Below are 57671 nucleotides of genomic sequence, written 5' to 3'. Positions count from 1 at the left end.
CTTCCTGACGTAACTCTTTTGCCTGTACTGCAAATTCTGGTTTTTTCTCTACATATACGCGTTTTACACTACTCATAATTTCCTCCATTTTAATAAGTACATTTACTGCTAGTTGCATTTTAACATATTTTATTTCATTAAAGAAATTAATATATCTTAATTTATTAATAAGTTTCACTTATTTGATGTTTTTTCTCTGCGATAAACACAAACACTAATGGCAAAGCAGCCTAAAACTGCCGCTGCCGCAAAAATCCCTATCCGCACAGAAAAATCTGCAAAAAATCCTTCCGGAAGCATACGAATCATCAAATCTGTATCCGGATCTAAAAGCCACAAATCATTATCGAAAAAAATCTCATGGAATTTCACAAAGTATTTATTAAAATCCTGTGCAAATAAATATCCCATCCCTATTCCCATCACTGTAAACACACAAGTAATTCCCATATACCATTTAGCAAGAAGATTTTTCCATTTTACTTTTGAAAGAATCAACATCGCTAAACTCACTAACATTATAATAGCCGCAATATTCCTTGCCTGTATACCGGTAAGAAATATATTTTTCACATCTACCATATGTTGTTTTTCCCTGTCATTAAAAAACTCTCTTTCTTCACCTGACACTGTTGTCATCACAATCAAATCATCTCTTTTTCCATGCAGATAGTCCATCATCTCACGGGTAACCGACATTACATCTTCCATTTGCATATCCAAATCGTCTAACACATGATATTTTTCATATTCCTTCTCATAAAATCGGAAATCCATATAAATCGCCAACTCTGTGGAAGTAACAAGAAGAACAACGATTGCCGAAACCACGGTCAGACACGCAAATATTCTTTGTACTATTTTCATTCTCTTCCTTTCATTATATTAATAGCATTCTGTGCCTGTGCAACATCCGGCAAATCTTCCAGCATACAACAAGTATAGTAAGTACTCTGCCTCCTACTATGCGTTTCCCTGCTAAAAATAATCGTTCCATTACCATTTTTGTACAGTTTTATTTTCATCGGCGGAAGTTCATCCGGCATATATATTTCAATATCATTATCCACTTTAATCATTAACTTCTTATTTGTAACAACATAAATCGTTTTCCCTTTTGCAAACACATTACTGAAAAAACTGCTATACAATAAGAAAATCCCAATCAAGACAAACGGTACTCCAAAAACACAATATATAAGCGGTGCTTCACTCATAATAACAGAGCCTTCAGTAAAAGTGCAAATGCCGTCCAAAAAAGTGCAAACGGAAACATTACCTTATCTATGCTGGAAAATCTATTCTTCTTTCCCGGCTTTCCCCTCCACAAAACATATTCATCTTCTTCCAAATAGGAATTGATAAAATCCATTCCTTCCATGTATTCCATATTCTTCCCCTCGCTTTTTTCCATAAATTCATTATACCATTGTTATATCATATCGTCATTCTTTTTTTATCTTGTAATTCTCTCTATTATATCTTATAATACTTTTAGTTTTATAAGGAGGACTAATAATGGATATCAATTATGAATTATATAAAGTTTTTTACTATGTAGCAACCACATTAAGTTTCTCAGAAGCGTCAAAACAACTCTTCATTTCCCAATCTGCCGTCAGTCAGTCGATTAAGGCTTTGGAAAAAAAATTAGAGCAGACACTTTTTATCCGAAGTACAAAAAAAGTACAATTAACTCCTGAAGGGGAAATTTTACTTCGTCATGTAGAGCCGGCAATGAATTTAATCAAACGCGGAGAGGCTCAGATAATGGATTCTGTGTCTACCGGCGGACAAATCCGCATCGGTGCAAGCGACACTATCTGCCGTTACTTTTTAGTTCCTTATCTGGAAAAATTCCATAAAGACTTTCCAAATATACATATTAAAGTAACAAATCAGACTTCTCTAAAATGTGTCGATTTACTCGAAGCCGGACAGGTTGATTTAATTGTCACCAACTATCCAAATACAAACTTAGGAAATTTAGCGACAGTTAAAAAAATCAAAGAATTTAAAGACGTATTTATTGCAAATAATGATTTCAAAGAATTAAAAGGGAGAAAACTTTCTTTTAAAGAATTATTAAACCACCCTATTCTCATGCTTGACCGCAAGAGTACTACAAGTGAATTTCTGCACAGTCTTTTCCAGCAACAGCAACTTGACCTCGTACCTGAAATCGAATTGAGCAGTAATGACCTTTTAATTGACCTTGCACGTATCGGACTTGGAATTGCATTTATTCCTGACTATTGTGTACCAAAATCAAAAAATCTTTTTGTGGTAGACACAGAATATGAATTGCCGAAACGCCAGTTAGTTGTGGCACATAATGAACATGTACCGACATCTAAGGCTACCTTGGAATTTTTGAAGTATTTTGAATAAACTGTGAAACGGGACGTAGTTTTTTTAAGTTCACTACGTCCCGTTTTATGTTTTCCCCTGTACCTTTTCCAGAAATAACCTGTCCCTTTTTCCCTAATAACTCTGTATTTTCATTTTTAAACCACTCTAAAGCCCCAAAATACACCAATTTTCCATGCTCTATTATAAAATATCCAAAAACTTTTCTATCTTACTATAAAACATACGGTTTTTAAGGCTTTTCCTCACTTAATTTCAAAAAGGGACAGGGCAATTGGCAATTTGGAACACAGTGAATTTTAATTCGGGACAGTGTCTTTTTCAAGTTTACTACGTCCCCAAAACTTCTTCATCTCCCCTCCTACACTCTCCAGCGTGCATCTTTTTACATCTGCCCATTCTCTAGGAAAAATTTCCTGACATTGTCGCTGCAAAAATCTTTCATCCAACAACAAAATAACTCCTCTGTCTGTTTCCGTTCGGATTACTCTTCCCGCTGACTGTAATACCTTGTTCATTCCCGGATATAAATATGCATAATCAAATCCTTTTCCATTTTTCTTTTCAAAATATTGCCTTAAAATTTCCCGCTCATAGCAGATTTGTGGCAATCCTGTTCCTACAATAAATGCTCCCACCAGTTTTTCTTCCGTCAAATCAATTCCTTCTGAAAAAATTCCACCCATAACACAAAGCCCGAGCAAATTTCCTTCCCTTTCTTTTGAGAATTCTTCTAGAAACGCTTCTCTTTTTTGTTCTGTCATCATTTTTTCCTGCAAAAGACAAGTTGTTTCTTCCGTCAGTTTCTGTTCCAGTATTTCATATACATTTTCCATAAATTGATAAGATGGAAAAAAGGCAATGTAATTTCCCCTTTTTACTTTTAAAGTTTCTATAATATAGAAAGCAATTTTTTCATACGTTTGTATATTTCGTTTTGTGTATTTACTGCTCACATCACTTCCTATTAAAATTTCTCTGTTTTTTGTGTCAAAGGGTGAATTGACATAAATAGCATAATTATCTTTTTCTGTGCTAAGTAACTGTTTGTAATAATGTATCGGAAGAAATGTAGCTGAAAAGAAAATCGTACTGTTTCCTTTATCTAAAAAGTTTTGTAAATTTAATGCCGGATTTACACAAAAAAGTTTTAGTTTAAAATTTCCTTCCTCATCTAATTCTGTATAAATCGTATAATTTTCATCTAAAATATCATACACATTTAAAAACGTACGAACGTGAAAATAAAATTCCAATAACTCTTCTTTTACGTCTGTCCTTTCGCATTCTTCCATAAACCGTTCCAGTTCCATTAAAAGATTAGTCATACTGATAGAAAAATGCCCTACCGACTGATGTACCTGATATGTTTCGCACTCCCTTTTTAATTCCAGCAGTTGACGATTGCAAATATCGAGTTTTCTTTCTAATCTTTTATCTAAAAATTTTACAATCCGCTTCGCTTCTAAAAATTCTTCTTTATATATAGTAGCACTATACATTTCTCTTGCTCGTTCAACAAGATTATGTGCTTCATCAATAAGAAATAAATATTCTCCTTTTACTTCATCTGCAAAAAATCGACGTAAATGTGCATTCGGGTCAAAAACATAATTATAATCACAAATAACTGCATCCACCCATAATGCCACATCCAGCGACATTTCAAACGGACAGACCTCATATTTTTTTGCATAGATTTCTATATTTTCTCTGCTCATATCATCTGTTGTCGTAATCATATCGTAAACAGCCTGATTTACCCTATCATAATGCCCTTTTGCATATGGACACCTCTCCGGATTACATTCCTTGTCCTCGCAAAAGCAAATCTTCTCTTTCGCCGTCAATGTAACGACTTTATAATGAAGTCCCTGCTTTTTCAATAATTGAAAAGCTTGTTCGGCAACAGTTCTGGTAATTGTTTTCGCCGTCAGATAAAAAATCTTCTCACCCAATCCTTCTCCCACTGCCTTCACGGAAGGAAATACTGTTGCCATTGTTTTTCCTACTCCTGTCGGAGCTTGAATAAATAATTTCTTTCTCCGCAGTATTGTTTTATATACAGATGTGGCAAGTTCTTTTTGCCCCTTACGATATTCATAAGGAAAGTCTATCTGCTTAATAGACCTGTTTCTTTCCTTTTTCCAATCAATCTGAAATTCAGCCCATTTTTTATATTCTTCAATCAAATTATTGAACCATATCTCTAATTCTTCCAACAGATAATTTTCTTTGAATCGTTTTATCTCTTCCGTTTCCAAATGACAATACGTCATCTGCACAGAAATTTTTTCCAATTTTTTCTGTCTTCCATAGATGTATGCATAACATTTTGCCTGCGCAAGATGAACCGTTATCGGTTTTTCCACCTGCTCTAAATCACGAAAAACACCTTTTATTTCGTCAATTGTAATTTCTTCCTCCTCCACGATTCCATCAGCACGTCCTTCTACCTGCAAATCATAATTCTCTTCATACAGCACCATTTTCAAAGGAACTTCCGCATGGTAAGACGAACCCATTTGTCTTTGGATTTTACGATGCATTTTACTGCCCAGTTGCATAGCTTCTTTATCAGCAGTTCTCGATATACGATTGTCTATATCCCCTTCCCGCAAAATAAACTCTACAAGATTTCTCACGGAAATTTTTATCAATTCCTTATCCATAATATCCTCTTTTTAACTCTTTATACATATTATATCATAAACCAAAAGAGGAGAGAACAAAAGTTCTCTCCTCTTTCTCCTTTATGCCACACAATATTTTCGTATCGTTTTCTCAAACTCCGCATTTCTTTCTGCACATTTCACTGTCAAAACTTTTGTCAAGTCTAAACTCAACACGCCTAAGATAGATTTTGCATCAATAATGAATCTGTTGTAAGATATATCAATATCAAAATCGCATTTTTCTGCCGAAGTCACAAAATCTTTCACATCTGAAGTTTCTGACAATCTGATTTTATATTCGCTTTTCATGTACGAACCTTCTTTCTAATTCATCTCAAACTTTGTTTATTCGAAGCAACTGCTATTATCTCACATCCACTTTTCACCGTCAATAGCACTGTTCACTAATTTCTAACAAAACTCAACTCATTTATTGTGCAAACTCCACCATATTTTTACGATATTTTAGCGGTAAATGTTGTCTTTGTAACCGATAATTCTCTCTTTCCCTAATGGAAATACTCTCGCATACCCCTTTCCATAAACTTTCCATTTGTTTTTCCTTCTCAGAATATTGCGTAATTCTCACACTATCCGGTTTCTCCCCGATAACAAAAAACCAGTTTTTCTTCTTCCTGTGTATAATAGTCATATAATGTGACGCATCATAAATCATCCAGTTTTCCAACGGAAGCCGATTGGCAAAATGCCCTGCAATGCAGGTAAGAATTTGATTTTCCGGCTCTATTTCCGCAAACAGTATTCCATTTGAAAGTTCTCTAAACCTTAAAATTTCCTTGAAAAAATGTGCCTCATTCGACACTCTTCTACTTAATTCAAACACTCTTCGTACATCCTCATTCCCCAAATGCTCCATTATCCTCCTACTATTCGGAATATTTCTCGCCTCAATCATCATTCCCAATATAGCATCTCCTCTACCTGCATCATGAGAAAGAATTGCGTGATAAATTTCCCTGTAAGCCTCAAGCCCCAAATGTTTCCGAATCATATTCTCCACCGCAACTGCCTTATTTTCAGATTCTTCACTTTCCTCATATTCACAAAATAATTCTTGTTCAATATCTCCCTTTAATGCGATTCCTACCTGTTCTCTCGTTGGTTTCATTTTCCATGCATCATAAATTCCCGAATAAATACCCGTTATCGTATTCTCACAAATAAATACTTTTTTCATCAAAAATCTGTTCCTTTCTGAAATTCACATCATCAAATAAAGATAATTGCCTATAGGTCATCTGCTGAATATGAGCAGGAGTCTTCCCCTGTGCATCTAGCAAATTTCTCATAATATAGTTCTCTTCTATCTTAGTCGGATACATCATTTTGCCGTTGCAGGTAAGAAAATATAATGCTCTCTTTAAAACTACTCCCATTTTCTTCAAATCCTCAAAACTCAGCACTGCCGTTCTTCTCGCCTTAATAATTCGGGACGCAGACTTATGGGCTATCCCCGGTACACGCAAAAGTGTATGATAATCAGCCTTATTTATCTCTACAGGAAAATATTCTAAATGTTTCAACGCCCAGTTACACTTTGGGTCAAGTAATACATTAAAATTAGGATTTTCCTCTGAAAGCAATTCTCCTGCCTCAAACCCATAATAACGCAACAGCCAATCTGCCTGATACAATCTATGTTCGCGAAGAAGAGGCGGACCTTCATCCGTCTTTGTCGGCAGATTACAATCTTCGTTTACTTTTACAAACGCAGAATAAAACACTCTTTTTAATCCAAATTTCTTATATAAAGATTCTGCAACCTGCATTATTTGAAAATCAGTTTCCGGCGTTGCTCCAATAATCATCTGTGTGCTCTGTCCTGCCGGAACAAATCGAGGTGCATTTCTGTATACTGCCACTTCATGTTTATTTTCATTCCTTATATTTTGAACAAAACGCATAGGTTTCAATATATTTTCTCTTGTCTTATGTGGGGCAAGAAGGCGTAACCCTTGTGCAGTAGGCAATTCCAAATTCACACTCATTCTATCTGCCAAAAATCCTATTCTTTGTATCAATTCCTGACTCGCTCCCGGAATTGCCTTTACATGAATATAGCCTTGAAAATTATATTTTGTCCGCAATTTATAAAGCGTTTCGTACAAAAGCCCCATTGTATAGTCGGGACTTTTCAACACACCTGAACTCAAAAATAATCCTTCGATGTAATTTCTACGATAAAACTCCATTGTCAATGTACAGACTTCCTCCGGTGTGAAAGAAGTTCGCGGAACATCATTAGAAGAACGGTTTATACAATATTTACAGTCAAAAATACATTCGTTTGTAAACAAAATTTTCAACAAAGAAATGCAACGTCCGTCCGCTGAAAAACTGTGGCATATTCCCGATTTCACACAATTTCCAATTCCCCTACCGTCATTCTGTCTGTCTACACCACTTGAAGTACAGGCAACATCATACTTTGCCGCATCTGTTAATATATTTAGTTTTTCTTCTATAGACATTTTCTCTGCAATTCTCATACCGCACCTCGAATATATGTTCGTTTTCTCTATCTTATCATATCGAACGCACGTTTGCAACAACTTTCAAAAAGAAATTATTTTAGATACTAAAAAGGGTTACGTTTTCACGCAACCCTTTTCTTATACTAACTTTTCAATGGCATCTTTCAAATAATCATGATGTACCTCATAGAATTTTTCCTCTTCTACCATTTCCGCTAATTTTGGATCAATAGGCATTTTTCCAAGGACATCAATATTCAATTCTTTTGCAATCTCGTCCGCACGGCTCTCACCAAATACGGAAATTTTCTTTTTACAGTCAGGACACTCTAAATAACTGAAATTTTCTACAAGTCCTAAAACAGAAATGTCCATCTGTCTTGCCATATAATAGGCTTTTTTTACAATCATCTGCACTAAATCCTGTGGGGAAGAAACAATTACTACACTGTCAACAGGGAGTGATTGGAATACCGTGAGAGGAACGTCCCCTGTTCCCGGAGGCATATCTACGAAGAGATAATCTAAATCTCCCCAAAGCACCTCATTCCAAAACTGTTTTACCACTCCTGCAATAATCGGTCCTCTCCAAATAACAGGCGTATCTTCCGAATCTAACAAAAGATTCACAGACATAATTCTTGTCCCGTCTTTTGCGATACACGGAAACATACCCAATTCATTTCCAACTGCGTGTTCATGAATACCGTACATTTTCGGGATAGACGGTCCTGTAATATCTGCATCAAGAATACCTACCGAATATCCCTGTTCTCTCATCATTCTGGCAAGGGAAGCGGTTACCATCGATTTTCCTACTCCACCTTTACCACTGACAACTCCGATTACCTTTTTAACGTGTGTATATTCATTTGCCGGAACTTTTAAGTCCATCTTACTTGGACATGAGCCGGCGTGTTCACAGGATGAACAACTTTCCGGTGAACATGAACTATTCTTTTCCTGTTCTGCCATTTTATTTCACTTCCTATTCTTCTACTACTGCAATCATTTCTACTTCACAAAGCACGTTTTTCGGTAAAGTTTTTACTGCAACACAACTTCTTGCCGGTTTTGATGTGAAGTATTTTGCATAAACTTCATTAAATGCGGCAAAATCTGCCATATCGTTTAAAAAGCAAGTTGTTTTCAATACTTTGTCAAATGAACTTCCAGCTGCTTTTAAAACTTCTCCCGCATTTTTGCAAACCTGTTCTGTCTGACCTGCAATGTCATCTGCTTCAACAGTATCTGTTTCAGGATTAATTGCAATCTGACCTGCCGAGTAAAAAATCCCATTATGTACATATCCCTGCGAATATGGTCCTAATGCTTTTGGTGCTTTTTCTGTTGATACTATTCTCATCATTAAAATCTCCTTTATTTATAAATTTAAAATGCTCCTGCATCTTAGTTACGAAACATCTGCCAAATTATCACGGGTAACATCTTTCAACCATTTGTAACTGAAGAACCTCTTAATTGTAAATGGCAGTTTGATAATCTCATCACTCATTAGTATAACATAAACTACCGGTACACTACAATGAAAGATAAATGCCGCTGCCGCTCCTAAAAGAATCGAACATCCCCACATTGTTCCAACATCCAGTACCAGCCCGAATTTTGTATCCCCTCCTGAACGGAATACTCCCACAACAAGAGTACAGTTTACTGCCTGTGCAACCGCAAAATAGGACATAACAAAAAACATAAACACAAGGTAGCCCTGTGCTTCGTTAGATAAAGCCATAGTTGCATTCGCTATCGGTGCGGAAATCAAAATCACCGCTGCCCCCATAAGTCCCAAAATCAGACTTAAAACAGTAAATCTTTTTCCGTATGCTTTTGCATGTTCCAATTTCTTTTCTCCGATTGTTTTTCCTAAATAAATTGCTGTCGCATTGGAAATTCCGAACACAACAACTTGTGCCAACTGTCTTACGACCTGTGCAACCGAGTTGGCTGCCACCGCCGCACTTCCCAAATGCCCTATAATTGCTGTATTTGCCGAACTTCCCATACCCCACATCAACTCATTTAAAACAACCGGCATAGAATATACCAAATAGTCTTTTAATAACACTTTATCCGTATGCCATAAATCATACAGACGGATTTTGACTGTCTTATTTTTAAAGTGTGCATAACACATAACAATAATAAATTCTATAATTCTCGACAGCAGTGTTCCAATGGCAGCACCGCGTACACCTAACGGTTGAAATCCAAGCAGTCCGTAAATTAAAACTGCATTAATCGTAATATTTGCACAGAGAGAAATCATATATACGATAGTTGCAATTACAACTCTTTCGATACTTCGCATAATATTCAAATATACTTGCGTAAATGCCATAAAAATATATGAACATCCGACTATCCGCAAATATTTCACACCCTCTGCGATAACAGCCGGCTCACTTGTATAAATTTTCATTAACGGTTCAGGGAAAAATAACGCTCCCGCACCAAAAACAAGTGCAACAATGCATCCGAAACGAAGTCCCATTCCCAATATTTTTTCAATCGTTCTCGTATCGCCTTTTCCCCAATACTGTGCTGTCAATACTGTTGCTCCTGATGTGATTCCCATAAAAATCAACGTCATAATAAACTGAATCTGTCCCGCTAAAGACGCACCTGAAAGCACATCTTCTCCGACAGCACCAAGCATCATAACGTCTGCCGCCGTCACACCGACATTAATCAAATTCTGTAGTGCCATTGGTACAACAAGTACAAGTACACTTTTATAAAAATGTTTCCAATCAATATTTAATTCATTTTTTGTCTGCCGTTTTCTCACTCCGGTAAACATACTTCCCTCCTCTTAGTTATTCTGCTCTTTCTTTTTCAACATCGCCAATGCAATCAATCCTGCCGTAAGCATAAAAATAGAAATAAACTGGGAAGTCGATAAAATACTTACACTTCCACGCGGGTCATTTCTCAAACATTCAATCAAAAATCTGCCTATACTATAGAAAATCATATATGCCACAACGACAATACCGTCCTTTTTCTTCTTCCCTGCAATATAAAGCAACAGAAAAAAGTGCAGAAAATCCGCCCCGCTTGACAATAATTGTGTCGGAATTAAAGATACTCCATTTGGAGCAAACGGTGAGTCATGAAAAGTTATTCCATACCACGCGCTCGTTTCTCTTCCATAACAGCATCCTGCCAAGAAGCATCCTATTCTTCCAAATCCCTGTGCAAGCGCCAGCGACGGAACTGCCAAATCAAAATATTTAAGAACCGAAAGTTTCTTCCATTTACAATAAATATACGCGCCTACAATTCCACCAAGTATTCCTCCATAAACAACAAATCCTTCTGAAAAACTAAGCATAATCTTTGGATTTTCTAGAATACTATCAATTTCCGTAAGGAAAAACAGTAATTTTGCACCTATTACTCCACCGATAAGTCCCAAAATTCCCAGGCCGTATATATCATCTCCATTCAGCCCCCTTTTTTTTGCTCTTGATTCAGCAACTAAAAATGCTAAAACAATTCCGATTGCAATCATCAGACCATAACTGTACACCGTAACAGGCCCTATTTCAAATAATTTATATTTCATCTCTTCACCTCACTCGTTTCTTATTCTACATGAAAACAATAAAAAAATCTATTCCATTTCATACAAAAATTTCCCAAATGCCCGCATACCTGCCCGACATTCAGGAAATTCCTAGTTTACTTTTTCATATGCTAACCGTAAAGTATCCCCTGCGGTGTCTTTATAATCAACTACACCACAATAAGAAAATTCTTGCTTTTTCAAAAATTTTTGCATAGCCAGATTTTTCTTATGAGTATCTATTCTAAGACTTCCGCGATTTTTCTCCATGCATAATTTTTCCGCAAAAGAAATCATCTTCTCTGCAATATTTGTACCACGATAGTTTTCCGACACTGCCATACGGTGAATTGTCATGTATGGCTGTCCATCTGTCAGCCACCCCTGTCCGACAATCTCTTCATAACATTTTTCCGGTATGTCAGACACCACCATAACGCCTGCAATCCCATCATCACAAACTGCTACATAACATTCCCCTAAAACAATATCATGTCGAAATACTTCTTCATTCGGATAACCGTTCTGCCACTGATCCATATCGAATCCCCGCATAAACACTCTCGCATCCTCAATAATTTCCATTATTCTCGGCAAATCACTCTCTTTCGCTTTACGACATTCTACCTGCTTTCTCATGCTTAGTCCTCGAAAGTTTCTTTTAATTTATCCATAAACCCTTTTTTCTTTGGTTTTTTCTTTTCTTCTTCCGCTGCTGTCGGCTCTTCTTGATGTAAAGAGTTTCCTGTCAATGCATCAAATTTACGAAGTGCCTCTTTTGCTTCTGCACTTAATTTTTCCGGTGTCTGAATCACTAATGTCACATAATGATCGCCACGAAGTTGAGGGTTACGAAGAGAAGGAACTCCTTTTCCTTTTAGCCTTACTTTTGTATCTGTCTTTGTTCCCGGTTTCACTGTATAAATTACTTCTCCATCAACTGTCTTAATACGAACATCTCCACCTAATGCTGCCTGAGCAAATGTAATAGGTGCTGTTGAGAAAATATGTACATCTTGTCTTTGGAAAATAGGGTGTCTTGATACAGTAACTTCCACAAGTAAATCTCCTCTTGGACCTCCGTTTACTCCCGGTTCTCCTTTATCACGGATTCTTACGCTCTGCCCATTGTCAATTCCCGCAGGAATAGATACTTTGATTGTCTTTTTAACAGAAACATAACCTGTTCCGCCACAATCTGAGCATTTATCCTTAATAATCTTTCCACTTCCATGACAATCCGGACAAGTTTGTACGTTCTGTACCGTTCCAAAGAAAGACTGCTGTGTATATACAACCTGACCTTTTCCTCCACATTTTGAACAGGTTTCCGGACTTGTCCCCGGTTTTGCTCCTGTTCCATTACATGTTTTACAAGGTTCTTTTAAAATAACTTCCAGTTCCTTTTCACAACCAAAAATTGCTTCTTCGAATGTAATACGAACTCCTTTTCGGACATTTGCCCCTTTCATTGGACCATTATTTGCACGCCCTGAACGGCGTCCGCCTCCGCCAAAGAAATCTCCGAAAATATCTCCGAAAATATCTCCAAAATCCGCACTGCTAAATCCGCCGAAACCGCCTGCACCGCCTGCACCGCCACCTTCAAATGCAGCGTGTCCAAACTGATCATACTGACGGCGTTTTTCTGCGTCACTTAACACAGCATATGCTTCTGAAGCCTCTTTAAATTTCTTTTCTGCCTCTGCATCTCCCGGATTCATATCAGGGTGATATTTCTTGGCTAACACTCTATATGCTTTTTTCAGTGCCGCGTCATCAGCATTTCTGTCAACACCCAACACCTCATAATAATCTCTTTTTGTTTCAGCCATTTTCTATCTACCTTTCATATTTATTTACAAGGAAGTTCTGCGAAACCTGAATTTATTCAAATTCCGCAGAACACCTCCTTACTTATTCTTCTTAGAATTAAACTTCTTTGTAATCTCCGTCAACTACATCATCACCGTTAAATCCTTCCGGTGCCGGACCTGCCTGTTGTTCAGATGTTGGACCTGCTGCTCCGGCTGCTGCTCCAGCCTGCTCATACATTTTTGTAAATAACTGCTGTGCACTTGTCATTAATTTTTCTTTTCCGGCTTTAATTTCTTCAACCTGTGCGTCTGTAACATTTTCAGGTGTTGATTTTGCTAAAATATCTTTTAATGCCTGAATATCTGCTTCCACTGCTGCTTTTTCATTTGCGTCAATTTTATCTCCAACTTCGCTCAATGCTTTTTCTGTCTGGAAAATCATTGCGTCAGCATCATTTCTTGCATCGATTGCTTCTTTACGTTTTTTATCCTGTGCTTCAAATTCTGCTGCTTCTTTTACAGCCTTTTCAATATCGCTGTCTGACATATTAGAACCTGCTGTAATTGTAATATGCTGTTCTTTTCCTGTTCCCAAATCTTTTGCTGATACGTTTACGATACCATTTGCATCAATATCGAATGTAACTTCAATCTGAGGGATTCCACGTGGAGCAGGAGCAATTCCATCAAGTCTGAACTGTCCGAGTGATTTATTATCTCTTGCGAACTGTCTTTCTCCCTGTACAACATTAATATCAACTGCTGACTGATTATCTGCCGCTGTAGAGAAAATCTGGCTTTTCTTTGTTGGGATTGTTGTATTTCTTTCAATTAATCTTGTTGCAATACCACCCATTGTTTCAATAGATAATGAAAGTGGTGTTACATCAAGTAAAAGGATGTCACCTGCACCGGCATCTCCTGCTAATTTACCACCCTGAACAGATGCTCCTAATGCAACACATTCATCTGGGTTTAATGATTTACTTGGTTCTTTTCCTGTTAATTGTTTTACTTTATCCTGAACAGCCGGAATACGTGTAGAACCACCTACTAATAATACCTGACCTAATTCAGATGCTGTAAGTCCTGCATCTGATAATGCTCTTGTTACAGGTTCAGCAGTTCTCTCAACTAAGTCGTGTGTTAATTCATCAAATTTTGCTCTTGTAAGGTTCATATCAAAATGTTTTGGACCTTCTGCTGTTGCTGTAATAAATGGTAAGTTAATGTTTGTTGTTGTTGCAGAAGAAAGTTCTTTTTTCGCTTTTTCTGCTGCTTCTTTTAATCTCTGAAGTGCCATTTTATCTGTAGATAAGTCAACGCCTTCCATACGTTTAAATTCTGCTAACATATAATCTGTGACTTTTTGGTCGAAGTCATCACCACCAAGTTTATTATCTCCTGCTGTCGATAATACTTCGATAACTCCGTCACCGATTTCAATGATAGAAACATCAAATGTACCACCACCAAGGTCATATACCATGATTTTCTGTTCTTTTTCGTTATCAAGACCATACGCAAGTGCTGCTGCTGTTGGTTCGTTAATAATACGTTTTACATCAAGACCTGCGATTTTACCTGCATCTTTTGTTGCCTGACGCTGAGCATCGTTGAAGTAAGCAGGAACTGTGATAACTGCTTCTGAAACTTTTTCTCCTAAATAACTTTCAGCGTCTGCTTTTAATTTCTGAAGTACCATTGCTGAAATTTCCTGTGGAGAATATTTTTTCTCATCAATGGCTACTTTGTAATCTGTACCCATTTCTCTTTTAATAGATGAAATTGTTTTATCTGCGTTTGTTACAGCCTGACGTTTTGCAGGTTCACCAACTAAACGTTCTCCTGTTTTTGTGAATGCAACAACAGACGGTGTTGTTCTTGCCCCTTCTGTATTTGCAATTACTGTAGGCTGTCCACCTTCCATAACTGCTACACAACTGTTTGTTGTTCCTAAATCAATACCAATAATTTTTCCCATGATTAAATTCCTCCTAAATTCTGAATCACTATATACTTCTAATAAGGAAGTCCGAATCACTAGGCTCATAAAATATCTCGCCAAATTTCCTCGGACAACCTTCGCACTAAGTTCGAAAACACCTCACTAAGTGCTTTGGTTTAGTTTGCTACTTTTACCATACTGTGACGAACTACGCTTTCTCTGTAAGTGTAACCTTTCTGAAATTCTTCCACCACAATATTTTCTCCGAGTTCTTCATCTTCAACGTGCATAACTGCGTTATGAAAATCAGGATTGAACCCTGTTCCCACTGCTTCAATCGGTTTTACTCCGATTTCTTCCAATGTAGTCATGATTTGTTTGTAAATCATCTCCATTCCAGCTACAAAAGAATCATCTTTCTTATCTTCCGGAACTGCTGCCAACCCTCTTTCAAAGTTATCCACAACCGGTAAGATTTTTTCAACTACCTCTTTTGCTCCAACTTCGTACATCGCTGTTTTTTCTTTCTCTGTACGTTTGCGATAATTATCAAACTCTGCCATTTGTCTTGTTAATTTATCTGTTAAGTCCTCAATCTGCTCGTCTTTCTTGTCTTTCTTAGGTTTGCGTTTGAATAACTTTTTGTCTTTCTTATCTTCTGTTTCTTCGTCTGTTTCAGTTTCTTCTACTTCCACATCCTCCACGGTTTCTTCAGTTTCCTCATTTTCTAACTGAGCGTTTTTCTTCGCTTCTTCCACCGCTTCTTTTACCATTTCTTCATTACTCATCTTTTTATCCACCGGTGTTCCACCTTTCTAATGTTCTTTATGAAATATCGCATCCAACTCTGCCATAAGTGTTTTCAGCGTCCTCATTACATTTTCATAATCCATTCGTTTTGGTCCGATAATTCCTATCGTTCCCTGCATTCCTTCTCCCAATTCATAGGTTGCCGTTACAACACTGCAATCTTTCATTGTCTGTACAGGAGTTTCATTTCCTATATATACCTGAATACCTCTATTGCCTTCACTGGAAAGTGTTTCCGTTACAAGACTTGCCAACTGCTGTTTTTCTTCAAATGCGCTGATAATTTCCTGTGCACTTTGGTTATCACTCAATTCAGGATATTTGAAAATGTTGGTTGCTCCACTTGTGTAGATTTCTAAATCATTGTCTATCTGTATTGCCTCTGCAACCGCATCTAACACTTCGCTGATAACTTCACTATGGATACCTGCCTGTTCTTTCAGTCTTGCTATCATTCCAAGATTGATTTCTTCAATAGACATTCCGTTCAGGTTTGTATTCAGCAACATATTTAATTTCAATAATGTTTCATTTCCTAAACACTCTGATACGGTCACAATCTTATTCTTAATGATATTTCCTTCCATTACAATAACGGCAATAATCTGGTTCTCATCTACTTGTGACAGCTGAATGAACTTTAGTTTATTCCTATTATAAGTTGGAGCAGAAATCATTGTCGCATAATTGGTACTGTTCGCCAGTACCTTCGCCACCTGCTTTAATAACTGATCCATCTTATCTGCCTTTTCGAGCATCTGCTCTTTCATGCCGGTGACTTCCTGCTCTTTTTCTTCCATCAGCATATCGACATAAAGTCTGTAACCTTTATCCGAAGGAATTCTTCCTGCCGATGTATGAGGTTGAATAATGTAGCCTAAATCTTCCAAATCAGCCATCTCATTTCGTATTGTCGCAGAACTTAAATTCAAGTCTGTATATTTTGAAATTGTTCTTGAGCCAACCGGTTCACCTGTTTCTAAATACGTTTTGATGATTGTCTGAAGAATTTTCATCTTTCTCGCATCTAGTTCCTGATTTGACTTCATCTCTTACCTCCTTTTCGTTTTATTAGCACTCATAACTTTCGAGTGCTAACACCTTACGAATATTAAGATAGCACTATGTTTTTCGTTTGTCAACAGTGTTTATATATTTTTTATAGTTTTTATTATCAAAAAAGACATGAGTTTTCCCCATGCCTTTTCTCTTCCTAAGGACGCCAAATCATTTCTTTCGTAATTTCTTTCAATGCATTTGCCCCACACATTTCCATTGCATCTGCAAGTTCCTGTCCTATTTTTTCAATATATAATTTTACGCCTTCTTCTCCTCCACCGTATAAAGCCGTTACAAATGGTCTGCAAATAATGACGCCGTCCGCTCCTAAAGCAAGTGCCTTAAATACATCCGCTCCCGAACGGATACCTCCGTCCACAAAAATTTTCATTTTCCCTTTGACTGCATTTGCAATTTCTTCAAGCACTTCCGCTGTTGCAGGACACTGATCAAGCACTCTTCCGCCATGATTAGAAACAACAATTGCATCTGCTCCCGCAGACTCTGCTTTCAATGCTCCACGAACGGTCATAATTCCTTTTACGATAAACGGAGCATATGTACTTTTTGCAATGCGATGTAATTCCTCCACTGATTTTTTCCCTGCTCCTGAATTTTCCGCCTGTAAAAACGGTAATCCTGACGCATCTATATCCATTGCTACCGCAAATGCACCTGACGCATCTGCCAATTTTATTTTTTCTTGAATTTTCTCCATATCCCACGGCTTTATTGTCGGAATTCCGATTCCATTTGCTTTTTTAATTGCTTCTGTAGCCACTTTCATAACATTCTCATTTACACCGTCCCCTGTCATCGCCGCAATTCCCGCTTCTGCACAAGCTGAAACTAAAATGTTATTGTAAGATTCATCATTATATTTTTTCCCATAATGTAAATTAACCGCACCTACCGGACCTGCAAATAACGGATAGCGAAAAGTTTTTCCAAAAATATTAAATGTTGTATCTGCTTTTTGATTTTTTCCAATCGTATCCATCTGCAGACGAATATCCTTCCACTTTTCATAATTGCGTATAGCGGTATCGCCTGCTCCTTTTGCTCCCGGTCCGGGCATCTGATTTTTGCACGCTTTTCCGTTACATACCGGGCAGGCTTTGCAGTACGGACCGACTTCTTGTCTTGCCTGTTCTAACAGTTCATTATATGTCATGTTTCTCTCTCCTTTGTAGTTTCCATTATCTTATGAAATATATTATATCTGATTTTAATAAGAACGTCAAAATCCGTGTATATCTACGATAGTATCTCAGCAAACACATAATTACTGATGTCAATTCCTTTATCTGTCAAACGAATTCTTCCTTCCTTTTCCTCTAAAAACCCCTGACAAATCATTTTTTCTATCTGCTCTCCACAAAAAGATTCCACTTCCCTTTTTAAAATTCCTTGCATTTTCCGCAAACCTAAAAAAATCGTTTCTTCCAATTCCTCTTCTTTTGTCAGAACTTCTCTGTTTTCTATTCTCTTTTCTTCATTATCAGCACATTGTAAATATATTTTCATCTCACTTGTATTTTGAAAACGTACATTTCCTATAAGAGAGGACGCTCCAAGCCCCAACCCTAAATATTCTTTTCTCTCCCAATAACCTAGATTATGTCTGCAAGCATACCCTTTCTTCGCATAATTGGAAATTTCATATCGTTCATATCCCGCTTCTTTAAGCCACTCCTTCGTTTTTTGATAAATCATACGCTCTTCTTCCTCACTTGGAAGTTCTTCTTTCTTGCTTCCGTCCTCACCATACATTTTTTCAAAAGGTGTTCCTTCTTCTACAATCAAACTATATGCTGAAATATGTTCCGGTTGCAATTTTAAAATCTTATCTACCGTACTTTTCCAACTTTCCACTGTCTGATTAGGAATAGCAGAAATCAAATCAATATTGATATTATCAAATCCTTCCTCCCGAGCCAGCATATAACTTTCCAAAAACTCTTCATATGTATGTATTCTTCCAAGTTTCTTTAACTCTTCATTGTTAGCAGATTGTAGACCGAAACTGATGCGGTTTATTCCCGCACGCTTGTACGCCTGCATTTTTTCTCTCGTCACTGTTCCCGGATTTGCTTCAATTGTAATCTCACTTTCATCATCCAGTCCAAATCTTTCTCTAATTGCCTCAAAAATTCGCTCTATCTGTTCTCCTTCTAAAACAGACGGCGTTCCGCCACCCACAAAAATAGTAACCACCTGATACATCTCTTTCATACTTTCAACCGATTTTATCTCACGGATAAGAGCCTGCACATACTCCTCTATTGTTTCTTTATTTGCCGGTCCTGATAAAAAATCACAATATGCACACTTTTTCACACAAAATGGAATGTGAATATATAATTCTAAATCTCTTCTCATCTTCATACCCTCCAAAAAGGGACGGGGTAAACTTCAATTGGGGACGTAGCATTTCTTCATTTTACTACGTCCCCAATTGAAGTTATTTATCGTCCAGTTTCAATACACTCATAAATGCTTTCTGTGGAATTTCTACATTTCCCACCTGACGCATTCTCTTCTTTCCTTCTTTTTGTTTCTCTAACAGTTTTCTCTTACGGGAAATATCTCCACCGTAACATTTCGCGAGTACGTCTTTACGCATTGCTTTTACCGTTTCTCTTGCAATAATTTTGCTTCCCACAGCAGCCTGAATCGGTATTTCAAACAACTGTCTTGGTATTTCTTCTTTTAATTTTTCACACATTTTTCTTCCACGTTCATAAGCACTTCCACTAAATACAATAAAAGATAAGGCATCCACTTCTTCTTTATTAATAAGAATGTCCAGTTTAACCAGTTCGGATTTTTCATAACCGAGCATTTCATAATCAAATGAAGCATATCCTCTTGAGCGTGATTTTAATGCATCAAAGAAATCATAAATAATTTCATTTAATGGTAAATGATAATGAAGAACCGCTCTTGTTTCTTCAATATATTCCATTCCCTGATATACGCCTCGTCTTTCTTGGCAAAGATCCATTATAGCCCCGATAAATTCTGAAGTAACCATAATTTCCGCTTTTACCATAGGTTCTTCCATGTAATCGATTTCCGCAGGATCCGGAAGATTTGATGGATTTGTTAAATCAATAACCTCCCCATTCGTTTTATGCACTTTATAAATAACGCCCGGTGCTGTTGTTACCAAATCTAAATTATATTCTCTCTCTAAACGTTCCTGAATGATTTCCAAATGAAGTAACCCTAAAAATCCGCATCGGAAACCGAATCCCAACGCAATAGAGGTTTCCGGTTCAAATTGAAGTGCGGCATCATTTAACTGTAACTTTTCTAAGGCATCTCTTAAATCCTGATATTTTGCTCCGTCTGCCGGATACATACCGCAATACACCATCGGCTGTACTTTCTTATATCCCGGAAGAGCCTCTTTACAAGGATTTGCCGCATTTGTGATTGTATCACCAACTCGTGTATCTTTTACATTTTTAAGGCTCGCTGTAATATAACCAACCATTCCCGCACTCAGTTCATCACAAGGAATAAACTGCCCTGCTCCAAAATATCCAACTTCCACAACTTCTGCTTTCGCTCCGGTTGCCATCATCTGAATAGTTGTTCCTTTTTTCACTGTTCCTTCTTTAATTCGGCAAAATACAATAACCCCTTTATAAGAATCATACACAGAATCAAAAATCAATGCTTGCAAAGGTGCGTTGGCATCCCCTGTCGGCGCCGGAATTTTCTCCACAATCTGTTCAAGAACATCATCTACATTTAACCCTGTTTTCGCAGAAATACGCGGTGCATCTTCCGCCTCAATTCCAATAACATCTTCAATTTCTTCTATTACTCTTTCCGGCTCTGCACTAGGCAAATCTATCTTATTGATAACCGGCATTACATCTAAGTCATGGTCTAACGCTAAATATACATTTGCCAATGTCTGTGCTTCCACACCTTGCGCGGCATCAACTACAAGAATCGCACCGTCACAAGCAGCAAGACTTCTTGATACTTCATAGTTGAAATCCACATGCCCCGGTGTATCAATTAAGTTAAAAATGTATTCCTCACCATTTTTCGCACGGTAAACTGTACGAACTGTCTGTGCTTTAATTGTAATCCCTCGTTCTCTTTCCAGTTCCATATTGTCAAGAACCTGTGACTGCATCTCCCTACTTGTCAAAAGTCCTGTCTTTTCAATAATACGGTCTGCCAAAGTTGACTTGCCGTGATCTATATGTGCAATAATGCAAAAATTTCGTATTTTACTCTGTTCTATTCCTGCCACGTTTGTTCCTCCATTACTCTAATCTAATTGACTATTATACACTATTTGAAGAGTATTTGACAATGAAAAGTTCCACCGCCAGCACATCTTGTAATCGCCCTGTTTTTACTCTTTCTTCTATATCCACACTATCCTCAAGAATGTTTCTCAGTTCTTTCTTGGAAAATCGTCTTGACTGTTCTATATATTTTCCAACGGCAAATGGATGAAGACCCGATTTAGATGCAATCGACTTTTTATCATATCCCTGCCCCGTCATTTCTTTTACTTCCATCAAAAGACGAAACTGTCTGGAAAGAAGATATAAAATTCTCATTGCCGGTTCTTTTAATGCAAGTAAATCATAATATCTGTCCAACGCTCTTTTCTGTTTTTTCTCCGCAACCGCATTTACCATATCAAAAATCTCGTTTGTAATCTGTGTTGTACAAATTGCGTCTATATCTTCTATTTGTATGACTTCTTTATCCAATGTATAGCAAAACAATTTTTCCATTTCTTTCTGCAAATTTTCCATATCTGTTCCGCATTTGGACAGTAAATAATAAATGGAGGATTCCGTAATCTGTTTTCCTTCTTTTTTTACATTTCCGTAAATCCATCGCGCAAGCGTCTTTTCATCCTGTCTGGCAAGTTCCACAATTCTTCCCTTGTCTTTTACCGCTTTAAACAATTTGCTTCTTTTGTCCAGTTCCGTTTCCACAAAAACAAAATAGGTCGTTTCAGGAATATCTTTCATATATTCTGCAAGTTCAGGCGTAGCATTTTTAAAAAATCCTGAATTTTCAATAACAATCAATCTCCGTTCGCTAAAAAAAGGCATCGTTTCCGCCAAGTCAATAATTTCCCTGACATCTATTCCTTTTCCTTCATAATACGCATAATTCATTGTATCTTCTTCAGAAATCAACGCCTTTGTCAGTCTGTCTTTATATTGCTTTTTTAAATAATTTTCTTCCCCGAACAGAAGATAAACCTGCTTAAATTTTCCCGTCTTTAAATCTTCATTCAGACTTTTCATCATTCTTACCTCGCATATATTCTCTTTTCAGTATAATCAAATCTTATTTTTTCTGCAAGGAAAATAAATAACACTCCAACTCCATTTCCTTTCCATCTGTCTTTATCGTCACACTCCCATTTTCTTTTGTACCGTATACTTTTATATTGTCTTTTTCGAGCCTTTGTAATAATTCTTTATGAGGGTGGCCGTAGGAATTTTTTCTTCCACTGGAAATAAGTCCGATTTTTACCCAAACTTTATTCAAAAATTCTTCCTTCGTAGAATATTTTGAACCATGATGTGCAACCTTCAGTACATCATACGTTGTTCTTATCGCATCCTGCAACTTATCCTCGCCTTCCCCCTCCACATCTCCTGTAAATAATATATCAAATTCTCTATACTGTAAGGATAGTACCATGGAACTTGCATTCCCCACTTTTCCCTCGTAATTATTCCCTGGAAAAACACACTCTAACTTCATTTCTCCCTCTGTCATTTTTTCTCCTTGCTCCAAAATAAACACTCTTGTTCCATAATGTAACGCCTTATTTGCCAGTTTTGTCAATGTTTTATCCCATACCACTTTTGTCGGAAGAACAAGATTTTCAATAATAACTCCTCTCTTCTGTCTTTCTAGCATTTCATCGATTCCACTTAAATGGTCCAAATCTCCGTGGGAAATAAAAATATAATCTAATTTTTCCACCCCTTTCGCCTTCAGAAAAGGTTCTATCCGATATTTACCAACATTTTTCACATCACTGCTACCCCCGTCAATCAAATAAGTCGTTCCCAAAGGTCCACGCAGGAAAATACCATCTCCCTGCCCCACATCTAGCATCGTTATTTCCAACTGTCCTTTAGAAAAATGCTGCGGAATAACAACTAGAAAAATACTGAAGAAAAACAGTATTTTTCTGTATCGTTTCTCCACTTTTTCTTTCCTTTTCATATGTAGTACAAAAAGAAATAAAAGCAAATAGCAGCATACCACTTGCCACCCCTCTGGTCTTCCTAAAACAATTCTTGGGTTTGGAAGTTCAATTATCCTTTCGCACAAATGATTATATATCATCAGAAAAAAACTGCTCCCCTTCAACATCCACATACCAAAAGATTGCCAAAAGAAACTGATAGCCACCCCAAAAAACGCCAATCCAAGTAAAAACGGCATAAGCGGGATAACAATCATATTTAAAAAAAGGGCATAAGTCGGCACTTCAAAAAAGAAGTAAAGTGTAATCGGAAGCAAAAACAATTGAATTGCCAAACTGAAATAAATCGGTTCCATCCATTTCTTCCCACAGGAAAATAACATTTCTAAAATCGGTTTCAGCAAAATAATACCAAAAACCGCACCGAAAGAGAGTAGAAATCCCGCATCGAAAAAATACTGCGGACGCCAACTGATAATTATAGCGGCCGTCACGCTAAGACTTGTCGACAAGTCATATACTCTCCCCGTTATATCTGCTCCAATTTTTACAACAAACATTAAGAATGCTCTAAGCGTAGATACCCCCGCTCCCGTCATTATCGTATACAATGCAAGAAAAATACCAACCAATCCCCCTGCTACTTTGCAGGATATTCCTATTTTCCGTAAACCGCTATAAAATAAAGTTCCGATAAAAGACAGATGAAGACCGGATATTGCCAAAATATGCCCAATACCATTTACCTGATATAACTCTTTCCACTTCGGATTCACCTCACTTTTTTCACCCAGCAATATAGCGCTTATCATACCTCCCTTTTCTTCTCCCAGTGCGTTGTGTACAATTTGATAACATTTCTCACGAAAAATTGACAACTGATTTCTTATCTTCCAAACTTTCCCCGATAATACTCTTAATTTTGCAGAAAAAACGGACATAGAAATTTCCTGCTTTTCATAATAAAATTTCTGATTAAAATTCCCGAAATTTCTAGGTACGTCAAAAAAACGAAGCGTTCCCCCTACAAAAACTTGATTACCGAGTGCGAGATTCTTCTTCTCTTTGTCATAAACTGTTATTTTTATCTTTTCTAATTTGTGATTTCGATACTGAATATACGCATCTTTCAGATATAAGATTTGCCCGTTAGAACTTTTTTCTTTTCGATAAATCTGTCCCGATACATTAACCTGCTTTCCCTCAAAAGCCTTAAATAACTCTGTGACGGGAACCATTTTCCTTATTCCCGCCACGAGTAAAAAAATCTGAGTAGTGATAAGAACAGTACAAACCATACAAAGTGGTCTTTTTCTCATTACTTTTGCTCTACTAATTCCACATTCCTGTCAAGAGGCTCATTTAAATAAACAATCTCTTGAAATTTTACCGATGTTTTCCCTTCCACCGCAATCTGTACACGGCTCGCTTTCCCGTTACTGATTAACGAATTAACAATACCGTAAATAGTTACCCTTGGCTCAACGTCATACTTCTGCTCTAAAAACTGCTTGTCAAAGTTCACATAACATATTCCGTCTTTTATCGATACATTCAATACCTTTACCTGTGGAGATAAAAGTTGTTTTGCCCCGCTCATCTCAGGTCCTTCCATTAACTGCTCAATAACCAATTTCTCTATAGATGTATCCCCTGAATATCTTACATTCACTTTTTCAGAAACAAGCCTGTCCCCTTTTTCATTTGGAAAAAATAGCGTTAAAGTCGTCTGCTGACTTGATTTCAATGCGTTTTTTGTATCTCGCACGAAAGAGTCCGCTTTCATAAATCCTACAATATCACCACTTTTTGTTTTGAGTGGTTCTTTGCCGATATAAAATGCTACTTTTTCAATTCCCTCAATCTGCGTCAAAGATTGTACAATGGATGCACGGCAAAGAATTTCCGGCACCTCTTCTAACTCTGCATATTTTTCATTCATATAAATATGAACTTCATTTGCTTTTACTTCTGCTTTTTTTATCTTTACTTTAGATGGAATAGAAGCCTTCACTTCAATATCCTCCGGTGTTTCTGCCAATTTTTCAAGCATTTTATCCACCGCTTTTTTAGGTGTCTTTTCTTTTATCTCATAAGATTCCTTTTCCAGTGCCGTCCCCTCCATATTCACATAATATAGAAAAGGACCTTTCCCTTCTTTTTCCTCTTTCGATTGGCAGCCCGACAAAAGCACAAGCATTAATAAACCTATTATTACTATTATTTTCTGCCTCTTCATATACTTTCCCTCTTTTAGACAATGTAAGTCAATGGAACACGAACAGTAAATGTCGTTCCCTCGCCCTCTTCACTATACACTTTTACTGCACCTCTATGCATAACTATAGCGTTTCGGGCTATGGCAAGTCCAAGTCCCGTACCACCGATTTCCCTTGAATGCGATTTATCAACCCGATAAAATCTTTCAAAAATATGTTCTGTATCCGCTTTCGGAATTCCTATTCCCGAATCCGCTACTTTTACATAGAAATATTTATGGTCTGCATTTAGAGAAACGTGCACCCATCCATCATCTTTATTGTACTTAATTGCGTTCTCCACAAGATTTGATAATGCCAGCGTCAATTTCACCTCATCCACTTCCGCCGTCACCGGACGAAAAGATTCAAACACAAGTTCAATATTTCGCTGTGCCGCTATCGGACGAAGACGTTTTAAAATACGCTCCACAAGTTCATTTATATTCTCCTGCTGTACGGTAAGATTCATTGTCGTTTTATCCATTTTAACAAGAGAAAGTAAATCATTAATAATTTTATTTTCCCTCTCGATTTCTTCCGCAATATCTCCCATAAATTCCTGATACAGTTCCACCGGAACATTTTCCTGTGCCAGCAAAGAGTCTGCAAGCACTTTCATAGATGTAAGCGGAGTCTTCAACTCATGTGAAACGTTAGATACAAACTCCTGTCTTGAATCGTCAACTACCTTTAATCGACCGAGCATCTTATTAAACGCTTCTGAAATCAATGTTGTTTCCGTATAAGCATTCTCATGAAGATTGTCCGAATCATAACCTTCATTTACATCTTCAATCGACTTTGTAATTCTTGCAAAAGGTTTTACCATAAGTGCAGATAACACAAATGCCAAAAGTAAAATAATCAACGCCATTGTAATGACAATAATTGTTGCTTTCGTTTCCAACTCTATCTGATTATTTAAAATGGCGTCCGTTGAAAAACTCATTAGAATAACTCCAACAACTTTTTTTCCATCTTTAACCGGTATAGTTACTTCAGCATAATGGTTTTTCCTATCGTGATAAATTGTTCCTTTTCCCCGATAACATTTCAAAACATCTTCCGAAACAACCGTCTTTCCTTCTTCCAGTTCATATGTGTCCTTTACAATCCGAAATTCATCATTGATTACTAAAATACGTCCGTTATAAATGTTGGAAAGTTGTGTCAGTTCTGCGTTGATTACTTCAGATTTGGCATCAATCAAATAATTGTAACTTTTTAACTGATTCGATAGAATTGTGCATTGATTTTGAATCTCCGCCGTTCTTGCAGATACGGTTCTTTCAATATAATTATCCAAAATTGCTGATTTTAAAATCATACATGGAATAATCCCGAAAACAACAAGCAACAAAAGAATGCGAAAACGCAGACTTTTGAAGAACTTGTTTTTCATTTTCTCCTTAACCCCTAAAATAGTAACCAACTCCCCACTTTGTATATACATACTTCGGCTCACTCGGATTTGGCTCTACTTTCTCCCGAAGTCGTCTGACATGAACGTCAACCGTTCTCGCATCACCCGGATATTCATATCCCCAAACAATATTAAGCAGTTCTTCCCTGCTATACACTTTATCCGGATTTGTTGCCAACAGTTCAAGTAAATCAAATTCTTTCGCTGTCAAATTAATCTCTTTTCCGCCCACATGAACTCTTCTGCTTTGACGGTCAATCTTCATATCATTTTTCAGAATAACATTTTTATCTTCTTTTTCTTTTACGTTTTTACCCGTACGGCGCATAATCGCCTTAATACGTGCCTTGACTTCCAATATATTAAACGGTTTTGTTATGTAATCATCAGCACCGTATTCCAGCCCTAAAATCTTATCCATATCATCACCCTTTGCCGTCAGCATAACGACAGGAACATCTGAAAATTCTCTTATCATCTGACAAACTTCAAACCCTGTATATTTCGGAAGCATAACATCCAATAAAATTAAGTCATACTCTTCTGCCTTTGCTTTCTCCAGTGCCTCTTCTCCGTCATATGCGCAATCCACTTCCATGCCGTCCTGTTCCAGACTAAAGCGGATTCCTTTTACAATGAGTTTTTCGTCATCTACAACCAAAACCTTTTTTCCCATAACATTCTCCCTTATCTCACTACAATCTGTTCTTTTATTTTATTAAACACTCCGCTTTTGATTCCTTCAATTTTCATTATTTCTTCTATTGATTTGAATCTCCCTTTTTTCTCTCTATACTGTATAATACTCTTCGCCTTAGACTGTCCGATTCCCGCTAAAGTCATCAGTTCTTCCTCCGTTGCCGTATTCAGATTAACTTTGCCGTCATCTTTCTCTGTGCTTTCCTGTGAATCTTCTCCCTCTTTTGCATCAATCACTTTTTCCGGAACGAAAATCTGCTCTTCGTCCTTTACTTTCTCTGCCTGATTCAGAGCCGTTTCGTCTGCCTGTTCCGTCATGCCTCCTGCCATTTCAATAGCTTCATATATACGACTTCCGGCAGGCAGTCTGTAAACTCCCGGTTTTTTCACTGCACCGCACACATAAACAACTTGTATTTTCTCTGAAACAATTTCCTTCTCTTTTGTGTCTTCCTTACTCGTCACCTCTTCAAGTTGAACTGTTTCTTTCCTCTGACAGCCGGCCAGTATACAAATCATTATACAAATTCCCAAACAATAATATATCTTTCTACGCATAAATCCTCCTTGTAATTCTCCTAAATTACAATACCCCTCTATGCTTAGACATTCATATTGTAACGAATTTCTATTTTAAATGCAACTACTTCCACTGGAAAATTCCCACTCCGATAAGTGCAATTATCATGCCTATTACACGCCTCCACTCAAGTGGTTGTTTTTCCACTCCAAACAACCCCAAAACCTCAATAACATAGGCAATAATCAACTGGGAAATAACAATAAGCAGTGCTGCTTTTGCCGGTCCTAACTGCTCCATACTTTTGATAACAGTCCATGTAATTCCCGCTCCGATAACCCCTCCGAGAAGAACATATTTAGGCTCAACTTTTGCGATAGTCATCACACTGTCCCGCCCTGCAAAAAACCATGCTACTATACATAGTAAAAATGCCGTCAACTGCACCCACGCATTAGACACCCACATTCCCGTTGTCTTTGTCACCTGCGTATTAAATACTCCCTGTACGCTCATCAACGCTCCCGACAGTAAAGCGATAAGAAATCCAACCATAAATCATATGCCTCCCATAACATCTCTTTTTAACATATTATGTCCTTGCATCGTCTTTCTATTCGGAAGCATCAAAAAAGATTGCGCAACTGCACAATCTTTTTTACTATCGGTAAAACTGTGAATATTTCACTCCATTTTCTAAATGAATCCCTCTCGCCTGTGCTAATTCGCTTACTGTCACTAACTGGTAACCTCTCTCAATTAATTTCGGAATTAGTTGAACAGCAGCATCCACTGACGGCTTATGAATATCATGCATTAAAACAATACTTCCGTCTTTTGCATTATTTAATACGCTGTCAATAGTCGCCTGTGTACTTCTCGTTTTCCAATCCAGCGTATCCACTGACCACATAATAATGGGAAGTCCCACGGTCTGTTTCACCGTTTCATTCACGGCTCCAAACGGCGGACGCATAACTGTAGGTTTTCTTCCTCCCGTCGCCTTCGAGATAGCATCTGTTGTTGTCTGTATTTCCCTTTGAATACCTGCCACATCCAATTTCGTCAATTTCGGATGATTTGTGGAATGGTTTCCCAATTCACAGTTTAACGCCGCAATTCTTTTTACCGTTTCAGGATATGTATTTACCCTCGGTCCTACCATAAAAAATGTTGCCCTCGCATTGTATTTTTCCAGTACATCTAGAATTCTTCCTGCTTCCGCTCCCGGTCCGTCATCAAACGTAATTGCTATCATTGGTTTTGTCGGATCTATTCCGATAAATTTTTCCGACTGCAATTTTCCGTCCTCCGAAAATACGCACTGCTTAACGCCTATCTTTTTTTGACCTGTCACTTTCTCCCCATTTTCATCAAAATAATATCTTCCGTCTTTTAGTTGTACAAATTCATTCACAGCATATTGTCCGTTCGCCTTCTTAAATTTCTTTCCTTCCCAGTCACCTACAGCATTTTTCACATGAAGCGTTGCTGTTTCTGTTTTAATAGACACTATCCCTTTCCATTCATTCTTTAATTTCTTTTCTAGCTCTTTTTTCAAAACAATTTTTACCGGAAAACTTCCCTCTGTTTTACCATCCGTCTGACAAATGACCGTATAATTTTCTCCCTTTTTTAATTCAGTCACTAAATCTTTTATAGTTTTATCCGATTTTTTATCCAGTATAATATCTTGCTCCCCTTCTACCATAATGTTGGCTTTTATTTCGGGAATTTTCTCCCCTTCCCGAATTTCCATTCCAACCGGTTTCAAAATAATTTTACTTTCTCCCTGTAAAACCATCTCTGCCGCCGCCTTTAATCCAAATATTACTCCCACACAGATTGCAAAACAAACCGCTATTTTACAAATAAATATTATCCGTCTTCTATTTCTACGTTTTCTTCCCCTTGTATTTTTCATTTGTATTCCCCTTTTCCTATTCATCTAAAAATTTCGGTATTTTATCTTTTTCCATAAATGCACCTGTTGTACAGTTTTCCGTTGTAACCGTAACACTTATATTTGGTTCGATTTTATCATTTAGCGCTCCCATTTCCGTATAACTCAAACTTTCCAATATGCTTTTAATTTTCTCCTTATCTTCCGCCTGAATAGTTATGTCTTTCATATTATTCCGTTCTCTGTAATCTTCCACTGTTATAGAAACTACATCCGACTGCTCAATCTTATCCGGAACCTCACAATATTTTTTCAAAGCATTAATAAACCCTTTATACTCTTTAAAAACATACAAAATCCTTTCTTCTCCGTATCCTGAACAGTATAACCTTCCAAGAACTTCTCCATCCAAAACTTCAGACAACGGATATGTTTCCATATCTTTATAGTATATTTTAAATAAATTTTCTCTTTCCTCTTTATTAAGTTTTATCGGAACATATTCTGATTTTACATTTTCAAAATTAAAAACTTTTACTTTGGAAGCATCTAACTCTCCCCCTTTTAATATTTCACCTTTATACTGTTCATCTAACATCAGTTTATCTATACAGCGAAGCAGTTTATCCCTGTCAATATGGTAACTTCTGTAAATTACTCTTCCAGTTTTCAAATAATATCCTACATTAACAATAGATTTTCCTGTATTATCTCCGTCATTTTCTTTAATCGTTTCCTCTATCAAAGAATATACATCATTAAACTGTGTTGTTTTTAACTTTGCCAAATTCTCCTTATATCCTTCTTCTCCCCACTGCTCTCTGTAATTCATCAAATAATCCACATCATAAGAATCCACCGCCATCGCCTTTAGTTTTTCCTGTTCCGGCATATATTCATCATATCCCAAAACATCAAATCGAACTGCCGTCAAAGCAATAAGCGTTACCACCATACAAATACAGAGAGGTATTTTCTTTTGAAACAACAGTCTGATATCTCCATGATAAACAAAAGAAATCACAGCATAAATAATCACTATAGAAATCACCGCTATCCCATACATCCAACTGATTTTCATTCCTTTTACCTGATTTTGACTGCTTACAATAACAGCAAAAAACATTCCCGCCGTCACTGTAATAATAATCTGTACGATAGACTCCACCTTGGAAAAAACGATAGCTTTCCCTACATTTTCCATTTTTCGCTCTTTAAAAGCCAGAAGTCCTACCCCAAAAATAAATAATATTGCCAAAATCATTGCCATAACAATAGGAAACACCGGTTTTCCCAAATTACTATAATTCTTTATTCTTTCAGAAATTAATACAGGAGAATACCATGCTCCACTGCCTATCATATTTTCAATGAAACCTGTTACCGTTTCTTCCGTCATGTAATTATCAAATATTTGCAGCATCACATAATTTTTCAATGCTACAATAACAGAACCCCATGTTAAAAATATTGCCGTTCCAAGTACCCCTACAAGCAATTTTCCCGTAAGTATCATTGCGAGAGATGTTGTTCCATATATCAGTAAAAACACAAGTATCGTCATCCCCATAACGACACCGCTCTGATGAAGAAGTTTTGGGCTTGCGACACCTTTCATCACACCGATAATCACCATAAAAATGTAACCGATAATGTACGGCACAACTATCTGAATAATTCCGCTTAAACAATTTACGAAATACCATGTTTCCCTCTTCACCGGAAGGCTGTGATAAAAATCAATCTGTTTCTTTGAGTGTAGGTAAGAAAAAGAAGTTATCCCACTCAATATGCCCCCTGCACTAATAGCAAACCACATATATTTATTGGAAAATCCTATTTCCGTTACAAACCAGTTTTTGACCTCTTTCCAATTCGCATAAGTGCTGTTCACTCCTCCCGGCAATGCCCCCTCTATCTTAATAGCACTTAATATCGGAATGATTATAACAAAAATGGTAATCGACACAAGCAATAGCCATGCCCTTTTCTTTATATCTTCTTTTATCAATTTAGAGTAGGAAATTTTTGACGTCATATCCTTCTACCTCCATTTCACTGATAAATATCTCTTCAAGAGAAAGTGGCACTGTTTCCATAAATATCGGTTCTTTTTTTTCCACTCTTTCCATAATTTCTTCTCTTGTTCCTCTTGAAATAAAACTTAAAATCGACCCTTGCTTTTCGTGATAAAGCACATCCAACTCCGCAAGCAGTCTTTCCTCCTGTACCGGATTTGCAATTACACACTGCACTTTATGAATATGAAATTTCATATTTTCCAAATCCTTTGTAAATAAAATTCCACCTTTATGTAAAAGTCCTATGCAGTCACAAATATCTTCCAATTCTCTTAGATTATGCGAAGCAATAATAGGCGTAAATCCTCTGTTTATCACTTCTGAAGCAAAAAGACTTTTTACTGCCTGTCGCATAACCGGATCAAGTCCGTCAAACGTTTCATCACAAAACAAATATTTTGTATTCGTACACACTCCCAATATCATAGACAACTGTTTCTGCATTCCTTTTGAAAATGTACTGATCTTACGGTGTATATCCAACTGAAACTTTTCCGCCAGGTTATCGAATTGAGAAGAATCAAAGTTCTTATAAAACATAGCATAGTAATCTCTCATAATCTTCCCTGTTGCATTTGCCGGAAAATATGCCACATCAGATAAAAAACAAATATTTGCTTTCACTTCTATATTTTCATACACATCTTTCCCGTCAATCAGTATCTCCCCTTCATCTGCCTTTAATACTCCACTCAACATTCTAAGAAAAGTACTCTTTCCCGCTCCATTACTTCCTACCAGCCCAAAAATCTGTCCTTCCATAATCTTCGTTGTCGCACGGTCAATCGCTTTAATTTCATCAAATGTTTTGCAGACATTTCGCACTTCAATCATGAACTACTCTCCTCCTTCCAACAGTTCTCAAACATATTCATACATTCCTGCTTTGAAATCCCCAACTCTATCCCTTCTATGACAAGTTCTCTTATCTTGTCCAAAAAAGAGGCTTTTTTCTGTTCTTTCAATTCGGTACTTTCCGCGACAAAGTTACCTCGCCCTTTGATAGAATATATGTATCCCTGTTGTTCCAGAGTTGTATATGCCTTTTGAATTGTATTGGGATTGATAGAAAGTTCTACTGCCAAAGAACGCACAGACGGCATCTGACTTCCCGAAGGCAAAATTTCTTTGAGTATCAACATTTGAAATTTCTCCACTATCTGTTCATAAATCGGCTTCCTATTCTGATAATCGATTGCAATCATATTTTCTCCTTTCTACCGTTTAGCGTGTACTATCACTGTTAGTACACTTACATTTTAATAAAAGTGTGTCGCACTGTCAACACACTTTTTATTACATTTATATTACAATTATATCACTTCATGTATAACACGCATTGCATTTTTCCACCAAATCTTTTCTATCTGTTTCTCCGTAAATCCTGCGCTTTTCAGCGTATTATAAAGCAGATACATCTGCCCGGCTCTTTCTATTTCAATACTTTCCCCCGAAAATCCGTCAAAATCCGTTCCAATGCACACGCTCTCTATTCCACCGATATTTACTATATGACGAATGTGTGTCACAATGTCTTCCACATTCGCTTTTTTATTTTTCCTAATAAATCTTGGATAAAAATTTATTCCAATAACACCGCCTTTCTCCGCCAAAGCCCTTATCATCTCATCTGTCAGATTTCTCGGATGCGGACAGATTTCCCTTGCATTTGAGTGCGATGCCACAACCGGACATTTACTCGTCTTTACCACATCCCAAAAACCACCGTCCGACAAATGCGATACATCAACAAGCATTTTTCTCTCATTCATCTTCTCTACAACTTCAAAACCAAACTGCTTTAATCCTTTTCTCATAATTTCGGACCTTTCGCTGTTCGGATACCCTATGCAATTTTCATAGTTCCACAAAATTGTTATCAGGCGTATCCCCATACTCCAAAGTTCCTCTACCCGTTCTATTTTTCCGTTTAATACACCGCCTTCTTCCACGGTAAGAAGAGCAGAAATCTTTCCCGCTTTTCTGTTCTTTTCTATTTCTTCTCCATTTCTTGCAAATACAATCTCCTGCGAAAAATTTTCCACTTCTTTTCGCATACGTTCCATCATCTTCTTAACGTACGCATACCCATTCTCATATCTTTCCTTTTCAGGAAAACTCCCCACATCTACAAAACAGGCAAAAAACTGGGCCATTGTATCCGCTTGCTTCATTTCATCTATATTTACACAAAAAGAATTTTTTCCCAATGTCATTTCTTCCCCTGCATCCATCAACTTCCAAATCGTATCGCAGTGTAAATCAACTAATTTTTCCATTATTCTTTCCTCCGGTATGTTTTTTAACTTATGGTATATACTATACAAAAAAGGAAAAAGAAACAATATGAAACCTAAAATTGCCATTATTGTCTGCGGTTTTTCAGAAAACAGACAATTTGTAACAAATGCCTATATTCAGGCTGTCCGTTATTCCGGCGGACTTCCCCTTATCGTCCCGCTTGTGAAATCAAATACTGCAATTCAAGAATACATTTATCTCTGTGACGGTTTTTTATTCTGTGGAGGCGGAGATATTACACCTCTTCTTTTCGGTCAGGAGCCGTTGGACAAACTGGGAGAAACAGACATCACCCTCGATATTTTTCAACTCCGCTTTATGCGACACATACTTTTAAGTGGAAAACCTATTCTTGCTATTTGTAGAGGAATGCAATTACTAAATGTCGCCTGCAACGGAACTATCTGTCAAGACATATCCTTAAAGCAAAAAGATTTTATCAATCATATGCAACACTCCTCCCGAAAAGACATCAGCCACAAAGTTATTATAAAGTCCGGCACTATACTGCATAGACTCATCGGAAAAATCATCTATACGAACAGTTTTCATCATCAGGCTATTGAGCAGTTAGGAAAAGGTCTTCTTGCTTCCGCTCACACTTCTGACGGAATTGTTGAAGGAATAGAACTTGCGGATTATTCTTTCGCAGTCGGTGTCCAATGGCATCCTGAAGCAATGTATCGCTCTACGCCCGCCATGCGTAAATTGTTTTCCGCCTTTATTCACACTTCCCGTCTAATGTGTGAATAGTTTTCCCAAAACGATGCATACTACCTTTGTCGGATGATGACTATATTTTAAGGAGGAAAATATAATGGAAGACATCTCAATTTTGGATTTACAAAACCTTCGCCATCTTATCGGCGGATATTCCACGACACACTGTAAAATGACTGACTATGCATCTTTTGCACAAGACCCTGAAATCAAAAAACTTTTTCAGGACAGTGCTGACAGTGCAATGAAAAACAAACAGGAATTGCTAAAATTCTTATAGGAGGACAATTATGGACGAGAAAACAATGGTATCCGACGCCCTTGTAGGCGTAAACGGTGAATTAAAGATGTTTGGAGAAATGATTCCGCAGACAGAAAACAAAGAATTAAAACAATGTTTAAAGCAACTGCGTAATGAATGTGAAATGTCACAGGAAAAACTTTATCACATTGCCCGCGAAAAAAGTTATTATGTGCCTGCTGCAAAGGCAACTGCAGAGGAAAAACAGCACGTCAAATCCGTTTTGACACAAGGAACAATGAAATAATATCAGAGGACACCTTCCGGTGTCCTCATTTACATAATTCTTAATGACAAAAAGACATTTATCATGTAAAATAGGATAAAAAACGAATGTACATTAAGGAGTTATCTATGAGCATATTAAACGTTGAACATTTATCACACGGTTTCGGCGACCGTGCTATTTTTGAGGATGTTTCTTTCCGTTTATTAAAAGGCGAGCATATCGGTCTTGTCGGTGCAAACGGCGAAGGAAAATCCACTTTTTTAAATATTGTAACAGGCAAATTACAACCGGATGAAGCAAAAATCGAGTGGGCAAAAAATGTCCGTGTAGGTTATTTGGACCAACATACTGTTTTGGAAAAGGGCATGACCATCCGCGATGTATTAAAATCTGCTTTTGCATATCTTTTTGAATTAGAGAAGAAAATGAATGACATCTGCGACTCTCTAGGCAACGCTGACGAAGAAGAAATGATGACATTGATGGATGAACTCGGCAGTATTCAGGATACTCTGACTTTGCATGACTTTTACGTCATTGACGCCAAAATCGAAGAAGTTGCACGAGCGCTTGGCATATTGGATATAGGATTGGAAAGAGATGTAACAGATTTAAGCGGCGGACAACGAACGAAAGTCCTTCTCGCCAAACTTTTATTGGAGAAACCGGATATTCTTTTATTGGACGAACCTACAAACTATTTAGACGAAGAACATATTGTATGGCTGAAACGTTATCTTATAGATTATGAAAACGCATTTATTCTCATTTCCCACGACATACCATTTTTAAATGATGTTATCAACATTGTTTATCATATGGAAAATCAGGAATTAAACAGATATGTTGGAGATTATGAACATTTCCAAGAAGTTTATGAAGTCAAAAAGGCACAGTTAGAAGCAGCATACAAACGTCAGCAGCAGGAAATCAGCGAATTGAAAGATTTTGTTGCACGAAACAAAGCTCGTGTTTCCACAAGAAATATGGCAATGTCCCGTCAGAAAAAACTGGACAAAATGGATATTATCGAACTCGCCGCTGAACGCCCAAAACCAGAATTTCATTTCAAAACAGGACGTACACCCGGAAAATATATTTTTGAAACAAAAGACCTTGTTATCGGTTATGACGAGCCACTCTCCAAACCACTCACACTGGCTATGGAACGTGGACACAAAATCGCTCTTGTCGGCGCAAACGGTATCGGAAAGACAACACTTTTAAAAAGTATTCTTGGACTTATCCCTTCACTAAGCGGCTCTGTTGAATTGGGAGAAAACCTGCAAATCGGATACTTTGAACAGGAAACTTCACAAAATAATACAACAACTTGTATCGAAGAAATTTGGAAGGAATTTCCTTCTTTCACACAATACGAAGTACGCTCCGCCCTTGCAAAATGTGGTCTGACAACAAAACATATCGAAAGTCAGGTGCGTGTCTTAAGTGGTGGTGAACAGGCGAAAGTACGACTTTGCAAACTAATCAATCAGGAAACAAATATATTACTTTTAGACGAGCCTACAAACCATTTAGATGTAGATGCAAAAGATGAATTAAAACGCGCACTTCAGGAATATCGCGGAAGCGTCCTGCTTATTTGCCACGAACCTGAATTTTATTGCGATGTGGTAAACGAAGTCTGGGACTGCACAAAATGGACAACGAAGATATTTTAACTGTGAAAGGGGACGTAGTAAAACTTAAAAATACTACGTCCCCTTTCACAGTTTTTTCACAATTTATTCCTTTTGCGTCACTATCGGTCTGCCATTCACCTCGCAGTCAATCAGTGTATCCCCCTGATAAGTTAGTTTCATAGAAAAGAATGGCTCATCTTTATCCAGTAATTCAAAGAAGAGTTTATCTCCTTCCCATAAATTCAACTCCTGAATTTTGTTTTTTGAAACCCACTCCAGCGTTCCCTCATCACAGGGTTTCATTTCTCCTTCAAAACCATCTGCTGTGTAAAGGCAGATATATTCTGCTTCATTTTCATTAAACAAAAATGTTAAAATCCCTCTGAACCTATAAGATGTAAGCGTCAAACCTGTTTCTTCTTTCACTTCTCTAAGTAGGCAGTCCTCAGGGCTTTCCCCCGCTTCAAAATGTCCGCCTACCCCAATCCATTTATCTTTATTCACATCATTTTTCTTACTGACACGATGTAACATCAGATAACTGTCATCTTTTTCAATATAACAAAGTGTTGTTAATTCCATATCATTTACCTATTCTTCTTTTTCTTCGGCTTCATCGCGTTTGCGAAGAAAATAAACTCCTAAAATAATCATTCCGATTCCAATAATTCCACCGCCGATCAAGTGGATTGCCGAACTAAATATATCGTACAGATACATTGGTATAATATTCCAAAGAACCGATATTAACGCCTTTCCAATCACCGTTACACCGATTAAAATCAATGCCCCTGCAATTACCGTGCGGTATTTCTGTAATAATTCTTCTTTATTGTCAATGAGGTATCCCAAATTAATTAAATATCGGTCTTTCTCCAGCATAAATTCTTCCTCGCTCAAATTTTTCAGATTATGCGTATGGAAAAAACTATAGAACCATATAATCGGCAATGCGCACAAAATAAATGCCATCCCTGTAAAAGTTGCTAGAGCGACAGTTCCCCAAAATGTAATTAAAATGCTCATCCCCTGTTTTTCAAATCCCATATACAGTTCTCCTGCTCCGGGTATTAAAGAGCAAATAAATGTTAAAAATCCCTGCTTTTGTTTTTTCATATTAATTCCTCCCATTTCGTTTTCTTGATTTAGAGTATACTATAGAAAAGTTATGATTCTTTGCTGTATTTTTTAAGAATTTTTTAACTTTCCGAAAGGGTTGTTTAAAGCAAAATACATTATAAATCTTTCATAATCAATATTGTACCAAGCACATACCCGCAATCCCACTGCTTAAACACTTCCTTATCAAAATGAAAATAAGGATGCTTAAACACACACCCCATTCCATCTACATCAAAAACAGGTAATTTTTCTCCTTCCGGCATCTCAACTACAGTTATCGTATCAGAAAATGTTTCTCCAAAAACTTCCTCATCTCCATATATTTCCTTTTGATAGTCAGGAAGTGACAACATTTTCCCACATACTAAAAATTTTATTGAGCATATATGTATTTTCGCCCTTGGCATATCATTTTCTTCTGGAATGTCATACATCTTTTCTTCTATCTCAATTTTTTCTGCATTGACACCGAGAGAAATAAAAAAGTTTTTCTGTTTTTCTGACATATTTTCATAAAACTTTGCATTTACTTCCCGTTCTTTCGCAAAATCATTTTCTATATAAAATTGTTTTGTTGCTTCAACATCCACATCCATCTTCCATGGATAAAAATCAAATATCATCTTTTTGTATCTCCTTTCCCTGAAAATGTACATTCACTTTTCCTCCAAGCAGCATAATATACATTGAAAAATACAACCACAACATAATCAAAACAATCGTCGTCAGACTTCCGTACATATCTTCAAATCCTTTGAAAATCTCCATATATTTCGACACAAAAAATGAAGTCAAAAGCCATCCTACAGATGTAAATAACGCCCCCGGAAGTTGTGCCAAAAGTTTACCTTTTCTGTTTGGCAAAAATTTATAAATACAAAGTGAAAAAACCAACAAGGCAAAAAACGCTGCAACCGTTCTGATTTCAATCATAAATCTTGTAACGTGTGACGCCAAAGGGATATGTTCTTCCACAAATAAACTAATACTGTTACCAAATCCAAGTACAACAAGAGTCAGCACTATAACAACGATAAATAAAACGGTATAAAAAGTCGCCCGTATTCGCAAATAAAAATAATTTCTTGTTTCACGGCTATCATAAATCCAGTTCAATCCTGAAGTCACTGCCAAAACACCCCTTCCTGCAGACCATAACGCTACAAGAACGGTAATCGGAATAACTGCCACAGATTGATTGTATACCTGATTAACAATTGCTAAAATCGTAGGCGTAATTGAATCCGGTACAACCTGTGCAACCGCCGACATCACATCTACCTTTGTCACGGAAGTATATTGCACAAGAGTCAAAAGTAATAAAATTATCGGAATTAAGGAAAGCATAAAAAAGAATGCTGACATTGCAGCATATGCACCTGTATGGTCATTCGCATCAGCTGCCAACAACTGATTTATTTTTTTCAACCATTTTTTCACTTCTATTCCTCGCTCTCTTCTATGAAAATCAAAGCCAACACGGCTTATGTTGGCTTTGGCTATTATGAAATGATAGCACGATTTTATTTTTTCTTCAAGTTTCCTCAAAAATCTATTTTTTCACTTCTATCCCCTTATAAAATACGCTCAAAATTTCTTTATAGTTTTTCCCCTGTTTTGCCATTTCATTCGCTCCTGTCTGACTCATCCCAATTCCATGTCCGTATCCGCCGCCGGTCAAAATATATTCTCTTCCATTTTTCTTTATTTCAAAAAAAGCGCTTGGCAAAAGTTCCATACTTTTTACCTTTTTTCCATCCTGTCGCTCAAGAAAATATCCCTCGCCGCCCATTGCTCTTCTGATTTTATTTTCCGTATCCACTGTAACTTTCTTTTCATCCCCCGTAGCAACAAGTTGAAGTGCAATATTTCCTGCTCCTCTTTTTGTTACTTCAACATTGCACAATTTTCCTATATCTGTTTTTGTATTTTTCTCAATCAGATTTTCTAAAATTTTTTCCGGTATTTTCGCCGACCACCGATACCACGGCAAATTTTTCTCATAGATATTTCCATTTTCCGACACATCGACCGAACATAAATATTCATTCTGCTTTGTTCTCCGACTTCCCCACGCCTCCGAAGTTGTCGTCTTTCCGCACGATGTAGAAAAATAATACGTTGTGGCAATTTCTCCGTTATACCATACTTTTTCTCCCTTCGTTTCATCTACTGCCTGTATCGTACTTTCCTGCTCTCTCGAATTTCCATATACCTGATATTCCGTACTGTCATCTACATTTGCTTTATATTGCGGATAGCCAAATCCTCTTGTCTGTTTTTCTGCATAACTTCTCGCACAAACCGCCTGTACTTTTAATGCCTCCATAGAATAAGACGCAGGCATTTCACTTGGTACAACCGCATACAAATATTCCTCCAAAGGCAATTCATTTATAATGGCAATCCCTTTTTCTGATGGATATAACTCTAGTTTTCCCCTATAAGAAGGCATCCCATATCCTCTTTTTAACGAAACAACCATTATCTTATCTCCCTTTTCTTTTGGCAATATCTGTATTATTCCTTTTTGAAGCATTTTATCATTCGGCAAAATTTTTATTTCTTCGTTTTGTTTACATTCTCTTACCTGACCGTCAAATTGTAAAATCATTCCTGATTTCGCTTTCAAAATTACTTCTTTATGCTCTATTTCCTTAAATCCATTCGTTTTAAGTGCTACGCGGATTATCTTTTCCCTGTTATTTTTTTCTTCTTGTACCTGCTTTATTGGAAATGTTTTCTTCCTTCCCTGTATTTCTTTATCTACAAGCAACGTTAATAACCCCACACTTAAACATACACATAAAAAAAGCCCACATCCATATGATAAAACAACGCCTTTCCACCACTTTTTCACCTTGTACCTCTTGTCCTTTTTTTCTATATGTATGTTTCTATTTACCGCTTCATTCTTATTTAAAAAATTTCCTATATACTTATGTAAAAATATAGTTTTATTACAAAAAAATAAGCAGTCACATTACTGCAACTGCCTTTATCTTTTGTTTCCCCCAAAATGCCGGTTTCTGTATTTTGACTCCTAGCTATCTGCTAGGTGGGCGACCGCATCTGCTTTTCTGTCTTCCACTGCAAGAATGGAGGCCTGACATATTACAGAGATATAGGAATCCCGTTTAAAGTATTGTAGGTTCAAAATAACAGAAGTTATCGAACATTTCAGGTCTGTAACTACATTATAAATCATCTATTTCTCTTTTTCAAGTGCTAAAAATATCCTTTTCAAAAGTAAATAATCTTCCTTTTTTAACTGCTCTTTTCCGTAATTTGCACGGTATACAATATCCAACATTTTCTCTCCCATCTCGTTTGAAATTTCCGGATATACACTACATATCTTCCCCAAAAATTCTTGATTTAATTCCTCTTTTCCGGATATCTTCTTACGCAAAAGTTTATTGTAAATCTGATGGAAGAGTTCCTGAATTTCTTCATTATATCCCACTGCTCTCTTTTTCCTCTTTTTTTTCTTTTTTAAGAAATATACTGTCACGCTTCCACCCACAACTGTAACTCCTGCCACAACTCCTGCTGTAATCATGAACAAATTTGTATGTTCTTTTTTCTTTTCTTCCTTTTTCTTCTCCGGTTTTTGTTTAGCAGGTTTTTCCTGCCGAGGTGAATCTTTAGGCGTTTCTGATATAAAATTATCCGATTCTTCATTGAATCGCTCTTCCTCTATCGGTTTTTCAACTTTTGCATACCCCGGAGTTGTTTCCACCGGAAGCCAACCTTCTCCCCAATGATATGCTTCCATCCATGCATGAGCATTTCTTCCTGTAACAACTGCCGTATATTTTCCGTTTTTTTGTTTTTTAAATTCTCCCGCTTCAATCATATACCCCGAAACGTATCTCGCAGGAATCCCTTTTATTCGGAAAAATAACGTGGCAACTGTTGCATAATGTGTACAATATCCTTTTCTATTTTCAAAAAAGAAATATTCCGCAAAATCTCTGTTCCCCGGTGTTTTTCCCGGATGTAGTGAATATTCTGTTTGCCTCCTAAGCAGTTCTGATACTTCTTCCGTAATCGTTTCTATATCTGTTCCGGATATAGATTTTTCCGCCTCTCCCGAAAAGTTCTCCATCACTTCCCTGCTGACTGTTGTATATCTATTGATAAAACTGTTTCCATAAATTTCCTCAATTTTTGCCCTCTCACTTGAATTTGGAAATGTTTCCAATATATTATACGGATAATACTGATATATCCGTTTATCACTTAATGTTCTGCTTCTTCCCCCGTATAGTGAACTTCCATATGGCTGATAATCATACTCTTTGTTTGCATCAATGTACTCAATTTCTATTGTATCTGAAAGCGAACTATACTCTTTGTCATTTGCCATGATACTATAAAACATCCCTGTATCTTCATATCCACTTATCTCTTCCCATTCATGTCCTGTATACGTTTCCCCGATAAATCCCATTAAATACATTCTATCTTTCGGTTTTTCCCCGACTGTCACTTTTAAATGTATTTTATTATCCTGCTCTAACCTGTCAACTCTGCCCAATTCCCCTCCGTTTACTCCTCCCACTCCCGTCTTTTCCGAGAAGAACTCTGCCTGTTTATTTTCCCAAAACTCTATAAGGCTTGGCTTATATCTTTTTGTATAGTTCACGCTTTTTTGGATTGTCGGTTGAAACAACATTCCACCTATCATAACTGAGAAAATCCCAATTATAATTCCTAAATATATGACTGTTTTTCTGTCCTTTTCCTCAATTCCTTTTCTCTTTGAAAATCCTGCCGTTACCAAAAGAACGCCTACACATACAAGTGTCTTTGCATCCGGCTCTTTTCCCGCCATAAACGGTATAAAAAAAGTAATAAAACTAATCGCTAACACGCCGAGTGACCTTTTTATTCTGACAATCGCAAGAACAATTACACCTGACACTAAAATCAGTAAACATAACAGCCCTGCTGTAAATTTCTGATTTTCATACACATTAACGATTTCTCCATTACTCATATAATTTTCCATATGTACTGCAATGATTTTTCCAATACGTTTTACTTCTTTGAAAACACCATCTTTCTGCCGGAAAAAGAGTATACTTTCTGCCAAAACTATTCCTCCACCAAGAAATATTCCTCCATAATGTTCCCTTTTTGACAGCATATACAGAATAATAGAAAGAATTACTACACATATATATATTTCTACTTTATCATATGATATGTAAAATGTTTCCGTCACGGAAAACAAAATCCCCAACTGTGCAATGACTATATAAATCATCTGTATTATTTCTTCCCAAATCCTTGTCTTTTTCATGTTTCTCCCATATTAAACGATGATTTCCATTGTTTCAAAAAATTGTTCTAACCCTTGATTAATTTGTAACCTTTCTTGTTGATTTATCTGTAGTTCCAATGTATTTGTAAAAATAATCTTAGTTGAATATACAGCATTCCTATACTGATAACGGTAACGTTCCTCCATATCTGACTCAAGCAAATCTACCTGTATTTCCAAAAACTCAGGAATAAACTGATAAAAACTTTCTTCATCTTTTATAAGTCTTCTTTGAATAAACGGCTCACCTTTCTTTTGCCACGCAATGTAATGAGAACATTTTTCATAAAGCATCGCTACAGATAAAGAAGCGACCCCCTGTAAAAACAGCGAAATGTTCTCCTTTTTACCATACTCCACTTTTCCACCTTCTAACAGAACAAGCACACCTGCTCCTAACGGATAACTGTACTCTTTAACATATAAATCATTCTGTTTTGCACTGACTTTCCAATGTACTTTTTGCATACGGTCACCATTTCTGTACTCTCTGATTTCATAAATTTCCGTATTATCATCCCCACTTCTGTCTTTTGCATACTCTTCACTCTCAATGGGGAACCATTTCGTCTTATGACTTATAGTTAAGTTCACCGGAAACGGTTTAGGCATAATTAAAATTTTTTCCTGTTCTTTTATTGTCTTTTGAAAAGAAAATCCTCCCCACCAATCTGAAACGGTTATTTTTTCCAACTCAATTTCCATCTTTCCACATTTTTGCACGGAAATATTTTTAGTAATTTTTTCTTTCTTTTTGCCACCCGCATATATTTTCCATATCTGTTTTATCTTCTTTTTCTCCCCCGCGTATCTGATAAATAGTTTTGCCCTAACTACTGTCGGAAAAACGCTTATATTCTCTACTTCCACAGAAAGAGGAATATCCTCCCCCTGCTCTACAAGTTCTCTTTTCACTGTCATCTGTGCCTTTATTTTAAATCTCACAAAGCAACTCTCCAAAAGACAAAAAAATAGAAATACCAATTCCGCCGAAAGAACTAACGCTCCTTCTTTCCAATCGTATAATATATTCAGATATACAGTTATCCCCATTATTACAAAATAGATTATTTTTTCATTCTCTATTTCCCCATTTTTCTTTTCGGTGTAGGTTCTTCCACCTTCTTCAAAATCTCCTCTATAATGTCATCTATCTTTACATGATTGATTCTTGCTTTAGAATTTAACTGGATACGATGTCTTGAAACACTATAAAACATTTCTTTTACATCACTCGGAATACAGTATTCTCTCCCCGACAAATACGCTGCCGACTTCGTCATTTTCGCAAGTGCAATCGTTCCCCTTGGACTTATTCCTACCTCAATCAGCGGATGATTTCTTGTCATTGTAATAAGTTCGGCAATATATTCATAAATCACATCATGTATATAAACATTTCCTACTTCCTCCTGAATAGAAATCAACATTTCCGTACTGATAACCGGCTGTACATATTCCAATAAACCTCCCGTCTGATTTCCTTTCATAATTTCAATTTCATGATGAATTTCAGGATAACCTATCGTCATGGAAATATAAAAACGATCCAACTGCGATTCCGGAAGCATCTGTGTACCCGCAGAACCAATCGGATTTTCCGTAGCGATAACAACAAAAGGTTTTGGCACTTCCCTTCTCACTTTATCAATAGTAACAGTTCCTTCCTCCATCACTTCAAGAAGTGCTGACTGTGTTTTTGGAGAAGTTCTGTTAATTTCATCTGCCAAAAGCAGATTACACATAACTGCTCCCTCCTGATAGCAAAATTCTCCCGTATACTTATCATACATAGAAAATCCCGTAATATCCGCAAGTAGCACATCGGGCGTAAACTGTATACGATGCCAATTCATTCCCATACTTCTCGCAAATGCCAGTGCCAGCGTTGTCTTCCCCACACCCGGAATATCTTCAATCAGAATATGTCCTCCCGCTAAAATCCCTGCCATAACTTTTCTGATGCACTCATCTTTTCCGATAACAGCCTTTTTTACTTCTTCCATAATATTTTGGACAATTTTCATATATTTTGCCATATCAACTTCCCTTTACTTGTCTATTTTTGTTTTATTATAGCATAAAAAATAGAATGTGCGATGCACATTCTATTTTTTATCAATCTTTATTAAACTTCTTCAACTAATTTCTGAAGTGCTTCTAATGCTTCATCAGGAAGTTTATCATATCCGTCTTTCTTTGTAGCAAATCCTTCTACTGCACTTACACGATTCTGCATAGCGTTCTTTAACTGTACTTTATAATCTTCATCATTTAAGTCAGGAACAAATCCTTCCCATTCCATGATTTCGATATCTTCAAAGTTACCCCACTGTTTAAATTCTGCTTTACCTTCTACAATTGTTTCCAAAATTCCTAAAGTATCTTTTGGCTGAACTTTTTTGCCCATGAAATCACCTGTGTTGATGATATAGCAATCTACATTCTTTTCTTCAACTAATTTTTTGAATTTTTCGTAGTCATTTACTAATGGGTATGTTCTAAATGGGTTTGCATAAGGAACGATACGAAGAGCATTTAAGTCTGTTCCTGCTGCAACACGTTCTGCTGTAGATGTTTTTGTTGCAAGTGTTGCACCCATAACGGATGCCAAAGCAGCACCTTTTAATTTTACTACAGGTGGAATTGTAGGGTCTTTCATAATCCAGAAAATAGCATTTACAGGAGCATCGATCTTATCTACACGGTTTGGTGACCATAATTTAGATTTCAATGCACGTCCGTTACCATTTCTAATATCTTCTGTTACTAACTGAACTTTTCCGTCTTCATCTAATGTTGCTGAACAGTTCTGTGCTGATAATAAGTACTGGTTATCTGGGCATCCTGTTGGATAATCTGCTGTTTTATCAAAATATGTAGGCTCTAACGCTACAGATGCACAAGTATCTGTGTTGATAATAAATGCATCATCATGAAGAACCGTGATAGGATATTTTCCATCATGTTTAGCATGAGTTAATGTTGATTTACCTGATCCTGATAAACCAAATACAGATGCTACATATTTAGATCCGTCAGGTAATGTATATTCTTTCTGTCCACCGTGACATGAAGCATATCCGTTTCTGTTTGCAATTGCCCATGCCATAGTAAGTGTTCCTTTTTTATGTTCTCCGAAGTATCTCATTCCAAGAATACAAGCACAGTTTTCCGCTGTGTCAAAATAACATAATGTAAGAGGGTCGCTTAAGCAACTGTAGTCAACATCAGGTCTTTCCTGTGGAATCCATTGTGGGTCAGAGAAAATGTAAATATCCGGTTCTTTTCCGTCGCCGACTGCTTTTGAATTTTTATACATTTTTACATATTCATCAGACATGTACTGGAAGTTCAACATCCAGTTATACATAATGTTTTCTTCTCCTTCAGGAATAAGTAGATGCGCTTTTACCATAAATTCAGGATCAAGACCAACATAAACTTCTGCATGATACATTGTTTTCCAACGTGATTCATAAACAGCGTCCATTGTTACTTTGTCAAGTTTTGCTGCATCAACACCCGGTTCACCTTTAATACGGCGTGCTGCTGCATAACGTCCTGTTACTGCTCCATCGTTAAATAAAAGAACTTTTGCATCTTTATCAAGACCAAATTCTTCTCCTCTATATACTGGCATATCTGTCACAATTGTTCCCGGTGAATTTTTTGCTAATTCATATGCCTCTCTTAATGTGCTGACTTTTACTACGTTGTTTCCATAAAATGCTGCTTCGATGATAGAACGGGTTTTAGAAAAACCTGTTTTTCCCGCACCGATTTCGCTAAGTGGATAATAAGCTTTTGTTGACATATTATGTTCCTCCTTGAAATTCCAAATTTGTTTTATTATCTCATTTTTACTGTAAAAAGTCAATATTTTATCTGAAAGTTTATTATTTTTACGCTTCATTTATAAGTTATAAAATGCACTAATTGAATATAAAATTAAACAAAATGCAAGATTTAGTTGTGAATCTTGCATTTTGTATGGTTTTTCATCATTTTTTCTTTGTTTTTTCATATGCAAAAACATTTTTTTGCAATTCATTTGTTAAAAATTTCACTAACAGTTTTTTTGTTATTTATTTCCTTTTTCTCTGCGGAATAAAATAAATAAAACTGCACTTATCGCCATTAAAAACGGATAGTATAAATACGGCATAATCGCAAATGGTGTAAGTCCCGTTAATGTTGCCGCCGAAAGAAGTTGAGCGCCATATGGAATTATCCCCTGCCCCACAGAAGTGAATATATCAAGTAGGGATGCAGAACGTTTCGGACTGATCTGATATTCATCACAGATTTCTTTTGCTATCGGTCCTGTCATTACAATGGCCACAGTATTATTTGCCGTGCAGGCATCAACCAGAAGCGCCAATCCGGCAATACCGAGTTCTCCTCCTCTTCTGCCCTTAATACGCCCTTTTATCACATTTAAAATAAACTGTATTCCGCCATATTCTTTTACAAGGGATACAATACAAGCAACTACAATAGAAATAATAGTGATGTCATACATTCCCGTCACTCCGCCAATCGTCCTGTCACCTATCGTTCCTCCTCCGATAGCAATAAAAATATCTCCCAAAGCAATACTTCCCGTTGCCACTCCGACAATAAGAGAAAGTACTGATCCGCTAATTAAAACGACAAATACATTTATTCCTATCAATGCACCGATAAGTACTACAATATATGGAAGTATCTGCCAGATATTATATGGAAGTTCCTGCGTCATCGTAAAGTTTCCGTTTCTTGTCATAAGAAAGAAAATAATAATTGTAATAATTGCTGCCGGAAGTACAATAAAAAAGTTTGCCTTAAACTTATCCTTCATCTCACATCCCTGTGTCTTGACCGCCGCAATAGTTGTATCCGAAATCATGGAAAGATTATCCCCGAACATCGCACCACATACTACCGCACCTATACATACCGCCATTGGAAATCCTGTCTTTTCACTAATTCCAACCGCAATCGGCGCTAATGCCGCAATCGTCCCCATGGATGTTCCCATTGACACGGAAATAAAGCATCCGATTACAAATAATCCCACTACCGCAACATTTGAAGGCAGAATGGATAATCCAAAATTCACCGTACTGTCTGCTCCCCCTGCTGCCGTAACTGCTCCTGAAAATCCTCCCGCACATAGAAAAATCAGACTCATTGTGATAATATTCTCATCCCCCACCCCTTTGGAAATCACCTTCAATTTTTCTCCGAATGACAGATTTTTATTTTGCAAAAAAGCAACGAGCAGTGCAATTAAAAATGCTACAATAGCAGGCATTGTATAGAAATCTCCCGTAACTATACCTGCTCCAAGAAAAATAACTAAAAATACTCCGATTGGAAGTAATGCAATCGCTCTTCCCTTGTTTTTTTCCATATCCTTTACCCTCCTTATTCTCTTATGTAAAAATTATACGCACTATCCTAATTCATACCCGCATAAAAAGTCAAGATATTTTCATAATAGAAAAGAAACTTTAATCATACTTCCGTACAACTAAAGTTTCTTTTCCCTAAAAAATATCTCTGATTTTAATATAATCTTTTCCGAATTCTTCCTGCATTTCTTCTTTGAATTTTCCTGCATTTTTATAGAAATACATATCATGCCGCACACATTCCGCAGACATTGCTATCATTGGTTTTGACTTTGTCCAAATGACCTCAGCGACTGTTTCATTTACAATTTGTCCGAAAATCACTTCTTTTTCATCAGAAACGAGCGTAATAAATCTTCCTCCCATTTCCTTTCTCTTTTCTGAAAGCATACCGTGTCTGCTATAGTGCTTAAACGGTATGGACGAATTTTCATCTTCACTAAAGTATACAATTCCAAGCCGTACATCTTTTTCTTCTAATTCCTTTAATTCTTTCTCTACCTGCGGTAAATCTTCTTCCCATATTTGAATAAGAAGTTCTTCTTCCGTATGCTGAATAATATTTCTGCATTTTGCAAATACATTTTTATATTCCCTAATATGCCATATATACTCTAAATCTGTGGAAGTTTCGTATTCTTTTAACTGTAAAGTCAATTCTTCTAACGTGTCCTTCATTTCCTTTTGTATTCTCTCAGACACTTCTTCTATCGGAACTGCCAAATACTGATTTGTTCCCTCTCCTTCTGTAAATCGGACAAATCCCTTTGTCACTAATGTTTCCAAAATATTATATATTTTAGAACGCGGTACTCCTGATACTTTGCTTACTTCATATCCGGACGAACTTCCGTAGCGAAGCAAAGATAAATATGCCTTGCTTTCCGCCTCTGTCAGACCGATTTTATTTAACAATGGAATTACATTTACCAAGGTTGCATTGCACCGCCCTCTTCTGCCGGACGGCAGTTTCTTGCAAATAAGTTCAAACAACCTTTCTGTTCTTTTAACGGAGGACATACCCATTTTTCTCTTCGTGTCGCTAATTCTTCATCTGATACACACAATGTTGCTTCTCCATTAATTGTGTCCAAAATAATTTCATCTCCATCTTCCACAAGAGCAATCACTCCTCCGTCATAAGCTTCAGGAGAAACGTGTCCTACAATTGCCCCGTAATTAAATCCTGAAAATCTTGCATCCGTAATAAGACCTACACTTGTATGTAAGCCCAAACCAATAAGAGCATCAATACTTAACATAAGTTCTTTCATTCCCGGTGCGCCTTTACATCCTTCATAACGGATAACAATAATATCTCCGGCAACAATCTTACCGCTTTCAATCGCTTCAAACGCCATTCTGTCACCATCAAATACCTTTGCTTTCCCTTTAATATATTTAACTTCTTTCGGAACACCTGTAGGTCTTACGATTGCACCGTTTGGTGCAATATTTCCACGAAGAACTTTTAATCCCGGTTCATTAAATAACGGTTTTTCCAGACTATGAATCACTTCATTTGGTTTTGCAGTCAATTGACTTAAAAATTCTCCTAATGTAATTCCTGTCATCATCGGAACATCTTTATATAATTTAGATTCAAGCATTTTTAATACATTTGGAACTCCGCCCGCATAATGAAAATCTACAACTGTATACGGACCGCTCGGAATAACCGCATTTATGCATGGAATTTCTTTTGCATATTTTTCAAAGTCTTCTAATGTAATATCAAGTCCCAATTCATATGCCATTGTTAAAATATGTAAAACCGCATTTGTGGAACCTGCCACTGCCATATCAAACATAATTGCATTTAATAATACTTCTTTCGTAATTAAATCTGACGGTTTTCTTCCTGATTTCACTAATTCTACCGCATATTTCCCTGCCATTCTCGCCTGACGAAGTTTCTTATTATCAGATGCAGGAACTGTTGCTGTTCCTGGCATAACAAGGTTAAATACTTCACCCAACATCTGCATTGTATTTGCTGTTCCCATAGACGGACACGCACCAAAAGATGGGCATACTGCTTCTTCCAGTTCATCTAAATATTCTTCACCTGCTCCCGAAAATCTCGCCACATCCAAATCTGCTTCTACAATCGCTTTTCCACAGTGATGTCCCGGCTGCATAGAGCCTCCCGTAACAACCATCGATGGAATGTCAAGTCTTGCTGCCGCAAGATAGCATCCCGCAATAATGTTATCACATGACGCAATCATGACTAAACCATCAAAGTTGTGTACTTTTGTAACAAATTCTACAGACATGGCAACGATATCTCTTCCTACCTGTTCATATTTTAATTCTTCTGCACCGTTTGCAATATTTCCGCAAGTAGCAGGAATACCAAATTCCACAGGAACTCCGCCGGCTTCCCAGATACCCTGTTTTACCGCTTCTGCAATCTGTCTTAAATGTGCGCTTCCCGGAGAACCCTCCATAAATGAATTTGGTACTCCAATATGTGGCTTTTTACGAATATCTTCATCTGAATATCCTGCCGCTTTCATCATTACTCGTCTATGTGCTGCCTCTGCACCATTCCAATATGCCTGACTCATTTTTTCTTCCTCCTTATGTATTATGAATTCCACTCTGTTCCGATTTTCTGCTCAACCGCTTTATCATAAATGCGTTTTGCCGTTACAAGATCCTGTGTTCCGATTCCTACCGTTTTAAAGACAATGATTTCTTCCTCTGATTCTCGTCCAACTACTTTTCCAAGAAGAACATCTCCTAAATCTCCTGTGAAATCCTCTTTTGTAATCAATCCCTCTGCAAGAGGGATAAGAATATCTCCCGCTTCCGATAAAACCGCTTCCTCCGAATCAAAATAAATTTTTCCTGCTCTCTGCAAAATAACAGAATCCATTTCCTGCATATGTGGCTGATAAGAGCCGACACAACTTACCGTTGCTCCTGCTTTTACTTTATTTCCGTCAAATACAGGTTTAGACGAAGGTGTAACTGTTACGATCATATCTGCATCTTCAATCGCTTCGTCCGAACTTGCCGCCGCAATAATTTTGGTACCATATGAAGCAAGTTCCTCATTCATTCTTGCTACAAATTCTTCTGTTCTCTGCTGATTAATATCATAAACTTTTACTTCTTCTAATTCTCTTATTGCAAGCATTGCTTCCAACTGCGTAGCAGCCTGCCCGCCTGTTCCGATTAATGCACCTTTTTTCGCTGTCTGATTTGCCAACACATCAAACGCTGCTCCTGATGCCGCTCCCGTACGAAGTTGTGTTACATATGTACCGTCCAATACAGAAATAACAACTCCTGTTGTTCCGTCAATCAACAATACCTGTGCCGGTGTTGTCGGAAGCCCTTTCTCTATATTATTCGGAAATACATTTACAATCTTAATCGCTGAACATTCCAAATCTTCCACATAAGAAGGCATAAATAAAAATGCTCCTTCATGTTTAGGCGCTCCTATATTTGTTCGGAGAGGCACAACACTTTTTCCCTCAGAAAAAAGAGTAAATGCTTCTTTATCTGCCTCGATAGCATCCTGCATTGTAAATACTTTTTGAATATCTTTCTTTGAAAGCAATAACATATTCTTCCTCCTCTTTGAATTAGTAGTTCCTTTTGGTAACTATTATAAAGTTTCCGTTATTGCTTTGTCAATCATCTTACAACAGATTATTCTTTTTTCTTTCTGTATAAACGGTATCCGTTTAATAAAACCGACGCAGATAAAAGGAAAAATACTATATATGTCCCTATTTTACCGTTATCTCCCGTTTTCACTTCTTCGATTTTTTCTTCTTTTTGATTTTCTACGGAAAGATACTCCGTAAAGACAGGGATTTTCTCTCCCCTAGATTTCAGATGTACTTCATGATATTTTTTCGGAAGTATATACCCTTTCGGTGCTTTAACTTCTTTTATAAGATATGTTCCAAGATACAGTTCTTTGCTTTCGGCAATACCGTCTTTTGTTTCTATTTTTTCAATAATTTCTCCTTTTTCTGCCAACAGACTACCGTCTGCTGCTTTTATATCTTCTTTCACACTTATTTCAAAAACAGCTCCGTCCAATAACCTCTTCGTATCGTTATCCTTTTTTTCAATCCTAATTTTCCCTTTGATAGCCTGATTTTCCAAAGTATACGTCAAAATTATATTTTCCTGTTCAACAACAATGTCAAACGGCTCTATTGGAATATAGCCTTCAGGATATTTTGTTTCTTCTATTGTATATGTTCCATAGACAAGCGCCCCTCTTTTGCTGCCTTTCTTCTTTGTCGTTGCTATTCCACTTTCATCAGTTTTAATAATTATCTTTTCACCGGTTGTCTTATTTGTCAGTGTAAATTCCACATTCGGCATTGGTTTACCCTCGCTAACCTTTTTAATTTCCACATCACCTCGAATAATATATTCTTTAGAATGTACTCTTGCATACAGTGTATTTTCTTCTGAAGGAAGCGTAACCTTATGTACAGTTGTATCTATATTGTAACCTGTCGGCGCTTTAATTTCACGCACATAGTATGTTCCCGCCGGCAACTCTTTTGAAAATGCACGCCCTTTCTCATTAATTTCTAATATCTGTATTCTCTCTTTTTCTGCCGTTAAAAGTTCGTATTCCGTTCCTGCAAAAGTGATGTCTGTCAGTTGTGTTTCCGCATCCGTTTTATTAATTTCAATCCGCCCTTTTTCTGTTTTCGCCTTTAAATACCCTTTCGCAAAACCTTTCACACCTTGCGGATTATATGCAACTGCTTTCTGATATTCCGCTCCTTCCGCCCCGTAAATCAAATATGGGCGTGTACCACTTAATTCATCTGTCCGCTTAACTTCAATTATCTGTTCTTTTGCAAAATCTTTTTCACTAAACAGACAATATTCCTTCTTTTCCTGATTGACACATTCCATTTTTAATGAAGAATTTCCTGGAATCTGCAATTTACAATCCACCTTATCTTCATCAGTCAGAATGATTTCATAACGACTTTTTTGCGTATTCCATGTCAACATATGACTTTTCGTATCATCCTTTTTATCACTCAAAAAACTTGGTAGTTTTCCCATCTCGCTTATTTTTCGATTCAACTCATCGTAAAATGCCAAACCATCGGACGCATTTTTCAAAGATTGGCTGTACTCCTCCATTGCTTTTCGCGCTTTTGGCGTTCCATGTACTCCCTCTACAATATTCCAAACTGTTACCTGTGTCGCTCCATATTGGGCTTTCTGTTTGTTTGTCGGGGTGTCTGTCATCAACTGATACCCAAACTCAAGCGCTGCTTTCAGTTGTTCATTCTGCTTTTCCGATAATTCCTGCAACGGTTTATTTACCGGAAGTTTCTTGCCAAAATCCATACAGTATCCGACCCGTTGGGAATTTCCATTCTTCACAAAAAACATAACCCCATATGTTCCTCTGCTTTCTTTACCATACTGGGTAATTTTATACCGACTTGTCGTAATTCTTATCATTTTAGGAATAGTTACATTTCCTTTCTCCTGTGCATAAACAACTTTTCTGTATGTCGGAAAGGAAATTAAGACACACACCAATAATACTATACTTATTGCTTCTTTTTTTACTTTTTTCACCAAATAAAAACCTCCCTGTTTATATATTTTTTACTTTTAACTCAAATAAATAAACTAAACCTCCTTTCTGAAATATAATTGTTCTCGCTTTGAATACTTGGGAAGATTATCCCTCTGAATATTTGATATGTAATTAGACGAGTAAATAAATCATATGCTACATTTTTACATTTGTCAATAGGATTTCCCCGCTTTCCTTAATATTTGCGGAGAAACCCTATAATCTTTTTTAGACAAGTTGTTCATAATATCGGTTTAATTTTTTTGCCTGACAGTTTACATCTCTTTCCAACGCCCTTTTCCTGCCATTCCACGTCAAAACCGGAATGCGTTTTTCTAAAATATCTTTTATCAAAGAAGAAAATTCCTCGTTTGTTTTACCCTTATACACATCTTTTCTATTTTCCAGCCAATTCTCATATACAGGAATATCTCTTAACAACACTGGAATTTCTGACGATAACGCCTCCAGTACAACAATCCCTTCTGTTTCCTCGTAAGACGGAAAGAAAAACAAATCACAACTGCTGTAGGCATCAATTAATTCTTCTTTCGACACATATCCCGCAAAAATAAGATTTGGCAGTTCTCTGTGTATAGCCTTTCTCACTTTAGACGGAATCTGAATATCCGGAGTGTAACCAAACCAAATAAATTTGTACTCCGGCATCTGTTCCGCCAATTCCACAAAATCTAAAATACCTTTTCTTTCAAAATAAAGCCCCACCGACATAATCACTTTATCATTTTGCCTTAAACCGTACTTTTTTCGGAAGTCTTCTCGCACAAGCATATTTTTCTGAAAAAGTTCCGTATCTACTCCATTTGAAATAGCGTAAATCGGATTTTGTATTCCATAGCCTTTCAGCAAACTCTTTGAATATTCTGTCGGCGTTAAAATAATATCTCCTAACTGATAGCATTTCATTATCCATCTCTTAAAAAAAGGAGCAGCCAAATTTGAGCCGATAAAGGAATTTCGGAAATCTTCTTTGGTGGAATGTGCGTGATACACTACTTTTTTTCCTTCTTTTTTTGCACGCTTGGCTATTTTATAATCGCTTGGAAATATCGTATTGATATGCACTACATCATAGTCCTCCTCACTGTTTTCCGTCACTTCAACACCGTTTGCAAGAAGAGCCTCTTTTTGCATAGACATTGCTTTTCCGACACCACTTTTAGATACGACTTGCTGATTTTTCGCATAAAGTAATACTTTCATATTGTTCCAAACCTCCTTTTATCATTTCTTCTTTGTAAATTCCTTCCACGGCTTTCCCGAACAGATTTGTGTTATATTTTTCTGCAACTTTTTTACTGTGCTGTCCTGCCTGCCCAATCCACTCTTCATCCGCCACATAAGTTCTGACATATTTGGCAAATCGGTAAATATCCTGATAAGAAAAACCATTTCCACCTTCCTCAAGTACACCATACAGGCAGGCATCTTTTCTACAAATAAGCGGAAGTCCGCTGGCTGCCGCCTCAATATAAGTAAGTCCTTGAGTTTCGCTTGTAGATGCACAAACAAACACATCTCCAAGGTGATAATATGTCTGTACATCTTTAGGATTAACCATTCCCGCAAAGCGAACATACTCTCTTAACTTTAATTCATCTGTCAGTTTTTCCAAACTTTCTCTCGCCGGTCCTCCCCCTACAATTAAAAGTTTTATATTACTCTGCATTTTTATAATTTCTTTCATCCCGTATAAAAGTTCATCAATCCGTTTTTCAAATCCGAGCCTTCCTAAACTCAATAAAACTTTATCTTCTTTTTCAATGCCATATCCTTCTTTCAACTGTTCTACCATCTTTTCATTTATAGGGCTTTTAAATTTTTCAAGACAAATTCCTGTCGGTACAATACGAATATTCTTTGTCACCCCATACTGCCGTAAAGTCTGCTCTACCTTTTTTGTCGGTGCGATAATTAAATCTGTATCTTTCAACCTCATTTTCATCCATTTCCCAAGAGCCGCCCTTCCAAGTCTTTTTCCAATCGGAATGTATTCCGTATACTGTTCATATAACGTATGATATGTATGCACAATCCTTGCATTTGTTGCCTTTGCAATTCTTTTTGCAAATCCATAACTGAAAAATTCACATTGGCTGTGAATAATATCCGGTTTCCACTCAATCAATTCTTCCACAAAAGCAGATGCTTTTGAAACCGGAACACGCACCTCCGGATAAATATGCGACGGCACTGATTTAATATAATACGCATTCTCTTCCCGATAAGAATATATATTTTGTGAAACCGCCAATATTTTCACTTCATGTCCCTTTTCTTTTAACTCACTCTCTAAATTTAAAATGGATGTCACTACGCCGTTAATTGTCGGTTTAAATAAATCTGTAGTAATCAATACTCTCATATCTCTTCCTCCTTACGCAATAAATCTTTCTATCCAACTGCCCGCATAAACCAATGCCATACTGTACATTGCAATAGATAGTGGTTTCCCAAGCAAAATAATTGTTGTAAATCGTTTCCATGTCATCTTTGTCAGTCCTGCAATAAGACAAAGCACATCGTCAGGGGCACACGGAAAGAAAATCGCCAATGCAAAAAACTTGTCAAATTTCTTTCCTTTTTCCAGCCAGCCTGCATATTTTTCATATGTTTCTTCTTTAACAAAATATTTTACAAAGCAAGTTCCGTATCTTCTTGCCAGATAGAAATTAATCAACGAACCTGCCACAATTCCGATATAATTGTAAAGAAGACCTCCCCAAGCGCCAAAAATAACTACGCCTACACCACAGGTGATTCCTCCCGGCACAATCGGTATGACAACTTGTATCATCTGGATAAGAATAAATAAAATCGGTCCCCACACTCCACTTTTTCCTACAAGTATTTCCAACCGTTCTCTATCTGTTAAAATCCCCGTACGCATTCCATATAAAACAAATGCAATAATAGAAATCAAACTAATCGCTGTAATTATATTTAAAATTCGTTTTGTTTTCGTTTTCATTTTTCCATCCTCCGTTTCTATTGATATTTTACCAACTTAACGTTAAGGCTTTTTAATGGCTTATTTAAGAAATATTGAATCTTTCCGCCAAATTCTTAAGATTTTTAAAAGAAGGCAAAAAAATAGAAAAGACAGTATAAACTATCTTTTCTCAGACTGTAGACAAAGT

Annotated in this window: 54 protein-coding genes and 1 other RNA gene (1 of these 55 running past the window's edge); 5 read left to right on the top strand and 50 right to left on the bottom strand. The window is 36.9% G+C overall.

From position 1 onward, the window contains the following. The 4 genes from ACYPXO_RS06275 to ACYPXO_RS06260 all read right to left on the bottom strand — a co-directional run. A protein-coding gene (locus tag ACYPXO_RS06275; protein ID WP_459639762.1) for a phosphoribosylformylglycinamidine synthase crosses the window boundary here: on the bottom strand, positions 1-76 show its start. It extends 3680 nt beyond the left edge of the window; 76 of the gene's 3756 nt are visible here — the first part of the coding sequence; the start codon lies at positions 74-76; its stop codon lies off the left edge, out of view. A 98-nt stretch (positions 77-174) separates the two neighbouring features. Next, positions 175-867, bottom strand: a complete 693-nt coding sequence (locus ACYPXO_RS06270) for a TIGR01906 family membrane protein (protein WP_459639761.1) — start codon at positions 865-867, stop codon at positions 175-177. Beyond that, entirely contained in the window at positions 864-1217 is a 354-nt protein-coding gene (locus ACYPXO_RS06265) for a hypothetical protein (protein ID WP_459639760.1), read from the bottom strand. Before ACYPXO_RS06265 ends, ACYPXO_RS06270 begins: the two co-directional genes overlap by 4 nt. Continuing rightward, positions 1214-1390 carry a hypothetical protein gene (locus ACYPXO_RS06260; RefSeq protein WP_459639759.1) on the bottom strand — a complete coding sequence of 59 codons (177 nt, stop codon included), beginning with the start codon at positions 1388-1390 and terminating at the stop codon, positions 1214-1216. Before ACYPXO_RS06260 ends, ACYPXO_RS06265 begins: the two co-directional genes overlap by 4 nt. A gap of 128 nt (positions 1391-1518) precedes the next feature. On the opposite strand from ACYPXO_RS06260, the gene ACYPXO_RS06255 reads away from it, so the two are divergent. Further along, positions 1519-2391, top strand: a complete 873-nt coding sequence (locus tag ACYPXO_RS06255; RefSeq protein WP_459639758.1) for a LysR family transcriptional regulator — start codon at positions 1519-1521, stop codon at positions 2389-2391. Between the two features lie 278 nt (positions 2392-2669). Here the strand turns inward: ACYPXO_RS06255 and ACYPXO_RS06250 are convergent, their stop codons facing one another. From ACYPXO_RS06250 to ACYPXO_RS06115, 28 genes are all read right to left on the bottom strand, one after another. Further along, complete coding sequence (locus tag ACYPXO_RS06250) at positions 2670-5042, bottom strand: ATP-dependent DNA helicase (RefSeq protein ID WP_459639757.1); 2373 nt, start codon at positions 5040-5042, stop codon at positions 2670-2672. A gap of 81 nt (positions 5043-5123) precedes the next feature. Continuing rightward, the gene (locus ACYPXO_RS06245; protein ID WP_459639756.1) at positions 5124-5354 is read right to left on the bottom strand and encodes an HPr family phosphocarrier protein; all 231 of its coding nucleotides are present in this window, start codon (positions 5352-5354) and stop codon (positions 5124-5126) included. 121 nt (positions 5355-5475) lie between these two features. Further along, entirely contained in the window at positions 5476-6243 is a 768-nt protein-coding gene (locus tag ACYPXO_RS06240; RefSeq protein WP_459639755.1) for a TIGR03915 family putative DNA repair protein, read from the bottom strand. Then, a complete protein-coding gene (locus ACYPXO_RS06235; RefSeq protein WP_459639754.1) occupies positions 6221-7555 on the bottom strand; it encodes a putative DNA modification/repair radical SAM protein in 1335 nt (444 codons plus the stop codon). Before ACYPXO_RS06235 ends, ACYPXO_RS06240 begins: the two co-directional genes overlap by 23 nt. Positions 7556-7678: 123 nt before the next feature. Next, positions 7679-8515 carry a P-loop NTPase gene (locus ACYPXO_RS06230; RefSeq protein ID WP_459639753.1) on the bottom strand — a complete coding sequence of 279 codons (837 nt, stop codon included), beginning with the start codon at positions 8513-8515 and terminating at the stop codon, positions 7679-7681. A 13-nt stretch (positions 8516-8528) separates the two neighbouring features. Further along, complete coding sequence (locus ACYPXO_RS06225; protein WP_459639769.1) at positions 8529-8906, bottom strand: RidA family protein; 378 nt, start codon at positions 8904-8906, stop codon at positions 8529-8531. Between the two features lie 48 nt (positions 8907-8954). Beyond that, positions 8955-10361, bottom strand: coding sequence for an MATE family efflux transporter (locus tag ACYPXO_RS06220; protein WP_459639752.1), 1407 nt, complete (start codon positions 10359-10361; stop codon positions 8955-8957). Positions 10362-10373: 12 nt separating this feature from the next. After that, positions 10374-11129 (bottom strand): prolipoprotein diacylglyceryl transferase, encoded by a 756-nt coding sequence (locus ACYPXO_RS06215; RefSeq protein ID WP_459639751.1) that lies wholly within the window; start codon positions 11127-11129, stop codon positions 10374-10376. Positions 11130-11240: 111 nt separating this feature from the next. After that, positions 11241-11768, bottom strand: a complete 528-nt coding sequence (locus ACYPXO_RS06210; protein WP_459639750.1) for a GNAT family N-acetyltransferase — start codon at positions 11766-11768, stop codon at positions 11241-11243. A 2-nt stretch (positions 11769-11770) separates the two neighbouring features. Further along, entirely contained in the window at positions 11771-12964 is a 1194-nt protein-coding gene (dnaJ, locus tag ACYPXO_RS06205) for a molecular chaperone DnaJ (protein ID WP_459639749.1), read from the bottom strand. 97 nt (positions 12965-13061) lie between these two features. Further along, entirely contained in the window at positions 13062-14930 is a 1869-nt protein-coding gene (dnaK, locus tag ACYPXO_RS06200; protein ID WP_459639748.1) for a molecular chaperone DnaK, read from the bottom strand. Positions 14931-15070: 140 nt separating this feature from the next. After that, positions 15071-15682, bottom strand: coding sequence for a nucleotide exchange factor GrpE (gene grpE, locus ACYPXO_RS06195; RefSeq protein ID WP_459639768.1), 612 nt, complete (start codon positions 15680-15682; stop codon positions 15071-15073). A 27-nt stretch (positions 15683-15709) separates the two neighbouring features. Beyond that, a complete protein-coding gene (gene hrcA, locus ACYPXO_RS06190; protein WP_459639747.1) occupies positions 15710-16753 on the bottom strand; it encodes a heat-inducible transcriptional repressor HrcA in 1044 nt (347 codons plus the stop codon). Positions 16754-16917: 164 nt separating this feature from the next. Further along, entirely contained in the window at positions 16918-17937 is a 1020-nt protein-coding gene (locus ACYPXO_RS06185) for an alpha-hydroxy-acid oxidizing protein (protein WP_459639746.1), read from the bottom strand. Positions 17938-18020: 83 nt separating this feature from the next. Next, a complete protein-coding gene (gene hemW / locus ACYPXO_RS06180; RefSeq protein ID WP_459639745.1) occupies positions 18021-19145 on the bottom strand; it encodes a radical SAM family heme chaperone HemW in 1125 nt (374 codons plus the stop codon). A gap of 82 nt (positions 19146-19227) precedes the next feature. After that, positions 19228-21042, bottom strand: a complete 1815-nt coding sequence (gene lepA, locus ACYPXO_RS06175) for a translation elongation factor 4 (RefSeq protein WP_459639744.1) — start codon at positions 21040-21042, stop codon at positions 19228-19230. Positions 21043-21076: 34 nt separating this feature from the next. Beyond that, positions 21077-22063: a DNA polymerase III subunit delta gene (holA, locus tag ACYPXO_RS06170; protein ID WP_459639767.1), complete on the bottom strand. Its 987-nt coding sequence runs from the start codon at positions 22061-22063 to the stop codon at positions 21077-21079. A gap of 43 nt (positions 22064-22106) precedes the next feature. Then, positions 22107-24302, bottom strand: coding sequence for a DNA internalization-related competence protein ComEC/Rec2 (locus tag ACYPXO_RS06165; RefSeq protein WP_459639743.1), 2196 nt, complete (start codon positions 24300-24302; stop codon positions 22107-22109). Next, positions 24302-25222, bottom strand: coding sequence for a GerMN domain-containing protein (locus tag ACYPXO_RS06160; protein ID WP_459639742.1), 921 nt, complete (start codon positions 25220-25222; stop codon positions 24302-24304). Before ACYPXO_RS06160 ends, ACYPXO_RS06165 begins: the two co-directional genes overlap by 1 nt. A gap of 14 nt (positions 25223-25236) precedes the next feature. Then, a complete protein-coding gene (locus ACYPXO_RS06155) occupies positions 25237-26697 on the bottom strand; it encodes a sensor histidine kinase (RefSeq protein ID WP_459639741.1) in 1461 nt (486 codons plus the stop codon). Next, positions 26654-27343, bottom strand: a complete 690-nt coding sequence (locus ACYPXO_RS06150; RefSeq protein WP_459639740.1) for a response regulator transcription factor — start codon at positions 27341-27343, stop codon at positions 26654-26656. Before ACYPXO_RS06150 ends, ACYPXO_RS06155 begins: the two co-directional genes overlap by 44 nt. A gap of 11 nt (positions 27344-27354) precedes the next feature. Continuing rightward, positions 27355-27924: a helix-hairpin-helix domain-containing protein gene (locus tag ACYPXO_RS06145; RefSeq protein ID WP_459639739.1), complete on the bottom strand. Its 570-nt coding sequence runs from the start codon at positions 27922-27924 to the stop codon at positions 27355-27357. A gap of 85 nt (positions 27925-28009) precedes the next feature. Continuing rightward, entirely contained in the window at positions 28010-28441 is a 432-nt protein-coding gene (locus tag ACYPXO_RS06140) for a DMT family transporter (RefSeq protein ID WP_459639738.1), read from the bottom strand. 106 nt (positions 28442-28547) lie between these two features. Further along, on the bottom strand, positions 28548-29810 hold the full coding sequence (locus ACYPXO_RS06135) for a polysaccharide deacetylase family protein (RefSeq protein ID WP_459639737.1): 1263 nt from the start codon (positions 29808-29810) through the stop codon (positions 28548-28550). Between the two features lie 16 nt (positions 29811-29826). Continuing rightward, a complete protein-coding gene (locus ACYPXO_RS06130; protein WP_459639736.1) occupies positions 29827-31827 on the bottom strand; it encodes a DUF6449 domain-containing protein in 2001 nt (666 codons plus the stop codon). Continuing rightward, the gene (locus tag ACYPXO_RS06125) at positions 31802-32704 is read right to left on the bottom strand and encodes an ABC transporter ATP-binding protein (RefSeq protein ID WP_459639735.1); all 903 of its coding nucleotides are present in this window, start codon (positions 32702-32704) and stop codon (positions 31802-31804) included. The genes ACYPXO_RS06130 and ACYPXO_RS06125 overlap by 26 nt, the downstream gene beginning before the upstream one ends. Beyond that, on the bottom strand, positions 32701-33075 hold the full coding sequence (locus ACYPXO_RS06120) for a GntR family transcriptional regulator (RefSeq protein WP_459639734.1): 375 nt from the start codon (positions 33073-33075) through the stop codon (positions 32701-32703). The genes ACYPXO_RS06125 and ACYPXO_RS06120 overlap by 4 nt, the downstream gene beginning before the upstream one ends. A 108-nt stretch (positions 33076-33183) precedes the next feature. Next, positions 33184-34149 carry a dipeptidase gene (locus ACYPXO_RS06115; protein ID WP_459639733.1) on the bottom strand — a complete coding sequence of 322 codons (966 nt, stop codon included), beginning with the start codon at positions 34147-34149 and terminating at the stop codon, positions 33184-33186. Between the two features lie 67 nt (positions 34150-34216). Between ACYPXO_RS06115 and ACYPXO_RS06110 the strand changes: the two genes are divergently transcribed. From ACYPXO_RS06110 to ACYPXO_RS06095, 4 genes are all read left to right on the top strand, one after another. Further along, positions 34217-34924: a gamma-glutamyl-gamma-aminobutyrate hydrolase family protein gene (locus ACYPXO_RS06110; protein ID WP_459639732.1), complete on the top strand. Its 708-nt coding sequence runs from the start codon at positions 34217-34219 to the stop codon at positions 34922-34924. A gap of 64 nt (positions 34925-34988) precedes the next feature. Then, positions 34989-35171, top strand: coding sequence for a hypothetical protein (locus ACYPXO_RS06105; protein WP_009460704.1), 183 nt, complete (start codon positions 34989-34991; stop codon positions 35169-35171). A gap of 10 nt (positions 35172-35181) precedes the next feature. After that, complete coding sequence (locus ACYPXO_RS06100) at positions 35182-35439, top strand: spore coat protein (RefSeq protein ID WP_459639731.1); 258 nt, start codon at positions 35182-35184, stop codon at positions 35437-35439. Between the two features lie 107 nt (positions 35440-35546). After that, a complete protein-coding gene (locus tag ACYPXO_RS06095) occupies positions 35547-37103 on the top strand; it encodes an ABC-F family ATP-binding cassette domain-containing protein (protein ID WP_459639730.1) in 1557 nt (518 codons plus the stop codon). A gap of 63 nt (positions 37104-37166) precedes the next feature. Here ACYPXO_RS06095 and ACYPXO_RS06090 read toward each other — a convergent pair whose 3' ends face one another. The 18 genes from ACYPXO_RS06090 to ACYPXO_RS06005 form a co-directional block, all read right to left on the bottom strand. Further along, positions 37167-37646 carry an NUDIX hydrolase gene (locus ACYPXO_RS06090; RefSeq protein ID WP_459639729.1) on the bottom strand — a complete coding sequence of 160 codons (480 nt, stop codon included), beginning with the start codon at positions 37644-37646 and terminating at the stop codon, positions 37167-37169. Positions 37647-37655: 9 nt separating this feature from the next. Continuing rightward, positions 37656-38180, bottom strand: coding sequence for a hypothetical protein (locus tag ACYPXO_RS06085; RefSeq protein ID WP_459639728.1), 525 nt, complete (start codon positions 38178-38180; stop codon positions 37656-37658). Between the two features lie 119 nt (positions 38181-38299). Then, positions 38300-38809, bottom strand: coding sequence for a toxin-antitoxin system protein (locus tag ACYPXO_RS06080; RefSeq protein ID WP_459639727.1), 510 nt, complete (start codon positions 38807-38809; stop codon positions 38300-38302). After that, positions 38799-39626: a YihY/virulence factor BrkB family protein gene (locus tag ACYPXO_RS06075; RefSeq protein ID WP_459639726.1), complete on the bottom strand. Its 828-nt coding sequence runs from the start codon at positions 39624-39626 to the stop codon at positions 38799-38801. Before ACYPXO_RS06075 ends, ACYPXO_RS06080 begins: the two co-directional genes overlap by 11 nt. Positions 39627-39738: 112 nt before the next feature. Next, on the bottom strand, positions 39739-41046 hold the full coding sequence (locus ACYPXO_RS06070; RefSeq protein ID WP_459639725.1) for a SpoIID/LytB domain-containing protein: 1308 nt from the start codon (positions 41044-41046) through the stop codon (positions 39739-39741). Between the two features lie 147 nt (positions 41047-41193). Then, positions 41194-41376, bottom strand: a non-coding RNA gene (gene ssrS, locus ACYPXO_RS06065) — 6S RNA. A gap of 18 nt (positions 41377-41394) precedes the next feature. After that, complete coding sequence (locus ACYPXO_RS06060) at positions 41395-43497, bottom strand: transglutaminase-like domain-containing protein (protein ID WP_459639724.1); 2103 nt, start codon at positions 43495-43497, stop codon at positions 41395-41397. 12 nt (positions 43498-43509) lie between these two features. Beyond that, positions 43510-44463, bottom strand: coding sequence for a DUF58 domain-containing protein (locus ACYPXO_RS06055; RefSeq protein ID WP_459639723.1), 954 nt, complete (start codon positions 44461-44463; stop codon positions 43510-43512). Between the two features lie 137 nt (positions 44464-44600). After that, complete coding sequence (locus tag ACYPXO_RS06050) at positions 44601-45557, bottom strand: AAA family ATPase (RefSeq protein ID WP_459639722.1); 957 nt, start codon at positions 45555-45557, stop codon at positions 44601-44603. Positions 45558-45646: 89 nt separating this feature from the next. After that, positions 45647-47335 (bottom strand): phosphoenolpyruvate carboxykinase (ATP), encoded by a 1689-nt coding sequence (locus tag ACYPXO_RS06045; protein WP_459639721.1) that lies wholly within the window; start codon positions 47333-47335, stop codon positions 45647-45649. A gap of 267 nt (positions 47336-47602) precedes the next feature. Beyond that, positions 47603-48916, bottom strand: a complete 1314-nt coding sequence (locus tag ACYPXO_RS06040; RefSeq protein ID WP_459639720.1) for a Na+/H+ antiporter NhaC family protein — start codon at positions 48914-48916, stop codon at positions 47603-47605. Between the two features lie 136 nt (positions 48917-49052). Next, entirely contained in the window at positions 49053-49850 is a 798-nt protein-coding gene (locus ACYPXO_RS06035; protein WP_459639719.1) for a TrmB family transcriptional regulator, read from the bottom strand. Further along, on the bottom strand, positions 49844-51490 hold the full coding sequence (gene ilvD, locus ACYPXO_RS06030) for a dihydroxy-acid dehydratase (RefSeq protein WP_459639718.1): 1647 nt from the start codon (positions 51488-51490) through the stop codon (positions 49844-49846). Before ilvD ends, ACYPXO_RS06035 begins: the two co-directional genes overlap by 7 nt. 20 nt (positions 51491-51510) lie before the next feature. After that, positions 51511-52500: an ornithine cyclodeaminase family protein gene (locus tag ACYPXO_RS06025; protein ID WP_459639717.1), complete on the bottom strand. Its 990-nt coding sequence runs from the start codon at positions 52498-52500 to the stop codon at positions 51511-51513. 86 nt (positions 52501-52586) lie between these two features. Continuing rightward, positions 52587-54509: a SpaA isopeptide-forming pilin-related protein gene (locus ACYPXO_RS06020; protein WP_459639716.1), complete on the bottom strand. Its 1923-nt coding sequence runs from the start codon at positions 54507-54509 to the stop codon at positions 52587-52589. Between the two features lie 229 nt (positions 54510-54738). Then, positions 54739-55734 carry a glycosyltransferase gene (locus ACYPXO_RS06015; RefSeq protein ID WP_459639715.1) on the bottom strand — a complete coding sequence of 332 codons (996 nt, stop codon included), beginning with the start codon at positions 55732-55734 and terminating at the stop codon, positions 54739-54741. Next, complete coding sequence (locus tag ACYPXO_RS06010; RefSeq protein ID WP_459639714.1) at positions 55691-56896, bottom strand: glycosyltransferase; 1206 nt, start codon at positions 56894-56896, stop codon at positions 55691-55693. Before ACYPXO_RS06010 ends, ACYPXO_RS06015 begins: the two co-directional genes overlap by 44 nt. Positions 56897-56908: 12 nt before the next feature. Next, positions 56909-57502 carry a TVP38/TMEM64 family protein gene (locus ACYPXO_RS06005; protein ID WP_459639713.1) on the bottom strand — a complete coding sequence of 198 codons (594 nt, stop codon included), beginning with the start codon at positions 57500-57502 and terminating at the stop codon, positions 56909-56911. Positions 57503-57671 lie beyond the last annotated feature (169 nt).

The sequence above is a fragment of the Faecalimonas canis genome, from assembly GCF_054601575.1.
This window is presented reverse-complemented; position numbering and strand designations above follow the sequence as displayed.

Bases quoted from the DNA above. Each gene is read 5' to 3' on its own strand.
- ACYPXO_RS06270 (WP_459639761.1), bottom strand. From the start codon at position 867: ATGAAAATAGTACAAAGAATATTTGCGTGTCTGACCGTGGTTTCGGCA.
- ACYPXO_RS06265 (WP_459639760.1), bottom strand. From the start codon at position 1,217: ATGAGTGAAGCACCGCTTATATATTGTGTTTTTGGAGTACCGTTTGTC.
- ACYPXO_RS06260 (WP_459639759.1), bottom strand. From the start codon at position 1,390: ATGGAATACATGGAAGGAATGGATTTTATCAATTCCTATTTGGAAGAA.
- ACYPXO_RS06255 (WP_459639758.1), top strand. From the start codon at position 1,519: ATGGATATCAATTATGAATTATATAAAGTTTTTTACTATGTAGCAACC.
- ACYPXO_RS06250 (WP_459639757.1), bottom strand. From the start codon at position 5,042: ATGGATAAGGAATTGATAAAAATTTCCGTGAGAAATCTTGTAGAGTTT.
- ACYPXO_RS06245 (WP_459639756.1), bottom strand. From the start codon at position 5,354: ATGAAAAGCGAATATAAAATCAGATTGTCAGAAACTTCAGATGTGAAA.
- ACYPXO_RS06240 (WP_459639755.1), bottom strand. From the start codon at position 6,243: ATGAAAAAAGTATTTATTTGTGAGAATACGATAACGGGTATTTATTCG.
- ACYPXO_RS06235 (WP_459639754.1), bottom strand. From the start codon at position 7,555: ATGAGAATTGCAGAGAAAATGTCTATAGAAGAAAAACTAAATATATTA.
- ACYPXO_RS06230 (WP_459639753.1), bottom strand. From the start codon at position 8,515: ATGGCAGAACAGGAAAAGAATAGTTCATGTTCACCGGAAAGTTGTTCA.
- ACYPXO_RS06225 (WP_459639769.1), bottom strand. From the start codon at position 8,906: ATGAGAATAGTATCAACAGAAAAAGCACCAAAAGCATTAGGACCATAT.
- ACYPXO_RS06220 (WP_459639752.1), bottom strand. From the start codon at position 10,361: ATGTTTACCGGAGTGAGAAAACGGCAGACAAAAAATGAATTAAATATT.
- ACYPXO_RS06215 (WP_459639751.1), bottom strand. From the start codon at position 11,129: ATGAAATATAAATTATTTGAAATAGGGCCTGTTACGGTGTACAGTTAT.
- ACYPXO_RS06210 (WP_459639750.1), bottom strand. From the start codon at position 11,768: ATGAGAAAGCAGGTAGAATGTCGTAAAGCGAAAGAGAGTGATTTGCCG.
- dnaJ (WP_459639749.1), bottom strand. From the start codon at position 12,964: ATGGCTGAAACAAAAAGAGATTATTATGAGGTGTTGGGTGTTGACAGA.
- dnaK (WP_459639748.1), bottom strand. From the start codon at position 14,930: ATGGGAAAAATTATTGGTATTGATTTAGGAACAACAAACAGTTGTGTA.
- grpE (WP_459639768.1), bottom strand. From the start codon at position 15,682: ATGAGTAATGAAGAAATGGTAAAAGAAGCGGTGGAAGAAGCGAAGAAA.
- hrcA (WP_459639747.1), bottom strand. From the start codon at position 16,753: ATGAAGTCAAATCAGGAACTAGATGCGAGAAAGATGAAAATTCTTCAG.
- ACYPXO_RS06185 (WP_459639746.1), bottom strand. From the start codon at position 17,937: ATGACATATAATGAACTGTTAGAACAGGCAAGACAAGAAGTCGGTCCG.
- hemW (WP_459639745.1), bottom strand. From the start codon at position 19,145: ATGAGAAGAGATTTAGAATTATATATTCACATTCCATTTTGTGTGAAA.
- holA (WP_459639767.1), bottom strand. From the start codon at position 22,063: ATGAAAAGTCTGAATGAAGATTTAAAGACGGGAAAATTTAAGCAGGTT.
- ACYPXO_RS06165 (WP_459639743.1), bottom strand. From the start codon at position 24,302: ATGAGAAAAAGACCACTTTGTATGGTTTGTACTGTTCTTATCACTACT.
- ACYPXO_RS06160 (WP_459639742.1), bottom strand. From the start codon at position 25,222: ATGAAGAGGCAGAAAATAATAGTAATAATAGGTTTATTAATGCTTGTG.
- ACYPXO_RS06155 (WP_459639741.1), bottom strand. From the start codon at position 26,697: ATGTATATACAAAGTGGGGAGTTGGTTACTATTTTAGGGGTTAAGGAG.
- ACYPXO_RS06150 (WP_459639740.1), bottom strand. From the start codon at position 27,343: ATGGGAAAAAAGGTTTTGGTTGTAGATGACGAAAAACTCATTGTAAAA.
- ACYPXO_RS06145 (WP_459639739.1), bottom strand. From the start codon at position 27,924: ATGCGTAGAAAGATATATTATTGTTTGGGAATTTGTATAATGATTTGT.
- ACYPXO_RS06140 (WP_459639738.1), bottom strand. From the start codon at position 28,441: ATGGTTGGATTTCTTATCGCTTTACTGTCGGGAGCGTTGATGAGCGTA.
- ACYPXO_RS06135 (WP_459639737.1), bottom strand. From the start codon at position 29,810: ATGAAAAATACAAGGGGAAGAAAACGTAGAAATAGAAGACGGATAATA.
- ACYPXO_RS06130 (WP_459639736.1), bottom strand. From the start codon at position 31,827: ATGACGTCAAAAATTTCCTACTCTAAATTGATAAAAGAAGATATAAAG.
- ACYPXO_RS06125 (WP_459639735.1), bottom strand. From the start codon at position 32,704: ATGATTGAAGTGCGAAATGTCTGCAAAACATTTGATGAAATTAAAGCG.
- ACYPXO_RS06120 (WP_459639734.1), bottom strand. From the start codon at position 33,075: ATGATTGCAATCGATTATCAGAATAGGAAGCCGATTTATGAACAGATA.
- ACYPXO_RS06115 (WP_459639733.1), bottom strand. From the start codon at position 34,149: ATGGAAAAATTAGTTGATTTACACTGCGATACGATTTGGAAGTTGATG.
- ACYPXO_RS06110 (WP_459639732.1), top strand. From the start codon at position 34,217: ATGAAACCTAAAATTGCCATTATTGTCTGCGGTTTTTCAGAAAACAGA.
- ACYPXO_RS06105 (WP_009460704.1), top strand. From the start codon at position 34,989: ATGGAAGACATCTCAATTTTGGATTTACAAAACCTTCGCCATCTTATC.
- ACYPXO_RS06100 (WP_459639731.1), top strand. From the start codon at position 35,182: ATGGACGAGAAAACAATGGTATCCGACGCCCTTGTAGGCGTAAACGGT.
- ACYPXO_RS06095 (WP_459639730.1), top strand. From the start codon at position 35,547: ATGAGCATATTAAACGTTGAACATTTATCACACGGTTTCGGCGACCGT.
- ACYPXO_RS06090 (WP_459639729.1), bottom strand. From the start codon at position 37,646: ATGGAATTAACAACACTTTGTTATATTGAAAAAGATGACAGTTATCTG.
- ACYPXO_RS06085 (WP_459639728.1), bottom strand. From the start codon at position 38,180: ATGAAAAAACAAAAGCAGGGATTTTTAACATTTATTTGCTCTTTAATA.
- ACYPXO_RS06080 (WP_459639727.1), bottom strand. From the start codon at position 38,809: ATGATATTTGATTTTTATCCATGGAAGATGGATGTGGATGTTGAAGCA.
- ACYPXO_RS06060 (WP_459639724.1), bottom strand. From the start codon at position 43,497: ATGAAAAAGACAAGGATTTGGGAAGAAATAATACAGATGATTTATATA.
- ACYPXO_RS06050 (WP_459639722.1), bottom strand. From the start codon at position 45,557: ATGGCAAAATATATGAAAATTGTCCAAAATATTATGGAAGAAGTAAAA.
- ACYPXO_RS06045 (WP_459639721.1), bottom strand. From the start codon at position 47,335: ATGTCAACAAAAGCTTATTATCCACTTAGCGAAATCGGTGCGGGAAAA.
- ACYPXO_RS06040 (WP_459639720.1), bottom strand. From the start codon at position 48,916: ATGGAAAAAAACAAGGGAAGAGCGATTGCATTACTTCCAATCGGAGTA.
- ilvD (WP_459639718.1), bottom strand. From the start codon at position 51,490: ATGAGTCAGGCATATTGGAATGGTGCAGAGGCAGCACATAGACGAGTA.
- ACYPXO_RS06025 (WP_459639717.1), bottom strand. From the start codon at position 52,500: ATGTTATTGCTTTCAAAGAAAGATATTCAAAAAGTATTTACAATGCAG.
- ACYPXO_RS06015 (WP_459639715.1), bottom strand. From the start codon at position 55,734: ATGAAAGTATTACTTTATGCGAAAAATCAGCAAGTCGTATCTAAAAGT.
- ACYPXO_RS06010 (WP_459639714.1), bottom strand. From the start codon at position 56,896: ATGAGAGTATTGATTACTACAGATTTATTTAAACCGACAATTAACGGC.
- ACYPXO_RS06005 (WP_459639713.1), bottom strand. From the start codon at position 57,502: ATGAAAACGAAAACAAAACGAATTTTAAATATAATTACAGCGATTAGT.